The organism is Acinetobacter sp. UBA6571, assembly GCF_002434085.1.
GTDB lineage: Bacteria > Pseudomonadota > Gammaproteobacteria > Pseudomonadales > Moraxellaceae > Acinetobacter > Acinetobacter radioresistens.
Genome location: NZ_DJJJ01000015.1, coordinates 1 through 47759, shown reverse-complemented (window position 1 = coordinate 47759; position 47759 = coordinate 1). Strand labels below are relative to the sequence as shown.

Here is a 47759-nt window from a genome sequence, read left to right as displayed (position 1 = left end):
AATTGCAGGTGTAGATGAAGCAGGGCGTGGACCATTGGTAGGTGCTGTCGTGGCAGCTGCAGTCATTCTCGATCCAGCTCGTCCAATCGAAGGTTTGAATGATTCCAAAAAACTGACAGAAAAAAAACGTGAAAAGCTTTTTGTCGAGATTCAGGAAAAAGCTTTGGCTTGGTGCATTGCAGAAGCAAGCGCTGCTGAAATTGATGAAATAAATATCTTGCAGGCTTCATTACTGGCAATGCGTCGTGCTGTGGAAGGTTTATCAATTCAACCGGATAAAGTGCTGGTCGATGGTAATAAAGAACCTGCTGGCCTAAAGATGAGCTGTGAAGCTGTAGTAGGAGGGGATGCTTTATACCAGGAAATTTCGGCCGCAAGTATTCTGGCTAAAGTAGCACGTGACCGGCAAATGGTCTTACTAGATCAACGTTACCCACATTACGGTTTTGCCAAACATAAAGGTTATCCGACCAAAGCTCATTTTGAGGCAATTGGTATACATGGTGTAATTGATGAGCATCGGCGTAGCTATGCGCCGGTTAAGAAGGTCTTGGCTTTGTTAAATGAGTAATAATTTTATCTAATTTCTCAATCACCTTAAAATATTAAAGCGGCCAATAAAGCCGCTTTACTAATCAAGAATGGCCATCTGCTATCGATTAAAATCATTTTGTGAATAATTCTCATCTTCGAAAGAAGGCTGATAGTCTTGGTCGAGGTGTTGAAGATGTTCATGCATCGCACGTTCATGCTGAATACGTTGGTAAATCTCTTCCCGGTGAACAGATACTTCTTTTGGAGCATTGACACCAATACGGACCTGGTTGCCCTTTACTCCAAGTACAGTAACACTGACTTGGTCCCCAATCATTAATGTTTCTCCGACGCGACGGGTCAGAATCAGCATGTTTATCTCCTTGCTAAACGCTAAACCTGCAAAAGCTCTAATCAAAAAAGCGAAAAGTCACAACCTTGGTATCAGAGAAAATTTTAACAGGATTATATGACAAATTAGGTAGCTGAATAAATTCTACTAAAATTTTCCAATAACCTTAATCGGTAATATAACAGAGCCACTATAGAAAAAACTATAGTGGCTTTGATTTTTTATTCTTATTCTCTGAAAGAACAGTATAACTATTGTTCTTTCAGAAAAGGCACTTAAGCGCGAACGCTGGATTCACCATGCTCGCGGTCTAGACCAAACGTAGTGTGTAAAGAGCGTACAGCCAGCTCCAGATAGTTCTCTTCAATGATGACAGAGATCTTAATTTCAGATGTAGAAATCATCAGAATATTGATGCCTTCTTCAGCCAGGCCAGTAAACATTTTGCTTGCCACGCCTGCATGGGAACGCATGCCAACACCGACAATAGAAACTTTGACGATATCATCACGAGTAGCAACTTCACGCGCACCAATCGCTTTAGCTGTTTCTTCAAGAATAGCTTTTGCTTTAGCCAGCTCACCACGGTTAACAGTGAAGGTGAAATCCGTAGTTCCATCTTCTTCAACATTCTGGATAATCATGTCGACTTCGATATTGGCTGCACCAATCGGAGACAGAATTTTAGATGCAATACCTGGCTCGTCAGGAACCCCTAGAATAGTCAGTTTTGCTTCGTCACGGTTAAACGCGATACCTGAGATGATTGGCTGTTCCATGTTATCTTCCGCTTCTGTAGTGATGAGTGTGCCCACGTTCTTTTTGAATTCTTCGTCAAATGCGCCATCTTCGTCATTGTCAAAACTTGATAATACGCGCAAAGGAACCTGATATTTACCTGCAAATTCTACAGAGCGGATTTGCAGTACTTTTGAACCAAGAGAGGCCATTTCCAGCATTTCTTCAAAAGAAATACGGTCAATTTTTTTAGCTTTTGGAGCAACACGGGGATCAGTGGTATAGACACCATCAACATCGGTGTAAATCTGGCATTCATCTGCTTTTAGTGCTGCAGCAAGTGCAACACCAGTTGTATCTGAGCCGCCACGACCAAGCGTTGTGGTATTGCCCAATTCGTCTACACCCTGAAAGCCGGCAACCACGATCACACGACCTGCATCGAGGTGTTGGGTCATAACGTCAGTGTCAATTGATTCGATACGTGCCTTGGTGAATGCGCTATCGGTTTTAATGCCAACCTGGCGTCCGGTCAATGATTTAGCGTCAACGCCAATAGAGTTCAGCGCCATTGCTAACATGGAAATCGTTACCTGTTCACCCGTAGAAACCATCTGGTCAAGTTCGCGTGGGTCAGGATTTTCGGTAATGGCTTTCGCGAGAGCAAGTAAGCGGTTGGTTTCACCACTCATTGCTGACACTACTACCACTACCTTGTGGCCGTGCTCATGCCAGCGCTTCACACGACGAGCAACATTTAAAATGCGCTCGGGGGTACCCATAGAAGTACCGCCATATTTTTGAACGATTAATGCCATAGTTGTTCCATATAAGCCATGACCCCGATTTCACCGATCAGGGTCAGTTACACAAAAAGTGAAGTTTATTTTGCTTCAAGCCAAGCAGTTAAATCTGCCATGACCTGTTCAAACTTCTCGTTAAGTGGCGCGCCACCTTGTGCCAAGTCAGGTTTACCTCCACCTTTGCCACCGAGTTCCGTTGCAAGATGTTTAATGATGTCACCTGCCTTGATAGATGAAGTGAAGTCTTTTGCTACAGATGCAATCAGGCTGACTTTGTCGCCGTCTACACCTGCAAGTACAATCACTGCATGGTCTAGTTTAGACTTGGTACTGTCGTGCAGGTTACGAAGAGATTTCGCATCCATACCCTGAACAGTGGTGATCAGTGTAGAACGACCTGCCACAGTCTGAACTTGGCTTAAAAGTTCAGCTGCCTGGAAGTTTGCCAACTTTTGGTTGAGCTGTTCAATCTGCTTCTGTAATGCGGATACATTTTCAACCGCAGTTTGAACACGCTCTACAGTTTGATCTTTTTGTGCTTTTAACAAGCTGTTAATCTGATGAATATCAGAATCTGCCTTTTGAACCAGCTCAAGCGCTTTCGTACCTGTCACTGCTTCAATACGTCGAATACCTGCGGCCACACCACTTTCAGAAGTGATTTTAAATAGACCAATATCACCTGTACGTTTAACATGAATACCACCACAGAGCTCAACCGAGAAGTTTTTCTCTTCAATAACCGAACCCATAGATAACACACGCACTTCGCTGCCATATTTCTCGCCAAACAGCATCATTGCACCTTTGGTTTTGGCAGTTTCAATATCCAGCAGTTCGGTAGTCACAGCAGTATTTGCAATAACCTCAGCATTAACAAGACGTTCGATTTGTTGAAGCTGCTCGAAAGTGACAGGCTGGTCATTGGCAAAATCAAAACGCAAAATGTCGGAAGCAACCAGAGAGCCTTTTTGCTGTACATGCGAACCCAGAATTTGGCGAAGCGCAGCATGCAACAAATGTGTTGCTGAGTGATTACGCGCAGTTGCTGCACGAAGTTCTGCTTTCACGGTTGCTTCTACATTTTGAGTAACTTTTAGGTTACCCATCGTCACGATGCCCTGGTGAACAAAAGCATTGCCAGATTTTTTAGTGTCCTGAACTTCAAAAATACCTGTTTCATTTTTGAAGATACCTGTATCACCAATCTGGCCGCCACTTTCTGCATAAAATGGCGTCTGGTTTAATACGATTAAAGCTTCGTCCCCTTCAGTAACTTCATCGACTAGAGTCCCATCTTTATAGATGGCAATAATCTGGCCCTGACCTTCAGTGGCATCATAGCCACTGAACTCGGTTTCATCTTCAACTTTAACAATGCTGTTATAGTCCACTGCAAACTTGCCTGCTTCACGCGCACGTTGACGCTGGGCAGCCATTTCTTTTTCAAAACCTGCCTCATCAATACTCAAGTCACGTTCACGTGCGATATCCGCTGTCAAGTCAACCGGGAAGCCATAAGTATCGTAAAGTTTAAATACAATTTCGCCTGGAATTATTGAGCCTTTTAGCTGAGTCAATTCACCTTCAAGAAGTTTTAAACCTTGCTCGAGTGTTTTTGCAAATTGCTCTTCTTCTTTGATCAGTGCAGCTTCGATACGTGCTTTATTGGCTTCAAGTTCCGGATAAGCTGTACCCATTACTTCAATTAGCGGCTGTAGCATTTTATAGAAGAATGTACCTGTTGCGCCGAGTTTGTTTCCATGACGTACAGCACGACGGATAATACGGCGAAGAACATAACCACGGCCTTCATTAGACGGGTTAACACCGTCAGCAATCAGGAAACAGCAAGAGCGGGCATGATCTGCAACTACTTTTAAAGAAGCCGGGTACTGAACAGGCGTATTTTTTTCTTTAGCTTCGGCTTCAAGTGAAGCGGTATCTACACCAATAATTTCGGCAGCAGCTTTAAGTAAGTGCTGAAACAGGTCAATTTCATAGTTTGAATTAACATGCTGTAAAACTGCGGAAATACGTTCGAGTCCCATACCGGTATCCACAGAAGGTGCCGGAAGTGCATGTAAAACTCCGTCAGCAGTACGGTTAAACTGCATGAAAACGTTGTTCCATATTTCAATAAAGCGATCACCATCTTCTTCAGGAGTGCCTGGCAGTCCGCCCCAAATATGGTCACCGTGGTCATAGAAAATTTCAGAACATGGACCACATGGACCTGTATCACCCATTGTCCAGAAATTATCCGAAGCGTATTTTTCACCTTTGTTATCACCAATACGGATAATGCGCTCGGCATCCAGACCAATTTCCTTGTTCCAGATATCAAAAGCTTCATCATCAGTATGATAAACCGTCGCATATAAACGGTCTTTAGGAAGTGCCAGCCATTGCTCGCTGGTTAAGAATTCCCAGGCAAACTTGATGGCATCACGCTTAAAATAATCACCAAAAGAAAAGTTACCCAGCATTTCAAAGAAAGTATGGTGGCGGGCTGTGTAGCCTACATTGTCGAGGTCATTATGTTTGCCGCCAGCACGTACACATTTCTGGCTAGAGACTGCTCGTACATAATCGCGTTTTTCTGCACCTAAAAAGCAGTCTTTAAACTGGTTCATGCCTGCGTTGGTGAAAAGCAGGGTAGGATCATTGGCGGGTACTAGTGAACTTGACGCGACACGTGTATGCCCTTGCGATTCAAAGTAACGCAAAAATGCTTCACGAATTTCAGCTGATGTCATAAAACGAGTACTCACAACCAAGTCACTCCTTAGTCTTAATTTGGTTAGGTACATCTAATTCTAAGGTCAAAAGGTGACAGCTTAGTGATTGATGTAAAGGTAAAACTTTAAAAAAACGCCAAATTATACCGGAAAATATAAGGGGCACCAACGTTTTTACCATCAAAATAGCGATAAAACCAGGATTATTCAAAAATGCTGTGTCCAAGTACAAGCTGGATGTTTTAACATAGGCATCGTTCTTTTACTGGGTAAAACAAGGATCTGGCATGCAGCGAGTGGCCATCAATGGTTTTGGACGTATCGGTCGAAATGTACTGCGTGCCTGGTTTGAAAACCCGAAAGCCTTTAATTTTGATATTGTAGCCATTAACGATATTGCTGATGTAGAAACTCTGGTTCATCTGTTCAGGTATGATACTACTCACGGCCGTTTTGCTGGGAATGTAGAAATATCACAGAAAAATGAACAGATTGTGCTAAATATTTCTGCCGGTACAAAAACACTCAATGTGCGCGTATTAAATATCGCGGAACCGGCAGCGCTTCCATGGCAGCAGCTTAATGTTGATGTTGTACTGGAATGTACCGGACTATTCCGTTCACGTGAGGCGGCTACCCGACATATTAAGGCTGGTGCGAAACGCGTTATTATAGGTGCTGCACCTTTTGACACGGTGGATGCTGCAATTGTATATGGGGTGAATCACCACGAAATTAAAGCCAGTGACCAGATTATCTCTAGCGTGTCTTGTACCACGCAGGCTTTAGTACCACTCGTCAAGATTATTGATGACGCATTTGGCATAGATACGGCCATGATGACCGAGATTCATGCCGTCACTGCAGACCAGACCGTACTGGATAAAGCTCATCGCGATCTGCGTCGTGCCCGGGCATCAGGTCAGAATATTATTCCTACTACATCTAGTGCATTGGGGGCCTTAAAACGGGTTATGCCCAAAATGGAAAACCGGATTGAAGGTTATTCGATTCGTGTACCTACAATTAATGTCGCGGCTATTGATCTGACCTTTATTTCGCATACGCCTATTACAGTACATAAAATTAATGAAGTATTAATCAAATCCGCGCAATATGATTATGCCCAGATTATGGCGGTGACCGATGAGCCTCTGGTGTCAAGTGATTTTAACCATTCACCTTATTCATTAATTGTCGATCTATCACAGACTCTGGTGGTCGGGCACCAGGCCAAAGTATTTGCCTGGTATGATAACGAGTGGGGATATGCCAACCGTTTGCTGGATTTATGCCAGTCTTTTGAATAACAGATATATAGGATGAATTAAGAAGGACTACCCGCAAAATATTTACAACACGGCCTTTAACTTTTTCTTGGGGATAATACGATGTTTTTACTGATGTGGGCTTTTATTGCTGTATTAATAATTGCGGTCATTTTTCTGTTCTGGCTAAACTTTCGCAAAGAACAGAATATGGAAACGGACTTGGATCAGCAACACCATTTGGAAGAAAAAATTGTTCTTCTGGAAGGGAATCTGAAACGTACGCTAGAAATCATGCAGGAACTGGTTAAAAGTGTACATGCTGATCGTGAAATTCTTAGCCAGACCGTAACTAAACTAAATGCGCTCGAACAACAAAATGCAGAGTTGGTGATTTTGCTTAAAAAATACCAGGCTTTGCTTGGAAAGACTGAACTAAAATAAAAGAGTAAAATTGATAATTTATATTTAAAACAGACTTTATAATTTTGAATTTTCAAAAATTCATTTTGTGCTTTGAAGTCTGATACAAAATATAAAGTGTAGCTGCTTTCTGTATGAAAAGTTTAGGCAGTAGAGTAAAAGCTCGGTAAAAGTCTCTGTTTTATTTCATTAAACATAAAAATTAGGCCAAGCTTAGAAAGCTTTTATAAAACTGAAAAACTCTGGTGCATGACTGAAATGATCGTGCTAAGATAGGAGAAATCGGGTGTGTTCCCGATTTTTTTATGCGGATCATTTCCGCGCTGACAAGAATTTAGGTTTACCGCATGCCCATTTCAGAGACATGGTTATTACCTGATGGTGTAGCTGATGTATTGCCAGAACAAGCGCAAATAATTGAAAAACTGCGCCGTAAAGCTTTAGATTTCCTCGTCTCACGAGGTTATCAGTTAGTCTATACACCTTTTATAGAATATATCGAATCTCTATCTTCTCTTTCAGAAGCAAATCAAGACCTGGACCTTGCCACTTTTAAGGTAATTGACCAGTTAACAGGCCGGTTACTGGGTATACGTGCAGACATGACTCCGCAAGTGGCTCGTATTGATGCACATGTGCGTCCGGTAGAAGGTGTGGCTCGTTATTGCTACGCAGGTACTGTCTTGCATACTAAACCTCAGGGTTTTAGTGCCACCCGTGCACCGCTGCAACTGGGTGCCGAGCTTTTTGGTTCAGAAAGTATAGATGCTGATGTTGAAATGGTTGACCTGATGATCAGCCTGATTCAGAAAGCTGACCTGACTGATGGTATTCACCTGGATCTGGGCCATGTAGGACTGTTCCGTAGTCTGGTAAAACAGGCAGGCTTAAATAAAGCTACTGAACACCAACTTTCGGATTTATACCAGCGTAAAGCTCTACCAGAGCTGGCAGAATTTACCCAAACACTTCATTTTGGTTCAGATTTCTATGTACTTGGACGCTATGCCAGTGATCTGGGTGCTTTAGAAGCAAATTTAAGTGCTGAAATTTTAAAGAATGCAGCCTTTAAACAGGCATTTGATGCAGTGAAAACGACGCAGTCTGAAATTCAGGCACGCTGGCCGAACCTGCATATCGGTATCGACGTAGTCGAACTGCGTTCTTACCATTATCATACTGGTCTGATGTATGCCGTGTATGCGCCAAATCGTGCAGCACCACTGGCACAGGGTGGCCGTTATGATGGTATTGGTGAGCATTTCGGACGGGCGCGCCCTGCAACTGGTTTTAGCTGTGACTTATATGCTTTAAGTGCAGGCCAGTTTAATGAGTTAAGTATTGTTGTTGCCCCTAAAGGTACCGATACCGACTTGTTAAAGATGATTGAGCGGTTACGTACTGAAGGGCTGAGTGTAGTTCAGCTGCTTGGACAAGATGACTTGAGTTCTGTACCGAATGCAACACACCAGTTAGTGCAAGTTGCAGGTCACTGGAATCTCGAAAAAATTTAATCGCCTGTTTGAATGTTCATGTCATTCGAACTGGTTTTCAATTTTAACAGCATGATGTAATGAGGCTATTATGGGCAAGAATGTTGTGGTACTTGGTACCCAATGGGGCGACGAAGGTAAAGGTAAAATCGTCGATCTGCTCACTGATCAGGCGGCTGCAGTTGTTCGCTATCAGGGTGGACACAATGCGGGCCATACACTAGTGGTCGGTGGTAAAAAGACTGTTTTACACCTCATTCCATCAGGAATCTTGCGTGAAAATGTTCTGTGCCTGATTGGCAATGGTGTTGTGCTTTCTCCAGCAGCACTAATTGAAGAAATGAGTATTCTGGAAAAAGAAGGTGTACCGGTAAAAGAGCGCCTGCGTATTTCTCCTAACTGCCCACTTATTTTGCCTAACCATATTGCACTTGACCAGGCACGTGAGAAAAAACGCGGTAATGCTAAAATTGGCACGACTGGTCGCGGTATTGGACCTGCGTATGAAGACAAGGTTGCACGTCGTGCCATCCGCGTTGCTGACCTAGTACGTGGTGGTGAACATCTTACAGCTCAGCTGACTGAACTTCTGGACTACCATAACTTCCAGTTGACTCAATACTACGGTGTTGAAGCAGTTAAACTGGAAGATGTGCTGGCACTGTGTGATGAATGGCGTAAGGTTGTTGCTCCACTGGTTGTGGACGTAACTACTGAATTGCATAACTACCGTAAAAACGGTGACAACATCATGTTCGAAGGCGCGCAAGGTTCACTTCTTGACGTTGATCACGGTACATACCCGTATGTAACTTCTTCGAATACAACTGCTGGTGGTGTAAGCTCTGGTTCAGGTCTAGGTCCATTGCATCTTGATTATGTACTGGGTATTACCAAAGCGTACACAACGCGTGTAGGTGCAGGCCCATTCCCAACTGAGCTGGTGTATGACGCTGCAAATGACACAGGTGATGCAATTGGTAAACACCTAGGTACGATTGGTAATGAATTTGGTGCCTCTACTGGTCGTCAACGTCGTTGTGGCTGGTTCGATGCTGAAATTCTGCGCCGTTCAGTTGATGTAAACTCACTTTCTGGTATTTGCCTGACTAAACTTGACGTTCTTGACGGTTTGGAAGAAGTGAAAATCTGTGTAGGCTATGAAGCTGCAGATTCTGGTTGTGTTGGTTCTTCTGATGCGCTTGCATTCGAAACTTTAAAACCGATTTACGAAACTATGCCAGGCTGGTCTGAGTCAACTTTTGGTGCGAAATCACTGGATCAGTTGCCACAAGCTGCATTGAACTATGTAAAACGTCTTGAGCAATTGATTGAATGTCCAATCGACATCATTTCAACTGGTCCGGACCGTGCAGAAACTATTGTATTGCGCCATCCGTTTGATGCCTAAATAATAAACGGTTAAAAGCCTCGCTTCAGCGGGGCTTTTTTATGCACACCAAGCTACTCACCGACTAAAGTCGTGCTGTAAAAAATGTAAAGGCTAATTAATCTGCCTTTTAAAATTTTTAGTTGAATATGTTCAGGAAAGAAAATGCAAAGTAACACGTCTAAAACCATGTTTTACTCATTGCTTTTTGCCATTGGAGGCGCACCCACATTAGCGATGTGGATGATTTACATACAGACTAATGGTGCTCTTGAACAACACTGGACAACTTTACTGGCTTTATCTTTTGTACTGGCTGCGATCATTGCGCCTCTCATCCTGATTCAGAATTTTTACATATTATGGAAACGAAAAAAAGTTGATATTGAGGACAAGATTGAGCCAATTGCCCACTTTTATTTTGTACTGGATCTGGTGTGTTTAGTATCATGGATTCTTATCAGTTTTCTCTAATAATTCTATCTGGTTAAGATGAACTGGTTTATTTGAGATAGATCTTGAGAATAATAGGGAATAATGGAAAAAAAGCAATAAGCTCATTTTGTAAACCAAGACATGAGTGATATTAACGAAAACATCATGCCTTAAGCAGTTTAAACACTGATGCGCTTAGCCATTGGCTCTAAAGAATACCTTTATAATCAAGAAATACTAATTACATAAATCCTATGATTATGAAGCGTTTATATATTTTAAGGTGATGATGCTTTCAATATAATGCATCTGTTTATATTGAGGATGACCGTGTCATCCATGTGGAGAGCATTATAATGAACAACAAAATTCTACTCAGCTTTTTTGCTGCTGGTGCAGTGACATTATCAGGATGTAGCACACTTGCTGATTTTGCCGGCGCAGATACCGCGACCCTAAATGCAACAGCCGCACAAAGCTATAACCAAATGGTGCAGGAAGCACGTGCTAAGAATCAGCTAGATACGTCTTCAAGTACTTACCGTCGTGTAAATACTGTATTTAACCGTTTGCGTCCGTATGCTGACCAGATGAATCAGACTGGTGTGAAATTTGATTGGCAGCTAACTGTTTTGAAATCTGACCAGATTAATGCCTATGTTGCACCAGGCGGTAAGGTGGTGGTCTATACCGGTATTGTCAACAAGCTTAACCTGACTGATGCAGAAATTGCTGCAGTTATGGGGCATGAAATGGTCCATGCCCTTGAAGAGCATGCTAAAAGCAAGATTGGTGCACAGGCTTTAACTGGTTTGGCATTAAATGTAGGCAAGGCTTATGCGGGTGATGCTATTGGAAGCCTAGGTTCAGCAGCGCTTGACTTGGGTGCTCAGGTAGGCGTGGGTTTACCCTATTCACGCAGTCTGGAAAGCCGTGCCGATCAGGGTGGTTTAATATTAATGGCACGTGCTGGCTATAATCCGCAAGCTGCGATTACCTTATGGGAAAAAATGAACAAGCTTGAAGGGGCAGGTGGCTCTTCATGGTTATCGACGCACCCATCAAATGGTGAGCGTATTGCTGCAATGCGTAAGAATCTGCCAGCAGCACAGGCAATTTATAATCAGCGTAAATAAAATTGATTTTATAAAAAGGATGCCACGGCATCCTTTTTTTATTGGGCTGCGTTAAGGCGCCGGATTAGGTTGCTGCTTATGAATTTCCTCTATACCTTTCAGAATTTCTGGACTCAAATCTATTTTAAAGGCATCTACATTTTCTTTAAGCTGATCTAGATTGGTTGCGCCAATAATTGTTGAGGTGACAAAGAACTGCTGCTTAATAAATGCCAGTGCTAGCTGCGTTAATGTTAACCCATGCTTTTCTGCAAGCAAAGCATACTGTTCGGTGGCCCATTCGGATTGCGGGTTAGAGTAGCGTGAAAAACGCGAGTAGAGTGTTACCCGTGCATTTGCAGGTCGTGCGCCATTGCGGAATTTGCCAGTCAGATAACCGAATGCCAGTGGGGAGTAAGCCAGTAAGCCGACACCTTCATATTGGGCAATCTCTGCCATGCCAATTTCATAAGTGCGATTTAATAAATTATAGGGATTTTGAACACTTACAAATTTTTCTAGTCCCATTTTTTCCGCTAATTGTAAAAATTTCATGGTCCCCCATGGGGTTTCATTGGAAAGGCCAATATAGCGGATACGACCTTTCTTAATTTCATCATTTAAGGCAGTAAGTGTCTCTTCTAGTGGAGTAACCTGGTTAGATAGTTCTACATGCTGGTTACCATAACCAAGTTGACCAAAAAAATTGGTCGGACGCTGTGGCCAATGTAATTGGTACAGATCAATATAATCAGTTTGTAATCTTTGTAGGGATTGGTCTAGTGCAGTAGAAATGTCTGAAGCAATAAAACGGGTATTACCATCACGAATATGGCTACCGCCTTGAGAGGGGCCTGCAATTTTAGAAGCCAAGAATAATTTATCACGGCCACCATGTTGGGAAATCCAGTTACCAATAATACGTTCAGTGGCACCTTGGGTTTCTGGTTTAGGCGGAACCGGATACATTTCTGCAGTATCCCAGAAGTACAGACCTTGTTCTAAAGCATATGCCAACTGTTGGAAAGCTTCGGACTGGGTATTCTGCTCACCAAAAGTCATGGTACCTAGGCAGATTTCTGGTAATTTAATCCCTGTCTGGGCAAGTGGATGAAATTTCATAATGATCCCTTTAAAAGTCTGTTATTAGCATAATACAGGGTATAGAGATAGCCAACTTGGTCTTAAGGTTAGTTAAGCGTTGCCTGATCTATAAATTCTGGATGAAAAAATAGTACTCGACACAATAATGAGAAATAGATAACTAACTGGTCGATAGTATGAGAATAGTTCATAGAATATTTACCAAGAAAAAGGCAAACCCGAAGATTTGCCTTTAATTCAATAGATAAAAACTAGAGTTTATTCTTCATCTTCAGTATCAAAATCTGAGGCAGATGATTCATTATTCTGTTCAAGTGAACTATCAAAGATCAGTATCGCTTTACCTTCTGTTTCAATCATACCTTGCTCCTCAAGAGTTTTGAGGACACGGCCAACCATTTCACGTGAGCAGCCTACAATACGGCCGATTTCCTGACGGGTAATACGGATCTGGCGGCCATTAGGTAAAATCATGGCCTCAGGCTGAGATGCCAGATCAATCAGGCAGCGCGCAATTCGTCCAGACACATCAATAAAAGCCAGATCAGTTACTTTACGTGTAGTGTTTTTCAGGCGACGCACGAGCTGGGCAAATACTGCATAGCTTAAATCGGGAAATTGTTTACTCAGTTCATGAAAATTCTCATAACTAATTTCTGCAATTTCACACATCTCCCGGGTACGAACTTCAGCTGTACGTTGTGGATTGGCTTCAAAAAGCCCCATTTCTCCGAAAAAGTCACCTGGATTTAAATAGGCTACCACAATTTCACGGTCATCATCTTCGCGCAGTACAATAGAAACAGAACCTTTAAGGATGAGATATAAAGATTTGGATTCTGTACCGGCATCAATAATGGTAGTACGTTTTGGAAATCTGTTAATTTTTGCTCGTTTTAGTAGTGCTTTCACTGATTCAGGTAGTTGACCTGGAGAAAGGGCGTCAGTACTGAGTTGTGAAAAATTAGAATTCATGCCTAGAGTTCCGAAGGGGATAATAAGAAGATCGCACAAGACCTAAGATGAACTTGTCACACAGCAGAGATGAAATTCCTTATCAACTCGTTTTATGTTAGTGTACAGGTACTTGGTAAATTTATAGCTTTTTTTAGGTAGTTGCAATGCAAACAAGTGTTCATTGGCTAGAGAATGTTGCTTTCGAAGCTAAATCTGAAAGTGGTCATAGTGTCGTCATGGATGGGTCAGCGGAATATGGTGGAGAGAACCGTGGACCGCGCCCGATGGAACTTATCCTGATGGGATTGGGTGGATGTGCTTCATTTGATATTGTGACGATTCTGAAAAAATCTCGCCAAGATATTCAGGACGTGGTGTGCCAGCTTAAAGCTGAACGTGCTGATACCATTCCTGCTGTGTTTACCAAAATTCATCTGCACTTTGTTGTGACAGGTAAAGATATAAAAGAAAAACAGGTTGCCAAGGCAGTTGAGCTTTCTGCTGAAAAATACTGTTCTGCCAGTAAAATGCTTTCCGACGGCGGCGTAGAAATTACTCACGATTATGAAATTATTGAAACGGTTTAAGCAGTCTAGACTGCCTGAATCAGCATGCCGGTTTTTACCGGCATTTTTTTATTGTTTATTTTTATGAAAAAGAACTCCCTATACTTGAAACCTTCATGATGTGAGCTCATATTATAACTGAAATCTAATGTTTTTGTTTTAATAAGCTTTTGAAAAATATATATAATTCTGTTTGAATTTTACAAAAGTGTTCCCATCTATTACTCAAGTACAGAATTGTTGTGAGGAATAACAAGAATGCGATTCGAAAAATTTACTAACCGGTTACAACAGGCTCTATCTGATGCCCAGTCTCTAGCAATGGGTAAAGATCATACTGCAATTGACAGTATCCATATTTTGGCAACTTTAATTGAGGAACCTTCCAACTTAAGTTTGCTACAACAGGCAGGTGCCAATCTTCGTGAACTACAGCAACGGCTTGAAAAAGCCTTCAATGATGCGCCAGTGTTATCTAACCCTACTGGAGATATTAATTTAAATCCTGATGCTGTAAAAATATTAAATCTGGCTGACCGTTATGCACAAAAGGCAGGAGATGAATTTATATCTACCGATTGGGTCATGCTGGCACTAGCAGAGTCAGGAAATAGTAAAACTATTTTAAACGGCGTGGGCGTAACTGCAGAGACGCTACGCCCTGTAATTGAAAAAATTCGAGGTAGTGAGAAAGTCATGAGTAATAATCATGAAGAACAACGCGACTCATTAAATAAATATACCATTAACCTCACTGAACGTGCACTGGCCGGAAAACTTGATCCGGTTATTGGCCGTGATGATGAGATTCGTCGTACGATTCAGGTCTTGTCACGACGTACCAAAAATAACCCGGTACTGATCGGTGAACCCGGAGTAGGTAAGACAGCCATTGTAGAGGGCTTGGCTCAGCGTATTGTAAACGGTGAAGTCCCAGAAAGCTTGAAAGATAAACAGGTACTGTCTTTAGACTTGGGTTCACTTCTGGCTGGTGCAAAATATCGTGGTGAATTTGAAGAGCGCCTGAAAGCGGTTTTAAATGACCTGGCTAAACAAGAGGGTCGGGTGATCCTGTTTATTGACGAGTTACATACACTGGTAGGTGCAGGTAAAACCGATGGCGCCATGGATGCAGGTAATATGCTCAAACCTGCTCTAGCTCGTGGTGAGCTGCGTTGTGTGGGTGCTACTACACTCGATGAATACCGTCAGTATATTGAGAAAGATGCGGCACTTGAACGTCGCTTTCAGAAAGTTCTTGTAGATGAACCAAGTGTAGAAGATACCATCGCAATTTTGCGTGGTTTAAAAGAACGTTATGAAGTGCATCACGGTGTCAAAATTTTAGACTCGGCGATTATTGCTGCAGCGAAAATGTCGCATCGTTATATTACTGACCGGCAGCTGCCGGATAAAGCCATTGACCTGATTGATGAGGCAGCTTCACGAATTAAAATGGAGCTGGACTCTAAGCCTGAAGCTTTGGATAAGCTGGACCGTCGCCTGATTCAACTGAAAATGCAGCTTGAAGCCGTTAAGAAAGATGAAGATGCTGGAAGTAAGTCCGAAGTCAACTATCTGGAAAAACAGATTGAAGAAGTTCAGAAAGAATATAACGATCTTGAAGAAGTATGGAAGGCTGAAAAAACGCTGGTAGAGGGAACCAAAAAAGCACAGGTGGAGCTGGATCAGGCTCGGGTTGCTTTAGAAAAAGCCCAACGTGAAGGAGACTGGGCTGAAGCCAGCCGTTTACAATATGGTGTTATTCCGGAATTGCAAAAACAGCTTGAGCAGGACGAAGTGATTGAAGACCACGAAGAGCCTAAATTGCTGCGTAATAAAGTGACTGATAATGAGATTGCAGAAGTCGTCAGTGCTGCTACAGGTATTCCTGTCGCGAAAATGCTGCAAGGTGAGCGTGAAAAACTGCTGCATATGGAAGAATTTTTGCATAATCGCGTAGTTGGGCAGGATGAAGCTGTAGTTGCGGTATCTAATGCTGTTCGTCGCTCACGTGCCGGATTGTCAGATCCAAACCGTCCAAGCGGATCATTCCTGTTCCTTGGCCCAACGGGTGTAGGTAAAACAGAATTAACTAAAGCTTTAGCGAATTTCTTGTTTGATAGTGACGATGCCATGATCCGGATTGATATGTCTGAGTTTATGGAAAAACATTCAGTCAGCCGCTTGGTAGGCGCACCTCCAGGTTACGTAGGTTATGAAGAAGGGGGGGTATTGACTGAAGCAGTACGCCGTAAGCCTTATAGTGTTATTCTGTTTGATGAAGTCGAGAAGGCTCATCCAGATGTCTTTAATATTTTATTACAGGTACTGGACGATGGCCGACTGACTGACTCGCAAGGACGAGTGATTGACTTTAAAAATACTGTCATTGTAATGACTTCGAATCTGGGCTCACAAGATGTTCGGGAACTGGGTGAAGGCGCCAGTGATGAAGAAATGCGTTCTGTGGTTATGAATGCAGTAAGCCATCATTTCCGTCCGGAGTTTATTAACCGGATCGATGAGCTGGTGATTTTCCATTCACTGAAAAAATCACAGATTCGTGGTATTGCTGACATTCAACTGGAACGTCTACGTTCACGTTTAGCTGAACGCGATATGAGCTTGACAATAGATGATACAGCCTTTGATCTGTTAATTGATGCAGGTTTCGACCCGGTGTATGGCGCGCGTCCATTGAAACGTGCTATCCAGTCACAGGTAGAAAATACTTTGGCACAAAAAATTCTCTCTGGTGAATTCCAGGCTGGAGATAATATTTTGATCAAAGGGGAACATGGTCATCTTGAGTTTGATAAGCTCAAACTTAACTAAATTTGTATAAAAAAGCCCACATTAAATGTGGGCTTTTTTATTTTATACATAACTTTATCTAGATAAAATTTAATTTACTGGATAATGCTGGATTTTCCAGGCACGGTGGATTTTCTGATTGCGTTTGAAATCCGGCCCGATAGTCTCCTGAGTGATTTCTTCAATATCAAACATGGCTTCAATTTCTTCATCCATCTCGAAACCGCGGTAATTATTTGAAAAATAAAGCGTACCTTCGGTTGTGAGACGGTTCATGGCACGTTTAAGTAATGAAACATGGTCACGTTGTACATCAAAGGTTCCGTAGAACTTTTTCGAGTTTGAGAAAGTGGGCGGATCAATAAAAATCATATCATACTGTTCATGGCCTTCTTTAAGCCACTCAAAACAGTCACTGGCAAAGAACTGGTGCTGCTGGTCAGGATGGTCAACAGTTAAGCCGTTTAAAACAAAATTTTCTTTAGACCAGTTTAAGTAGGTATTTGACAGGTCTACACTGGTTGTACTGGCTGCCCCGCCGAGTGCAGCATGCAGGCTGGCTGTAGAAGTATAACTGTACAGATTCAGGAAGTGTTTACCTTTAGCCTCACGTGCAATACGTAGGCGCATTTGACGGTGGTCGAGAAACAGTCCGGTATCTAGATAATCTGTCAGGTTCACTAAAATTCTGGCTTGTCCTTCCTGAACAATAAACCGTTTGGACGCCGTACTCTGCTTTTCATACTGTGCTTTACCTGCTTGACGGGCACGGGTTTTAATAAATATCGCATCACGCCCCAGGCCCGTCACTGTCCGGATAGCGGCAAGTGCCAAATTAAAACGTTTCTTGGCTTTTTCCGGATCAATCGTTTTTGGTGGAGCATATTCCTGCACATGCAAACGGTCACCGTACAAGTCAACTGCAACGTTAAAATCAGGCAGATCTGCATCATAAAGACGCAGGCAGAACACACGATCCTTGGTTGCCCATTTTTTCAAGGTTTGCATATTTTTTTGCAATCGATTAGCAAAATCTTGAGCACCTTCAATTTCTACATTTTGAGGCTGCCATTTTTCTAAGAAAGGTACGTTATCGGATGCAGGTTTGATCGTTCCAAAACGAATATAAATTGGCAGCTTACCATTCATCAGGCGTAGAGTTTCAGGATGCTCAAATGCCAGAACATCTGCCTGTTCTACTTGTGCTGCAATTACTGCTGCATACTGGTTAGGAAAGTGTTTCTGTAACTGGCCAGATAAACCGAGATAAAGTGCCCGGTTAGAAGCTTTCTCGCCTAAACGTTCGCCATATGGGGGATTGGTGACAATAAATGCAGTTTTTTCAGCTGCATCGAATTCAGGCCAGTCAGCAAGTGTACGTTCTTCTACCTGAATCTGTTCCAGCTGTTTCTCGAATCCGGCGGCAGCAATATTCTGGCGGGTAGCTTTAACCGCTTCCCAGTCCGCATCAAAAGCATAAAATTTAGGTAAAGGCTGTTCAAGTGCCTGCTCGTGGCGTTCTACTGCTTCGGCTTTAAGTGACATCCATAATTCACGGTCATGACCATGCCAGCCATTAAAGCCAAAACGGCGTACCAGGCCCGGAGCCCGGTCAGTCAGAATCATGAGAGACTCAATAATAAACGTACCTGAACCGCACATTGGATCTAAAATAATATCCGGCTTTCTTTTTTCAATACCAGCCTTGTGTAATATTGCTGCTGCCAGATTCTCTTTAATCGGTGCATCGGTCATATAGCGACGATAGCCGCGTTTATGCAGGGAATCTCCGGATAAATCCAGACAATAAGTATGTTCAGTTTTACCAGCCAATACGTATAAGGTAATTTCCGGTTGCTTAGTATCAATACTAGGACGGCGGCCTACTGCTTCCATAAAGGCATCGACTACACCATCCTTAACACGTAAGGTGGCAAACTGGGTATTGACCTTAATATCACGCTCTACGTGCAGACGGATAGCAAAAGTACTTTGAGGTGCAAAAATAAGTGACCAGTCAAAGCTAAGCGCACCATCATACAGTTCTTCAGCCACATCGCGGGCATCATGACTAAACTCGATTTCCTGGGTATGAATGGGTAACAATACGCGTGAGGCCAGACGTGACCACATACAGATACGGTAAGCAGTCTCCAGAGAACCTTGAAAAACTAACCGGCCTGGTTTGCGTTCTACATTTGACGCACCGAGTTGTGCGATTTCCTCTTCAAGCAAGAGCTCCAAACCATCAGCACAGGTGACCCAATAAGTAGATAAACGTTGCGATGCATTCATGCAAATTTCCAAACCAGACAAGCAAACGACAATTTTAACGTATTTTCGTTGTTTTAGGCGGATGATCTTAAGAAGTTATTTCAGAAATTGTTTATCTTCATTATCCCGTGCATTATTAAAGAGAATGATTTCTCTTGATGAAACTAAACAGGTTTAAACGTAATTCCTTTCATATTTTAAATTTCTGGTATGTATCTTGCTAAATTCTTGAGCATATTAGTGTTTATTTGCCATACAAGCAGATGTACTAACCATGTACAAAACTGACTTAATATTTTTTAAAATAAAATAAGGGAATTTTATGAATATTTTATCTTCAAATCACAGTGATATTTTTTCTATCGCAACTTTAATTTATACACGCTTACGCCGTGTATCTGGACGCGTAATTGATGTGATGTATATGGTGGAAAGTGAAAGCTACACTCAGTATGTCATGGAGTTGGCCAAAAAAACGCAGGATGCAGAACTCATCCGTTTGGTAACACGTCTCTCTGCTCTAGTTTGTCCACCAATCATGGCAGAGGTGGAAGCACAAAATAATGAAGAGAGCACTGAGTTGTTTGATAGAGAGGTGACGAAAGAGCCAGATTATCAGGCGCAGGTAGCTCATCATTATATTGGTGCACTCAGATAATAATGCTCTAAACAGGGAAGTTTTAAGACTTAATCTGGATTTAAATTTAAATAAAGAAAAATAATTTCTTAATATGAAGAACTGATTTAATTTATCTTTTTGAAATAGATGGTTAATAGTTCATAAAATAAATAATTCTACTAAAAATTTTGAAAAATCTGGCTGCCCAAACTGAGGGAGAATCTATATAATGCATTAACTTAACGTCTAAGGAATCTCTCATGCATTTGGCTGCACTGCATACGCCGAGTCAGATTCAGCTCAATCAATACGGTCATCTTAAACATTTTCTGACCATTGAAGGCCTTTCCCAGCAAACCCTCATAAAAATTCTCGATACTGCTTCTTCCTTTTTTAATGATCAAAACCAACTCATAACCTCACCTTTACTCGAAGGCCGTACGGTCATGAACCTGTTTTTCGAGAACTCGACCCGCACCCGCACAACTTTTGAAGCTGCTGCTAAACGTTTATCAGCCAATGTACTGAATATTGATATCGCCCGTTCCAGTACATCTAAAGGTGAAACCCTGCGTGATACGCTGTGGAATCTTGAAGCAATGGCGGCCGATCTTTTTGTTGTACGCCATTCATCTTCAGGTGCTGCACATTTTATTGCAAAAGATGTGTGCCCGAATATCGGGATCATTAACGCGGGAGATGGACGTCACGCCCATCCCACCCAGGCTATGCTGGATATGCTTACGATCCGTCGTGAAACTGCCCGGCCATTTGAAGAGTTAAGTGTTGCCATTATTGGTGATATCAAACATTCACGGGTAGCACGTTCGGATGTAGCCGCGCTACAGACCTTAGGCTGTAAAGATATCCGCGTCATTGCGCCGAATACCTTATTACCTTTTGGCTTTAAGGAATTTGGTCCGGAAGTCCGACTTTTTAATAACATGGATGAAGGCGTAAAAGATTGCGATGTCATTATTGCACTTCGCATCCAAAATGAACGTATTGATTCACCTGCACTTTCTTCACAGTCTGAATTTTATAAAATGTATGGACTGAATGAAGACCGGCTGGCATTAGCAAAACCGGATTGTATTGTCATGCATCCAGGCCCAATGAACCGTGGCGTAGAAATCGACTCCAGCATCGCTGATGGTCCGCAGTCAGTAATCTTGCGTCAGGTGACCAACGGTATAGCAGTACGTATGGCTGTGCTGGCACTAACAATGCAAGGGCAGTTAGAAGAGAAAGGTTTGATTGAAGCGTTGGCGATATAAGGGTAAAGAAATGAGTATTGTCAAAATTGAAAATGTACGCGTTCTTGACCCGATCGCCAAAACTGACAGGATTGAAACAATCTTTTTGCAAAATGGTACGCGTGTCGATGCCAGTGATGATGTCGAAAGAACTATTAATGGACAAGGTAAATGGCTTATGCCAACTATGGTTGACCTGTGTGCACGTTTGCGCGAACCGGGTCAGCAGCAGCATGGGACATTAAAATCTGAAGGCCGGGCTGCACGTCATAATGGTATTTTGCATGTGATTACACCGCCAGACTCCAAGCCGATTGTTCAGGATAATGGCTCGCTGATCCATGGCTTACAAGAGAAAGCTATGTTAGATGGTGGTATTTATCTGCATATTATCGGTGCACAGACTCAAGGTCTAAATGGTAAGCAGCCTGCTAATATGGCGGGTCTGAAAAAAGGTGGATGTACTGCAGTTTCTAATGCTCATGCACCTTTTGAGAATGATGATGTAGTTATCCGTACCTTGGAATATGCAGCGGGTCTGGATATGACCGTTGTGTTTTATGCTGAAGAGCCACAAATTGCCAAAGATGGCTGTGCCCATGAAGGTTTTGTCGCTTCACGCCAAGGCTTGCCTATGATTCCGGTTATGGCAGAGACCGTCGCTATTGCTAAATATCTGCTTATGATAGAGGCAACCGGAGTACGTGCCCATTTTGGTCTGCTGTCTTGTGGCGCATCTGTTGAACTGATCCAGATTGCTAAGGCCAAAGGCTTACCTGTAACTGCTGATGTTGCCATGCACCAGTTGCATTTAACTGACCAGTTAACAGATGGATTCAATTCACTGGCGCATGTACGTCCTCCTCTACGCTCAGCACAGGATAAGGAACTATTACGCCAAGGCTTGAAATCGGGAATAATTGATGCCATTTGTACGCATCATGAACCCTTATCCGGTTCTGCTAAAATGGCGCCGTTTGCAGAAACCTTGCCGGGAATCAGTGCATTTGATACTTATATTCCGTTTGGTATCCAGCTGGTTAAAGAAGGCCTGTTCAGCCCGTTAGAATGGGTAGAAAAAGTAACGCTGGAGCCGGCACGAGTAGCCAATATGGTAAAACGCTGGCAGTCAGAATCAGGCTGGGTACTGGTTGATCCTGATCTGGAATGGACAGTCAGTAAGGAAAATATGCTGTCTAAAGGTAAAAATACACCACTGATTCAGCAAAAGGTGCAAGGTAAGGTTGTAGAAATATTCCTGCCTTAAACAGAATGATATGGAAGAAATAGAAAAGCCAGCATAAGCTGGCTTTCTTATTGAGTTTTTCAGTGATTTATTAAAATTTCTATAACATTTTGTTATTTCTAAAGAGTTTCGCTAGTAACCGTATTAATATTCAGCATAGTATAAAAAACAGCTTATTTTAAATGCATTAATTCCAATAATAATGCCAATAAAAGAGAGAATGATGATGAGTATAAATTTTATTGAATTATTGAGGCAAAAGGTTTCAGCTATTGTTCTAGAAGGTGAGACCACTTATCTGGTAGAAAAGTCTGATGCACTGGCACAATTTTATCCAGTTTTACTGGCCATTTTAAAAGCTCGGCCTGAGCTGATACCTTCTTTAGAAAACCAGTTAAATCCGACTCTAAATGAATTATTCGGACATCATATCGCTCTTAAAGAACAATTTTTAAATCAGGTAAGTGGTAGTATTCCTCATCTCGAAACCGAGCGCATATTAAACCAGTCTATTACACCGACAATGGCTGTTTTAATCGAAGAGGCGGGTAGTCCAGACCCGGAAGCGATCAGACATCTGCTTTATACTCATCAGGATATTATTCTGGCAGTATTACCACACTGGGCAATGGCGCTATTAGCCGGTCTAGGTATTAATCCTGCCGCAGGGGAAACTCTTTATCAGGCGCCACGGGAACCAGATCCGGTCATTATAGAGGATCGAAGAACCAATGTTTTATGGCCATTGATTGGTATTGTTGTTTTAGCAATTCTGGCAGCATTGATGCTCAGGGCGTGTGATGATGATCAAGAGACTGATCAGCAGGCTGTAGTCAATGGAACCCAGCCAGCATACTTTCAGTTAACCACTGGAGATGAAGGTGAGTTGATTACCTGCCAGATAAGAATCAGTGATTTAAAATATGTAGATATTTTACAAGGCGAGGTTAAGTATACTTTTAGTCATCCTTCTGGTTGTGGTGTAGATACCCAGTCTATCTATCATGCAAGTTTTATGAATCAGGATGCTTTACCAAGCGTATTGAAAATCGTACAGGGTGTACCAAATTCTTCAATTACCTGGACAGGTAAAGAAATTAATATCCAGTCTTCCCGTAATAGTGATGCACAGAGTCTGGTTAGTCAGATTCGCTTGCTCGTACCAGATATGACTATCACCACCCAACAACTCGTTGCCAGCAATCCTCAGCCAACCCATGCTGGAGTTACAGATGCTGAACGTACCTTATCACAAATTAATCCTGATAATATTAAACCACTAGATATAGCTACCGCACTGAATCTTGAAGTAATTCATTTTGCCAGCGGTTCTGCACAAGTACCGGATGTTAATAAACCGATTCTTGATCAGGCGGCCGCCCTGTTGCAACGTGTGCCAAATGTAGTCGTCACTGTAAAAGGTCACACCGATGCTGAAGGCAGTGAAGCTGTTAATAACAATCTGTCTGTACAGCGTGCCCAGGCTGTAGTGAATTATCTGGTAAGCCGGGGGGTGAGCCCAAGTAAGCTGCAAGCTTTAGGATATGGTCAGGACCAGCCGGTCACTGATAATGCAACCAGTCAAGGCAAATTTCAGAATCGCCGGATTGAGTTTGAAATTTTGAATACGGATACGGGTGTAGTTCGTGAAGTAAATGAACAAGGCGTTAAACCTGCTTCATGATTTTAATATTAGATAAAACAAATATTTTTAAAAAGGTCAGTTAAACTGGCCTTTCTATATCATTTGAATTTTCATATTTTAATGAAGATAAAAATTTAAAATAACGATTGATAGATTAAAGCAGATTTATTCTTGGTGTTTTATAAAGCGCTTTAATAATAAAATATAAAAAAGGTTTATATTATTTTATTAGTTTGAACTGTAGATAAAAATAAGCATGAGAAATCTGGTCAGTTACCTCAAAACTTGATTAAAATACGCCCCATAAAATTACAATACACTCTGGATTAAAGATGAAAAAATTATTAGCCCTATCAATGCTTTCATGTATTGCTGTATTAGGGGGATGTGATGGCTTTAAAAATAAAGATAAACAGGATCAGGCAGCTGTTCAGGATATGGCAGACTGGAGCTGTACCAATCAGGATAATCTGAACCAGATTCAAAAATACCTTAAAAGTGAATATTTAAAAGAAGTTGAAAAGAACCTCAGGCAGTCTGACTATTATGAAGCAGACCGGGAGCTTCTGGCTAAGATCAACCAGAGCTTAAGATTTGAGGTTAAAAATGTGCGTACTGTGACCGAAGATCCTAAGAATGCGAATCAGTTAAACTGTGAAAGTCAGCTGGTTGTACATTTTCCAAAAGGCTTATTGCAACGTGCAGAAAATGCCTATCAGAAATACCTAGAAAACTGTGAAGAATGTGAGGGCGGAACGACTATAGCTGACTATCTGGAAGAAGGTGAATCAGGTTTATCCCTAAATAATAACCAGTTGCGCGGTACATTTTCTTATGACATTACCAAAACTGACAAAGAAGGCTTGAGTCTGGATATTCCTAATCAGAACGCAGTCATCGATGGTGTGGTTTTTGTGACGGTAAAAGCAGTGCAATATGCAGCTTACGTCAAAGAAAATCAGGAAATTCAAAATTCTATCAAAGAATCTGTTCATGAGAATACTGTCCAGACTGAACTTGCACAAAAAGCAATGGATATCCGCAAAAAAGAACTGGATGCTGAAAAACAGAAGCAGGTAGAACGTTTGAACCAGATTTGGGACAGTCTGACAGAAGAGCAGCGTACTCAGTTAAAGCAAGACCAGTCTGACTGGTTTGAAAAACGTGATGTAGATTGTAAGGTAATCTCGCAGAGAAGTGTTTATCAGATTCCTGAAGCAGAACGCGAGGTTTATCAAAAGCAGTCAAATTACTGGGATAAAGCCATGGAGCAGCAAAATCAGGATATGCAGTACACCAAATGCTTTAATCAGAAAACTGCTGAACGTAGTGTCTATCTCAATAACCTGTTTTAATGGATGACTGTTGAAAAGAAAAAGGGCGGATTGATTCGCTCTTTTTTTATTGGCATGCTAGAGCATTATTTTTCACTATCAGTCTTTTATGCGTATTAGTTTTATCGGTTCAGGCAAGGTAGCGACTCATCTGGCACGGGGACTTGCAAAACAGCATCAAATTGTTCAGGTGTTCAGCCGTAATCTGGATCATGCCAGACAACTTGCAGAGCAATTCAATGCTGAACCAATTGACCACTATCATGATATCAATTCACAGATTGACCTGATAATTATTGCAGTAAGTGATCAGGCAATTACAGAAACAATTGTTCAGTTAGCTCCGTATTTATCAAGCAGTCTCGTCGTACATACATCCGGAAGTACTGCTTTAAATATACTATCGCAACATTATTCTCATGCGGGTGTTCTATATCCGTTGCAGACTTTCAGTTTTGAACGTGAGATTGACTGGCAGGCTACTCCAATATTTATTGAGGCAACTGAAGCTAAGAATCTGGAAATTCTTAAATATTTGGCAAATAGCCTAAGTCAAAGGATATATAATTATTCTTCAGCCCAACGTTTAAGCCTGCATCTCGCTGCCGTATTTGCCTGTAATTTTACTAACTATTGTTATGATCTGGCCAAACAGATAGTAGACCAGCAACAGGTGGATTTTTCGCTGCTTTATCCCTTGATCAGTGAAACTGCCCAGAAGGCACTGCAACATGATCCACATTTAATGCAAACTGGTCCTGCAGTGCGTGGAGACCAAAATATTCTTAATATGCATATGCAGCTACTTAATCACGCTGAGCGTGAAGATTTAAGGGAAATATACCAAGTGATGAGTCAAAGTATTTTAAAATCACATCAATGTATTAAATAAAAAGATTGAACTCGCTCAAACTCGGAGCAGTAAAAAAACAGGACCGAAGTATGGCAAAGGATTTTAATAACTCCAAAGTTGTGAAAACTTATAATGAGCACATCCGTAAACTGATTCCAGGTTATGAGTTGGTACATCAGCAAATTCAGGCTTTATTGAAAGCTTATATTGCCGGTAACAAAGTACACCTATTAATTATAGGTTGCGGTACTGGCTATGAGCTGGGTTATCTGCTTCAGCAATTTCCAGAATGGAAATTTACTGCAATTGATATATCTGACACCATGCTTGATAAGGCCAAACAATATGTTCAACAGTTTGATGGCAATAATCGAGTAAATTTTATTCTGGGTGATATGAGTCAGCTAGATACTGATCAGAATTTTGATGCAGCCTTATCTATATTAGTCACACATTTTATTAGTTATACTGAGAAATCTAAATTTTTAAAACAGATCTATGAGACCTTAAAACCAGGCGGAATGTTTATAACTTTTGATCTGGTAAAAATAGTATCACTGCAGGAAAAACTCAGCTTAAAGTATATATGTGAAAATAACGGTCTCAGTGAAAAGCAGACTGAAACCATGCTTCAACGTTTAGAAGATGATTTTTTCGCTTTGTCTGAACAGGAGACTTTCCAGTTTTTAAAACAGGCTGGCTTTAGCCAAGTCAAAAGATTTACCCAGCTTTTATGTTATGAGGGGTTTATTGTACAGCGTTAAGCTGGCGAATACTTTAATTCACCAGCTTGTTTTTTCAATCATTGAATCTTTTTAAAAATAAAGTCATTAATTTTGTGGCCCGCTTCAATGCCACGGCGCTCAAATTTGGTTTGTGGACGCCAGTCCGGACGTGGATAACTATGACCTTTTCCTGCAAGGTTTTCCAGTCTAGGACGATTGTCTAGAACCTCAAGCATCCATTCTGCATAAGGTTCCCAGTCAGTAGCCGAGTGGAAGGTACCACCGAGTTCAAGCTTTTGTTCAACCAGTTCCATACGTTCATGAGCTACAAAACGGCGTTTGAAGTGGCGTTTTTTCTGCCAGGGATCTGGGAAATACAGCTGAATGCAGTTGATACTGTTATCTGGCATTTCACGCAGTACCTGAATAGCATCGGCATCCAGTAAACGCAGATTTTTTAGTCCTGCCATACCTGCTTCATAGACACATTGTGCTATACCGGGCACATGTACTTCAATCCCTATAAAATTACGCTCAGGATTGGCTTTGGCCATAAGCACTAGCGAACGGCCCATACCAAAACCAATTTCTACAGTCAGCGGGCGTTCAGGGTATTCAAAGTGTTGACGTAAGTCACCCACTGGATACTCTAAAATCAAATTACGATACTGTTCCAGAGCTGTGCGCTGTGAAGTATTTAGCGGTGAGGAGCGACGCATAAATGTCACAATTTCACGATGTTCAGGCAAATTGTCCAGTTCGGTAATTTGCGTTTCTAACTGATCGGTTGACATAATCTTGGCAGTACTAAAATCTGAAAACGCTATTTTAAAGACTGAAAAGGGCAAGTCAAATTTTTTGCACTCACTTAAGCTTAAAACATGCAGGTACTAAAAATAGCACTTTAAAACTTGAAAAATTATTGAATATTCTCAATATTGTATAAAGTAAATTTTATTTCAATATTTACGCTTTTTTGCAATTTATAACTTTGTTGACTTGAAAGTCTTTATGAAGCGTTTTAAAACATTATGAGTTAAATAACAAGGATCATATATGAAGCTTTATTATTCTCCAGGTGCATGTTCACTCGCAGCGCATATTATTTTAAATGAAATTAATGTTGATTTTGATTTAGAGCGAGTGAATTTAAAAACTCATAAAACAGAAAAAGGTACTGATTATTACGAAATCAATCCAAAGGGTTATGTGCCTGCGCTTGAGATCAATCCGGGTCTAATTTTAACTGAAAATGTAGCCATTCTTCCTTTTCTTGCCCAGCATGACCCAAAACAGGATCTAATTCCGCCATCAGGCATGGGACGTGCCAAAGTACTTGAATGGCTGGGATATCTGAATTCTGAACTGCATGACGCTTACGCTGTATTTTTTACAGGTAAACTGGGGGATGATGAAAAAGAAAAGGCCTATGCTGAGGTTGACCGACTACTAACGTATATTGACAATTATCTAGAAAACTGGGAATGCGATTATCTGGTTGATGATAATTTTGGTCCGGCTGATGCTTATCTATTTGTACTCACCAACTGGTCAAATCATATTGAACATGACCTGAGCCCATATAAGAATATTGTGGCTTTACGCAACAAAATTGCAGAACGTCAATCTGTTCAGATTGCAATGCGTGATGAAGGCTTGATTCCTTAAGCTGGTTGCTTTAAAAAGGACTCATATTGAGTCCTTTTTTTATTAATACTATTTAAAGAAGTAGCCCGTCTCTGGGGAGCTAGCATTTGCCATACGTTTACGTGGCATACGACCAGCCAGATATGCTTCACGGCCAGCTTCAACTGCTTTTTTCATAGCAGAGGCCATTACTACCGGTTGCTGTGCAGCAGCAATTGCAGTGTTCATGAGTACACCATCACAACCAAGCTCCATAGCAATTGCAGCGTCACTTGCTGTACCTACTCCTGCATCAACCAGTACCGGGACTTTGGCATTTTCTTTAATAATCGAAATAGTATGAGGATTCAGAATTCCCAAACCTGAGCCAATCAGGCTACCAAGTGGCATAATCGCTACACAGCCCATACTTTCGAGTTCTTGGGCTACGATTGGGTCATCCGAGGTATAAACCATAATCTCGAAACCATCGTCAATCAGGGTACGTGCAGCTTTTAGTGTAGCTGTAACATTCGGATATAATGTTTTTTCATCACCTAGTACTTCAAGCTTGACCAGATTATGGCCATCAAGTAATTCACGTGCCAGCATACAGGTACGAATGGCACTATCAGCATCAAAGCAGCCTGCTGTATTCGGTAAGATCGTATATTTTTCTGGAGGAATAACAGAGAGCAGGTTAGGTTGATCTGGATGCTGTCCAATATTCACGCGCCGGATGGCAACAGTTACTATTTCAGCACCACTTGCCTGAATAGCCAAATCAGTTTCATTTAAGTCTTTATATTTTCCGGTGCCAACCAGCAAACGTGAACTGAATTGACGGGAACCAATAATTAAAGGGGTATCTTGCATGGAAGAGCTCCAGATTAGCCGCCACCGACAGCGTGAATAATTTCAATACGATCTTGATCCGAAATAGGGGTATGTTCCAGTTTGCTTTTAGGAATGATCATTTCATTCATTTCTACTGCAAAACGCTTACCCTCTAGTGCAAGTGACTGGACCAATTCTAAAAGGTTCTGGCAGGGCGTATGCATAAGTTCGCCATTTAAATAGATCTGCATACCATTATTTCCATTCTTATCTTAAATATTTAAATGCATTCCAGGCCAGCAATAACCATCCACCAATCATCAGCGCCCCCCCAATAGGTGTAATCGCGCCAAGACCACGCGGAAGCCCTAGAGCCATAATATATAGTGAGCCACAAAACAGAAAAATACCAAACTGGATGAGCAGGAAACTGCCTTTAATTGGGAGTTGAGGCAAAGTCTTACTTATCACACCTAAAATCAATAAGCCTAAAGCATGATAAAAAAAGTATTCTGTTGCTGTGTGCCACCAAGCCAGTTGAGCTTCACTGGCACGAGTCTTTAAACCGTGTGCACCAAAAGCACCTACCATGACCGCCAAGGCAAGGTTGAGTGCGGAGATTGCAATCCACATAAGCCATAACCACCTGAAAAACTAGATGAACATTAACATAGATTTATATAGAGAATAAGGGTAATAAATAACAAAAATGAGAAACTAAAAAATAAGAAAGGGCAATAAATGCCCTTGGCTTTTGAGAAAATAATCAGGTTGCAGACATGGCAACCTTGATTTTTTCCATCGCATTTTTTTCTAACTGACGGATACGTTCTGCTGAAACATTATATTCTGCTGCCAGTTCATGTAGGGTTGACTTGTCATCATCGAGCCAGCGGCGTTGCAGGATATTCCGTGAACGGTCATCTAACTGATCCATAGCATTATGTAATGCCGAGTTGCTCTGTTCTTCCCAGTCCTCGTCTTCTACCAGACGGGCAGGATCATAGCGGCTGTCTTCCAGATAAAGTACCGGCGCCACATGACTAGATGAATCATCATCGTCATCACCTTGTGCCTCAAAAGCAGCATCATAGGCAGTAAGACGGCCTTCCATTTCCAGAACCTGCTCTGGTGTTACATTTAAATCATTTGCGATTGAGCGCGCTTCTTCGAGCGTTAACTTTTTACTGGACTTTTTCAAGCTACGCAAATTAAAAAATAATTTACGCTGTGCTTTAGTGGTGGCAATTTTTACAATACGCCAGTTACGAATAACGTATTCATGTATTTCGGCTTTAATCCAGTGAACTGCAAAAGACACCAAGCGTACACCCATGCTTGGATCAAAGCGTTTGACTGCTTTCATTAGTCCCAGATTACCTTCTTGAATCAGGTCACCCTGAGGCAAGCCGTAACCTGCATAACTGCGTGCAATGTGAACAACGAAACGCAGGTGCGACATGACCAGCATTTTCGCTGCATCTAGATCCTGATCATAATAATAACGTTCAGCAAGTTCTTTTTCCTGCTCGGCTGTTAAAATGGGGATCTGGTTAACGGTGCTAATATATGCACCGAGATTGACCCCTGGCGCAGATAATGACAGGGGCATCAATTGATTGCTGCTGTCACTCATGAGTTCTCCTTGTAGGACGATAATCGTACCAATGCATTTATCTTAATCGGAAAGATTTCCATAATTAAGGAATATTGGGTAGAAAAATGTAAAGTTTTATACCTTTAACACTGTATTATCTTAAAGGAAAATAATTAAGATTCAATTAAATAGTGGTATTCTTGAGCATGATTCTGAGTCAGGGTACATTTAATCTGATGGAGCCGGCAGTAACGTACAATATCTATCTCGCTATTTGGATCGGAAGCTTTTAAAATAAAGATAAATGGCGCCTTGGTTTGCTTTAAGGCCCGTTTTAACATTAGTAGTGGCATTGGGCAGGGCTGACCCAATGCATCGATTTCTACAGGGGTTGCCCCAAAAGTTTCGTTCATAATCTGAACTCAGAAAAAATTAGCTTTCATAAAAGGTATTTTAGCAAATAAAATCAGCTGACTGAATTTGCATTAGGAATCAATAGTAAAATATTTAAAAATAGAATTCAGTTCAATTATCATACAAAAACATAAACGAACGTAAAGAAGAATTCATTAAAAAAACTATTAATTGTCATAAACCCATGCTAAGCTCGTTGCGTACTTAGGGATTACCACTACCTAAATTGTGGTGAAACTTAAATATTTATGGATGTAACCGGGAATTTGTTAATAGTTTTACAGAATGATTACAAGCTTAGAAATAATAACTATTTTTAAATCTTGTTTGCTCTGCTGTTTGCAACACCGGAAGGTCCTTTAATTGAAGCAACTGAGGATTGACTTATGACAGCTCGTGAACAAGGCGTAGTAAAGTGGTTTAACGACACTAAAGGTTTTGGTTTTATTCAGCGTAACGGTGGTGATGACGTATTTGTTCATTTCCGTGCGATTATGGGTGAAGGCCATCGCTCACTACGTGACGGTCAACGCGTTGAATTCAGCGTAGTAAAAGGTCAAAAAGGTTTTCAGGCTGAAGAAGTGCAGCCTTTAGACTAATTCATCAATTTTGATTGATGAGAGGCGCTCCAATTTTCGTATTGGGGCGTTTTTGTTTATAATGAACGCCAATTTGGGTGATTAATAGTTAGAGCACGTATATGGCATCTGGTTTTGAAACCTTGAATTTACATCCGAAACTGAAAAAAGCGATTGATGCTTTAGGGTTCAAGGAAATGACTCCTATCCAGCAGAAGGTGTTAAATTATACCTTGGCTGGACACGATGCAATTGGTCGTGCGCAAACTGGTACGGGTAAAACCGCAGCCTTCCTGATCAGTGTAATCAATGATCTGCTTAATAATCCGATTAAAGAACAGCGTTATCGTGGTGAGGCAAGAGCCCTAATCCTGGCTCCTACACGTGAACTGGCTCTGCAAATTGAAAGTGATGCTAAAGAGTTAACCAAATTCACAGATCTGCATCTGGTTACATTACTGGGTGGTGTAGATTTTGATAAGCAGAAAAAGCAGCTTGATCAGAATTTTGTCGACATTATTGTGGCAACTCCAGGACGTTTGATAGATTTTGTAGAACAAAAAGAGGTTTGGCTGGACCAGATCGAATTTTTAGTGATTGATGAAGCTGACCGTCTGCTGGATATGGGATTCATTCCTTCAGTGAAAAGGATTGTACGGTTTTCACCTCGTAAAGAACAACGTCAGACTCTAATGTTCTCGGCTACATTCAGTTATGATGTACTGAACTTGGCTCAGCAATGGTTATTCGAGCCTGTTACAGTAGAAATTGAACCTGAAAAGAAAACCAATGCCGACGTTGAACAACGTGTGTATATGGTAGCGAACCGGGACAAATATAAGCTGCTACAAGAAATTTTACGTGATGAACCAATTGAAAAGGTTATGATCTTTGCAAATCGTCGTGACCAGGTGCGCCGTCTCTATGATCATTTGAAAAAGGATGGTTACAAAGTCGTTATGCTTTCAGGTGAAATTGCTCAGGATAAACGGCTGAAAATGCTGGATCAGTTCAAAAATGGCAAGCATAACATTATGATTGCTACTGATGTGGCCGGACGCGGTATTCATGTTGATAATGTTTCACATGTTATTAATTTTACTTTACCTGAACAGTCAGATGATTATGTTCATCGTATTGGTCGTACTGGTCGTGCTGGTGCACAGGGTGTTAGTATCAGCTTTTTATCAGAAGACGATGCGTTTTATCTGCCAGCCATTGAAAAAGCAATTGGACAGAAACTGCCACTTACTCGTTTAGATGGTTATTGTTAATTAAAGTGTTTAAATGAATTATCCCGGTCAATATGCCGGGATTTTCTATGAAGCTTATTTATGAATTAGTGCGACAGTAAAACGTTAATACAGTCTGATAATCGTCGTCGCGGGAGATATCTGTACGGTTACCGGTAATCGCACCGAGCACACCAGCAGCAGCTTGTACCATTTGGCCAGTCTGCTCATCCACCACGCCTTTGAGTACACCGTTATAACTGGTTTTCTCATCTACAACTACAGCAGTTGCTTTACTGCCACAAGTGCTGTTAGCTGCACTAATAGCATTATTTTTAGAAATAATATTGGTTTTACCAATTCCAGTCACTTCATACTGATTATTTTCCTTCTGAATTGCCAGACTGTTTTTTGGGGTGGTAGCACAGGCGGTCAGCATGAGCGAAGCTGCAAATAGGGAACCCAAACTTAGAATTTTTTTCATCATACACCCTAAAACTATTATTAAAAGATTGGAACTATTTGAGCATATTTACTCTGAATCATATTGAATGGGTTGTATGGAAATTGAAGTTTTATAGATATTATTTGTGAAAGCTGTTAAAAGCGCTACTGGCAGATTGTCTGTAACTCAATAAAATGAAAAGATTGTGCTAATCTAGTTTGATCTTGAATCTTATATTTAAAAATTAATGGCAGACAATACTGTAGAGCTGATTCATCACAATATTCATCAGCGGCAATCAATTGGACATCTGGTTGAACCTGCTCCAAATGCAGAACAGCTTGAACTCGCCTTTCAGGCAGCATTAACAGCACCAGACCATCACCGCTTAAAACCGACTCATTTTGTGGTTATTGCATCTGAGCAGCGCGAAACATTTGGTGAACTATTATCACAGGCAGTGGCTGATATGGGTACAATGGAAGCAGCACAGATTGAACGGGTAAAGAATCATCCTTTGCGTGCTCCGTTACTGGTCTTGGCGTTAACCCGTTTTCAAGATCACCCAAAAGTTCCTTATTTTGAACAAACATTAAGTTCAGGAGCAGCTATCCAGAACTTTTTGCTTTCCCTGCAAGCGCAAGGGTTTTCAACAATGTGGCGTTCAGGTGCTGTGGTAGAGTCCAGCTTGCTAAAAAAAGCTTTGAATTTGCGTGAACATGATTTAATTTCAGGCATTATCTATATTGGTACAGCAGCTAAAGCAATTGCACCGCGTACAGAGATAGATACACAGAATTTTGTAAGTTACTGGTCTGAATGATTTTGTTTCCATAGTATGGAACATGAAGGATAAAAATAATGTCAGAGTTGAAGTTTAGCGATCTGGTTGAACCTGTTGAAATTGACCGTAAAACTGCATTAAGAATCACTGTACTGGGTGGTGGAAGTTTTGGTACAGCTATGGCTAATATTTCTGTACGCAATGGTTGTGATACCAAGATCTGGATTCGCGATGAAGAAATTGCCCGGGAAATTAACCGGACACATATCAACCAGCGCTACTTGCCAGATTATCCTTTAGAGAAAGAATTGCAGGCAGTATCTGATCTTGAAGAGGCAGTACGCGACCGTGATATTATTCTGGTAGCCATTCCAAGCCATTCTTTTCGGGATGTTATACAAAAAATTAAACCTTTTATCAGTGCGCAGGCAGTGGTTTCGCTTACGAAAGGAATTGAAGCTAAAACCTTTAGCTTTATGAGTGACATTATTCGTGATGAGTTGCCAGAAGTTCCTTATGGAGTGCTTTCAGGCCCGAACCTGGCAAAAGAAATTATGGCAGGTATGCCGGCGGGTACAGTAATCGCCAGCCACTCGGAACTGGTGCGTTATGCGATGCAACAGGCTTTACATAGCGCTTTATTTCGTGTTTTTGGCAGTGATGACGTACATGGAGTAGAGCTTGGCGGTGCTTTAAAAAATATTTATGCAGTCGCGATGGGAATGGCGGCGGCCTATAATGTAGGTGAAAACACCAAAAGTATGATTATTACACGTGCCTTGGCTGAAATGAGCCGTTTTGCTGTCAAATTGGGTGCTAATCCTTTAACATTTTTAGGTTTATCTGGTGTTGGTGACCTGTTTGCTACCTGTAACAGTCCACTCAGCCGTAACTATCAAGTGGGTTTTGCTCTGGGTAAAGGCAAAACTTTAGAACAGGCTACGCAGGAATTAGGACAAACTGCGGAAGGGATCAATACTATCGTTCAGGTACGTACACGAGCACAAGAGCTTGAGGTATATATGCCGATCACTAATGCTTTGTATGAAGTTATTTTTGAAAATGCGCCGCCACTAACAATAGCCTTATCTTTGATGAAAAATGGTCATCGCAGTGATGTAGAATTTGTGTTGCCACATAATCAGGTCTAATCATCAAGACATATCATAAATGTCATGAAAAAACGTTATGATAGGTCTGAAGTAATGGGGATAGTATATGCAATTGGTTCTGATTCGACATGGTGAGGCAGCCCATCCGCTGCAAGTAACCGACAGCAAGCGACCTTTGACTGAGCGGGGTCATACACAGGCTGAGGAAACTGGAAAATATTTGAAAGATCTGATACAGCCAGAGGTTTTTGTTGTGAGTCCGTTATTACGGGCACAAGAAACCTTGGTCCATATTCAAAAGAATTTCCCTGATGTTCCGGTACTGGTCTGTGATAAAATTAAACCAGATGATCAGGCAAAAGATGCGATTGACTGGCTAGCACAACTACCTTACCAGTCGATTACTGTCGTGTGTCATATGAATGTTATTGCACATATTGCCGAGCAGCTTATTCATGAGCCATTTCATCCTTTTGCACTGGCTGAAGCGCGAATTTATGAACTTCCCGTAATTGCAAATGGCCTGGCAGTCCAACAGCAGAACTTTATTCCAGTACATTAAAATAAATTAGAAAAATGGTAGATCAGACTTAATGTTGTATTTATGGATGCCAGAAGCCAATGGAGTTTGGCAATGGTCAAATGGGGATGCCTGGAGTGAGAGCTCGAGTCTTGAACAGCTGATTCAGGAAATTAAAATATATCAAGGTGAAGAAATAGTTGTTTTTTTCCCAAGTCGCGGGCTACAACTGCTTCAGCAGCAGATGAGTAAATCTCAATATAAGCAGCTTGGTACAGAAGGGGTACGCTATCTGCTGGAAGAGTATGTAATACAGCCGATTGATCAGCTAAAAGTACTGCACTATTTTCAGGCTGCTGAAGAACGATTAACAGTCATGGGAGTAGCACTGAATTTAGTAGAAACATTACTGCATTCACTGAATTTACTTCCTTTAAAAGTTGCTGCACTTTTGCCAGATTTCCTGGTTTTACCCCAGCCTGATCCCGGTGAAACTATACTTGCAAATATTCATCAGCGGTTACTTGCACGTGAAAATGAGTTTAGTGGCAATTCAATAGATGAGCTTGGAGTTTATCTGGAATTTATTCATCCGGAGACCCGTTTCCGTTGTAGCGGGCTGAGTCCAGATCAGCAAATAGTACTAGATGCAGTAACTACTCAAGAGCAGAGACAGTACTTTAGTTATCAGTTCGAGCCTATTAAAAAGCCTAAACAGCATCCCTTCAATATTTTGCCTAAAGCACAAAAAAGTGAACAGTTTTCTGGTTATTGGAAAGCTTGTGCAGCAGTATTTTGTGCCATTCTTATAGTACAGTTGAGTTATGATGTATTACGCTGGTCAAAATTAAAAAAACTGGCTGATCAGACTGCGATACAGGCAATTGACCAGTATCAAGACTGGTTTGGACCCAATAGCCGTATTACTGAAGAAAATATACAAAGTCAGTTTGAAAGCCAATTGCGTATGAGCCGTAGTGCAAATACTGAGGCACTGCAAATTTTGAGCCGGGTTGGCCCAATCTTGGCCCAGCAGCAGATTCTGGCAGAGCGGGTAGGATATGAGTCATCAATATTAAGTCTTGATTTGAAAGCCAGTTCATCTGAACAGTTGCAGGCACTTACCCAGCAGTTAAACCAGCAAGGTTTTAAAGCTGAACTTGGTAATGTACAAACCCAGGGGGCGGGAGTAATCGGTTTGGTGAAAGTACAATAATGAAAATATTTGAGAAAATAGACCATTCATGGAAAAACCTAGCTGAGCGTATAGAAGACTATCTGGACGGACTTTCTCTGCGCGAAAGAATCATGGTAATTTTTACCACAGTCTTTGTGCTGGTCACAGCCGTTGGATGGTCACTCTGGACCATGCATAAAGCTGCGGATGACCAGCAAAAACGTTTAAATGACCTCAAGGATCTTATGGTCCGGATGCAGACCAATGCAGTAACCATGAAACCAGCGGGAGAGTCGCAGCTGACGCCGGTAGAGAAGGTGCAGCGTATTTCTCAACAGCAGGGGTTATCAGCCAGTATCCAGGCCACCGGAAAGCAGCTTCAGATTTCAGTGCAGCATGATAATTATGCTGTATTAGCCAACTTCCTAACCCAAATGGCACAGATGGGTTTAAATATTGAAAAAATGGAGCTTATAAATCAAAACCAGCAAATCAGGCTCATTGTGACCGTGCAATAAGCTGTAAAAATAAACATAGTTCAGGCATAGCCTTTTATGTAACCTGTGCCTATAATATGGCAACTTGTAAAGCGGTAGATTTTTGCTGATATGTTCTATTCTCTGGCCCGCCCCATGTTGTTTTCGCTAGCACCAGAGCGTGCACATGAACTGACCTTATCATTGCTAAAATCAGCCCATAAGTTTGGAATTGGACATCAGACAGTTGCCCATAAGCCTGTGACCTGTATGGGAATCGAATTTCCCAACCCGGTCGGACTAGCAGCAGGTTTGGATAAAAATGGCGCTTATATTGATGCTTTAGCTGCATTGGGTTTCGGTTTTATTGAAATCGGAACAGTTACTCCACGTCCCCAAACCGGTAATGCTCAGCCACGTTTATTTAGGATTCCTGAGGCAAAGGCCATCATTAACCGTATGGGTTTTAATAATGATGGTGTTGATCGGCTGGTTGAGAATGTAAAAGCAGCGAAATATAAAGGCATTCTGGGAATTAACATCGGTAAAAACGCTGATACCCCTGTAGAAAATGCAGTTTCGGACTATCTGACCTGTCTTGAAAAAGTATATAATTATGCTTCTTATGTGACAGTAAATATTTCTTCCCCAAATACCAAAAATTTACGCGATCTGCAAAGTGGTCATGCTTTGACCGAGTTGCTTAAAACATTGAAAAACCGACAGCTTGAGCTCGCAGAGCAATATCAGCATTATGTGCCTCTAGTTTTAAAAGTTGCGCCGGATCTGAGCCAGCAGGATATTGAATTTATTGCTTCCCAGCTGGTTATCTTCAAAATTGATGGGCTGATTGTGACCAACACTACTTTATCCCGTGAAGGAGTAGAGGGTTTGGCCTGTGCAGATGAGAGCGGTGGATTGTCTGGTGCACCAGTATTTGAGAAAAGTAACCAGTGTTTGCAGGAATTTGCGAAAAGACTAAAAGGTCAGGTCGCTCTGGTGGGTGTGGGTGGGATTGTGTCTGGAAACCAGGCTGCTGTAAAACAACAGTATGGTGCCCAGCTTGTACAGATTTACAGTGGTCTTATCTATACTGGACCAAATTTGATCAAAGACTGTGTTGATGCCATGAATTAATTTATGAATACCATCGATATAGTTATCCTGATTATCCTGCTCATTGGAGGGCTCAACGGTTTGCGACAAGGATTTGTAAAGGCCTTTGCGAACTTGGTAGGATGGGTATTTGCACTGATTATTGGTGCAAAATATGCCAATATTCTCGCGCCTTCTATGGTGGTACTCAGTCATGATCCGGTGGTCCAGAAAATTGCCGCCTTTGCATTTATTGCCCTGATCATTGTTGTGCTGACTTGGATTGTCACTGCATTTCTGAATGGTATTCTGAAAACTTTTAAATTAGGTCCATTAAACCGTTTGGCTGGTGGAGCTTTTGGTTCGCTTAAAGGCCTGCTGGTAGTCTTGATTACTATGCAAGGCTTGGGCCCTTGGGTGGAAAGTTCTCCTCACTGGAAGCAGTCCAGACTGATACAAGCTTTATTACCTTATGCGCCTATGGCAACTGAAATTTCTAAAAATGTGGCGAATCATGCATTAGATGAAATGAAGTCTGAACAACAGCCTGCATCTTCTCCTTCTCGGCGTGAGTCCAATGATACAGCTGCCAGTGAGCGTTCAAACCATTCAACAAATAATCCTTTTTATTAATCCTAGCCTGTCTGCGAGGTTGTTATGTGTGGAGTAGTTGGTATAGCCGGTAAAGCGCCAGTTAACCAAATGTTGTTTGATGCTTTGACGATGTTGCAACATCGTGGACAAGATGCAGCTGGGATTGTAACCTGCCATGAAGGACGTCTTTTCTTGAGAAAAGATAATGGTATGGTACGCGATGTATTCCATACGCGTCATATGCGCGCCTTGCTGGGTAATTACGGCATCGGACATGTACGTTATCCTACTGCGGGTTCATCAAGTAGTGCCGAAGCCCAGCCATTTTATGTAAATTCACCTTATGGGATTACCTTGGCACATAACGGTAATCTGGTAAATGCAAAAGACATTCATGAAGACCTGTTCAAAACTGACTTGCGTCATATGAACACTGATTCGGATTCAGAAGTGCTGCTTAATGTATTTGCCCATGAGTTACAGAAGAGTGGCAAGTTAGAGCCATGTGCAGAAGATATTTTCCATGCTGTAAGCCGTGTGCATGACCGCTGTAAGGGAGCTTACGGTGTAGTAGCCATGATTACCGGACATGGTGTAGTCGGGTTTCGCGATCCTAACGGGATTCGCCCTTTAATTTATGGATCACGTGAAACAGAAGAAGGTACTGAATATATTATTGCTTCAGAATCTGTGGCAATTACTGCGCTGGGTTTTAAAATCGAGCGTGATGTAGCACCAGGTGAGGCCATCTTTATTGATTCACAAGGTCAGCTATTTACCCAGCAATGTGCCAAGAACCCTTCTTATCGCCCATGTATCTTTGAATATGTTTATTTCGCACGTCCTGATGCCATTATTGATGGTATTTCGGTGTATAAATCCCGTTTACGCATGGGAGAAACACTTGCAGCAAAAATTTTGCGTGAGTGGGGCGAAAATCATGATATTGACGTGGTGATTCCTATTCCAGATACCAGCCGTACATCTGCATTGGAGTTGGCTAATATTCTCGGGGTGAAATTCCGCGAAGGTTTTATGAAGAACCGCTATATCGGACGAACCTTCATCATGCCGGGGCAGCAGCAGCGTAAGAAATCTGTACGCCAAAAATTAAACCCGGTTGAGTTGGAGTTCAAAGGCAAAAATGTCTTGCTGGTAGATGACTCAATTGTTCGCGGTACTACCTGTAACGAAATCATTCAGATGGCGCGTGATTCTGGAGCCAAACAGGTCTTTTTTGCTTCGGCTGCACCAGAAGTCATGTATCCGAATGTTTACGGGATTGACATGCCGGCCAAATTTGAACTGATTGCGTCAGGCCGGAGTGTTGAGGAAGTGCGTGAAATTATTGGTGCTGACCGGTTGATTTTTCAGGATCTGGAAGATTTGAAAGATGCTGTTCGTACCAAGAAAGTTCCTCATCTGACCGAGTTTGACTGTTCTGTATTTGATGGTATATATGTGACAGGCAATATTGATGAAATTTATCTGGAAGATCTGGAAAAATTGAGAAACGATATGGCCAAAAAGGGTAAAGACCCGTATATCGATGTCAATATTGATGCCGCTTCTGTTGATTTGACCGGAATCAGGGAAGAGTAAGCGCAAACACGTTAAAAAGCGGGTCTTGCCCGCTTTTTTACTTTAAGATAGGCAAAACAATGTAATTAGGAAATTTTACATTGAAAGACGTCAGCCATTATTTAATTACTAATAAAAATATGATGTGGTCCATGAGCATTTGTCTGCTTGCGATCATCTTAAGTATATTTATTCTCAATAGCCTGTTGGGTCTAATAGTTCATTTTTTTGATCCTGAACAAGCTGTCATGTGGCATGTATTCAGCCCTTATCTGATCTTATTGTTATTACTGGTAATGGGTGGTTCGGTTGCCTATGAACGCTATGTATTTCGTTCTGGGGGGCATACGCTTGCTAAACAGCTAAAAGCTCGGCGTCTTAATCTGATTGAAAGCACACCTGAGGAAAGTGTAGCCATTCATTTAAATGAACATTTGGCACAAAAGTTCATGATCAATCCTCCAACTTTATATGTGCTGCCGGATGAGATCGGTGTAAATGCTTTAACCGCTGGCTTCCATCCCCAAGATATTGTAATTGTGTTGACATGGGGAGCATTGCAAAACCTCGATGAGCTAGAACTTTATGGGTTACTCAGTCATGAGTTTAACCAGATACTTTCTGGCGAAACAGCTGAAAATACCCGGCTTAAGATCGTTTATAGTAGCCTGACTACTTTTAGCCAATGGGGGAGTAAAATTGCCAAATTGGGGTTTCGAAAAACTACTATTAATAAACGTCACCAATTTGAAACAACGTTTGTCGCAATAGGAGGTATTATCTGGCTGGTTGGCAGTTTGGGCGTGTTGGTGACTCGTCTGATCAAATATCTGACTTTAGGTGGACGTACCTTCCGGAATGATTTTAAAACCAAGCGTCTCATTCAAAACGATGCCAATATTCAGACTTTACTCCGAATTTATGTGCATCATGCAGGTTCACAGATTCATAGTGAATATTCAGAATCAATTGCCCATATGTGTTTTGCCAACTCATTGAGTCCGCAGAGCTGGATGAATATTCATCCCAATATTGAAGAAAGAATTTATGAACTAAATCCTGCCTTACTACAAGACTTGCAGCTTGAAAACCTGAAAAAGCTGCGTAGCCAACCATTTTTTAGCCTGTTTCGTTCTCTAGAAGAAATTAATGGAGAAGTCTACAATCCTTGGACTTCTCCACAACCGCTACCTTTATTACGTTTGTCTCCTATCAGCTTTGCTATTAATGATGCAATCAAACCTCTCAAGCCTGAAATACGTCGTGGCATGAAGCGCCCCGAGCTGATCCAGCGTGCTATGTTGACTGCTACTGGGTCAAGAGAAGTTATGGTTGCGATCTTGATGATTCGTCAATATCGGGAATTTATTCCTAAAGAAGCTGAAGTTAGCCGTGCAATTGTGGATGCATTGCTGAATCTGGACGGTCGTGTACATATCCAGATTTTTTTAGAGGCCTGTAAAAATATTGGTCATATGCCCGCATCTATTGCCCGTCAATTTCTAACCCGACTGGCAAAAATTATTCAAGAAGATGGCGAAATTGGACTACTCGATGCTTTATTGCTCGAAAAAGTTAAATATGAGCTAAATCTGATGCCTTTGCACATGCCTGTATCTTTAGAAGACGCTAAACCGCAGATTGTACGGCTGGTCGACGCACTATTGCATGTACAGCAGATTAATAGTCCAAACCAGCTAGATGTGCGATATAGAATTTTACAGCAGGTTCTTACTCTGGATGAGCTGTCTTTATATGAAGAAATTTCTGATGAGCCGCTCGATTTGGCAGAGATTTTAAATGATATTGCGGGGCTATTACTGCGTGACCGGTTAAGTATGCTGGGAATTGCCGAGCTTTGCCTGTGGCATGACCGGATTATTACCCAAGATGAGCTCGATGTACTAGAGTTGCTCTACTGGCGATTGGGTTTTGAAACCAGAGAAATTATTGACCAGATGCAAAAGAAGAATAGTGTCATGATTATTTGAAACTGGTGACGATTTTATTAAATCAGAATATGCACCATGATGAATGAATAAAATATCTGAACCGGCCAGAAACTACAGCAAAGCATATAAAAGCCCGTTAGAATAGCTTTCAGGAAAATTAGGGTAGTAACATGATTGGGCATGAGCGGAAAATACTGGCAACTTTAGGAATTGATGTCTGGATTCCTCGAGGTACTGTATCAGCACGCCTTGGCAATACACCAATCTGGCGTGATCAGACAGCACGGGTTGAGCCGTTACATTTTCATGATCATGTAAAAGATGTTAAGCCTGATTCTGCTACAGAAAACCTGCAAAAAAAAATCACGGATATTGTTGAGCAGGTAGCTGTTGATAAACTACCACCCCAAGCTGAAAAAGAGCACCTGTCAGCAGCTTCCAAGGATGCAAATGCTGTAGAGGCTGTCAATCCTATAGTAGAAGTTGAAGCTTTTAGTGTGCAGGCTTATAGTTTGGCGCACTGTACAATTTTAATAAATGCTACCCGTCTAACTGAGCCGCAGCAACAGCTATGGTTAAATATTCAGCGTAGCTTGTCAGGACAGTATAGTTTGCTGGAATGGCCTTTCCCATTGCCCAATTTTCAGGATAATCGTGGTGTAGGTTGCTATGTACAAGGTTTTATTGATGCTATTGCCTATGAAAAATCAGTGTTAAGCCTAGGTGATATTCCATATCTGAATCATTCAAAAGTTATCCGTTTAGCCAGTTTGCAGGAAATGCTGGATAAACCGTTACTGAAGAAACGCCTGTGGCAATTTATGTATAAAAAGATGGAATAGCAGAGAAATAGGAATACAAAAATGGATAAAAAGCGCGTAGTCGTATTTAGCCAGATTGATCAGGCCATTCTTGAGCGTTTGCAACAGCAATATGAAGTTCAGGTATTAAATCCTAAATCAGGTGATATTAATGAGCAAATCCGTCAGGCAGTAACAAATGCTGATGGCATGATTGGTTCGGGACGAGTGCTGAATAAATCTAACCTGGCGAGTGCACAGCAGCTTAAGGTTATTTCAACTGTAAGTGTTGGTTATGATAATTATGATGTGGATTATCTAAACCAGAAAAAAATCTGGCTTTCAAATACTCCGCATGTCTTAACAGAGACTACTGCTGATTTGGCTTTTAGTTTATTGATGAGTGCAGCACGCAGAGTACCTTATCTGGACCAATGGACCAAGCAGGGTCAGTGGAAACGTACGGCGGGTACTGAGCAGTTTGGTCAAGATATTTTTGGCAAAACTTTAGGTATTATTGGTTTGGGGAATATTGGTGCGGCAGTCGCACGTCGTGGACATTATGGTTTTAATATGGATATTCTGTATCATAACCGCCGTGAGCAACCTGAACTTGCCCAGCCTCTTGCAGCAAAATATTGTTCAATGAGTGAACTGCTTCAGCACTCTGATTTTATAGTCATGGCAGTCGACTTAAATCATGAATCTAAAGCTCTCATCGGCCAGGCAGAATTTGATCAGATGCAATCCCATGCTGTATTCGTCAATATTGCACGTGGTTCAGTTATAGATGAAGCAGCACTGATCAATACTCTAAAACAGAACAAGATTTTTGCTGCCGGTCTGGATGTTTATAGCAAAGAACCTTTACAAGAATCTGAACTTTTTAACCTGTCGAATGTTGTTACTCTGCCTCATGTGGGTTCTGCAACTGGAGAAACCCGTAAAAAAATGGCCGAGCTGGCTTATCAGAACTTGGTACAGGCTCTAGAAGGCCAAATTCCACGGTATCTGGTTAACCCTGGCTTTAACTAAAGCTTCATAACACTTCACTGCATTTTTCTTCAATATTGAGTGTTATATTAGCTAAAGATGAATTCAGCTATGGAATCAAGATTGAAAAAGTTTTTGCTTGCAGCAGGACTGAGCAGTCTGACCACTTTCAGTCCAGCACTTACTTTTGACGCTCCTTCTTCATTTGGTCAGGTAGAAGTACCTGATATTGGTGGAGGAGTAGGGTTAATTGATCAGCAGCAAGAACGCTTCATTGGTGAAAAAGTTTATCGTGAAGTTCATAAACAAATGCCGGTCATGCAAAACCCCTGGCTTGAAGACCAGTTATATTCTATTTTCACCCGTATTTTAAGTCAGACTCAAGCAGGGCAGCCAATTGGACTAGTACTAATTAAAGATTCTCAAATTAATGCTTTCGCTGTGCCGGGCGGGCTGTTTGCAATTAATACGGGGATGGTAACTTCCGCCCGTAATATTGATGAGGTGGCAGGGGTGATGGCGCATGAGATTGCGCATGTTACCCAGCGCCATTACAGCCGTTCTAAAGAGGCATTTAAAGGCCAAGGGCTGCTTGCACTGGCTGGTGTTTTGGTGGGAGCAGCCATTGCTTCACAGGCTGATGGAGAAGCAGGCACAGCAGTTATGCTCGGTACTCAAGCTGCCTTAATGGATAAACAGCTAACCTACAGCCGCAACCAGGAACGTGAAGCAGACCGTATAGGCATGCAATATATGTACTCGGCTGGCTACAATCCACAAGGCATGGCAGATTTTTTTGAGCTGATGAACCGTTCTACTAGCCGTGTCAGTTTTATGCCAGACTTTTGGCTCACTCATCCCTTAACCTCACAGCGCATGAGCGAAGCAAGACTACGGGCTAACCAGTTGCCTAAAGTAAAAAGTAGTTTATCTGACCCTGATTTTGAAATTGTTAAGCTTTATACTGCGGTGGTCGCTCATCAGGCAACTGAAAATCAGCTGTCTATTTTGGCAAAACAGGGCAGCTTTGCAGGCCAGTTGGCGTTAGCTGCATTTTATGAACAGCAGGGCGATTATGGTCAGGCACAAACAGCATTAAATCAGGCAAAAATGGCAAACCGTCCACATCCGCTGATTTCTCTTATACAGATTGATATTTATCTTGGACAAAACAAGATAGATCTGGCTTTAAATACAATTAGCCCGTTACAGCGCATCATGCCAGAAAATCGGTCATTAGCTTATAAACTGGCTGAAGTACTAATCCGGCAACAGCAGCCAAAACAAGTAATTAAACTGGTACAGCGCTTTACTAATAATAATCCAAGAGATGTATATGGATGGCATTTAATGCAACAGGCAGCTGCACTTGAGCCGGCTTCAGCCTTAAAAGCTGTGAATGTATTACGTTATCGTGCTGAGGTGGAATACTGGAGTGGAGAAGAAGAAGCGGCAATTAAGTCGATGTTGCATGCACAGCGACTGGCAAAAAATAATAATGCGATGTCTGCCAGAATTGATGCGCGATTAAATCAGATGCAACAGGAGCGCCAATTAAAAATCTAAATGATAGAAACCAGGGTGTTAAGAAAGCTTGGCCTTGATTTTGCCTGAAACAGCAGAAGGGTCGGCACGTCCGGCTATGATCGGACGTAGAGAATTCATCACCTTACCCATATCTTTCATGCTAGTCGCTCCTTGAGCAGCAATTGTTTGCTCAATGAGAGAATCAAGTTCTTCCTCAGTCATAGCTGCTGGTAGAAATTGGGAAATAATCTCAATCTCGGCTTGTTCTTTACTAGCTAAATCTTCGCGGCCAGCGCCCTGATAGGCTTTTACTGACTCTTTACGTTGCTTGATCTGTTTCTCAATGACCGCAAGAACCTGAGAATCATCAAGCTCTTTGCGTTCATCAATTTCGATTTGCTTGATGGCTGCCTGCAGACCACGAAAAACAGTCACTGTTGCCATAGCTTTGGCACGCATTGCAGTTTTCAATGCATCAGTAATCTGTTCTTTTAAAGTAGTCATAATATTTTCCAGGCAGTAATCAGTCACAAATTAATTAGTAAAGGCGAGTAGTACGTACAGATTCACGAGCCAGTTTTTTCTGGTAACGCTTAACTGCAGCAGCTTTTTTACGCTTACGTTCTTGAGTTGGTTTTTCGTAGAATTCACGCTTACGAACGTCAGCAAGAACACCTGCTTTTTCGCATGAACGTTTGAAACGACGGATAGCTACGTCTACTGGTTCGCCTTCTTTCAACTTAACTTGTGGCATGAAGAATCCTCTAAGTTTATGGATAAGTACACAGGCAGGATTGCCCGCATACACAAGTGAAGGCCATTATTTTACTCATTTACTTCTCATACCACAAGTCTATAATAGTTTCTGCATTATTTTTTCGCATTGGATAAAGGCAGTTTAATGATTGTTTTAGGCTTGGAAACTTCTTGTGATGAAACCGGATTGGCTCTTTATGACAGCGAGCAGGGTTTGCGTGGGCAAGTACTTTATAGCCAGATCAAGCTGCATGCAGAGTATGGTGGAGTAGTGCCGGAGCTGGCTTCACGGGATCATGTACGCAAGCTGATTCCGCTTTTAGATGAGCTGCTGATACAAAGCGGTGTTAAAAAGACTGAAATTGATGCAGTTGCCTATACCCGTGGGCCAGGTTTAATGGGCGCGCTAATGACCGGAGCACTTTTCGGACGTACTCTGGCATTTGCCTTGAACAAACCGGCAATTGGGGTTCATCATATGGAAGGCCATATGCTGGCGCCTTTACTTTCAGATACTCCACCTGAATTCCCATTTGTCGCGCTTCTGGTTTCAGGTGGGCATTCCCAGTTAATGGCAGCTTATGGTATCGGACAATATGAATTACTGGGTGAGTCTATTGATGATGCCGCCGGTGAGGCTTTTGATAAAGTCGCGAAAATGATGAATCTGCCGTATCCGGGAGGACCCAATATTGCCAGGCTTGCCCAGCAGGGTAATCCGACTGCATTTGATTTTCCACGTCCGATGTTACACCAGGGTCTGACCTTTTCATTTAGTGGCTTAAAAACTGCTGTTTCGGTCCAGCTTAAAAAAGTTGGAGGCCAAAATCGTGAAGCCGATATTGCTGCCAGTTTTCAAGAAGCTATTGTCGATACTTTAGTAAAAAAATCAGTCAAGGCATTAAAACAGACCGGGTTAAACCGTTTGGTAATAGCAGGTGGTGTAAGTGCAAACCAGCGTTTACGTGAAAAGCT

The 47759-nt window shown here is 41.7% G+C and carries 47 protein-coding genes; 32 read left to right on the top strand and 15 right to left on the bottom strand.

The genetic code is table 11. From position 1 onward, the window contains the following. The first annotated feature begins 1 nt into the window (after position 1). A complete protein-coding gene (rnhB, locus tag B3X18_RS02455; RefSeq protein ID WP_286935107.1) occupies positions 2 to 571 on the top strand; it encodes a ribonuclease HII in 570 nt (189 codons plus the stop codon). A gap of 81 nt (positions 572 to 652) precedes the next feature. On the opposite strand, the gene csrA is transcribed toward rnhB, so the two are convergent. From csrA to alaS, 3 genes are all read right to left on the bottom strand, one after another. Continuing rightward, on the bottom strand, positions 653 to 907 hold the full coding sequence (csrA, locus tag B3X18_RS02450) for a carbon storage regulator CsrA (protein ID WP_005014972.1): 255 nt from the start codon (positions 905 to 907) through the stop codon (positions 653 to 655). Between the two features lie 254 nt (positions 908 to 1161). Next, on the bottom strand, positions 1162 to 2442 hold the full coding sequence (locus tag B3X18_RS02445; protein WP_005014971.1) for an aspartate kinase: 1281 nt from the start codon (positions 2440 to 2442) through the stop codon (positions 1162 to 1164). A 65-nt stretch (positions 2443 to 2507) separates the two neighbouring features. Then, positions 2508 to 5201, bottom strand: a complete 2694-nt coding sequence (gene alaS, locus B3X18_RS02440) for an alanine--tRNA ligase (protein ID WP_171070504.1) — start codon at positions 5199 to 5201, stop codon at positions 2508 to 2510. A gap of 254 nt (positions 5202 to 5455) precedes the next feature. Here alaS and B3X18_RS02435 point away from each other — a divergent pair, with 254 nt between their 5' ends. The 6 genes from B3X18_RS02435 to B3X18_RS02410 all read left to right on the top strand — a co-directional run bounded on the left by B3X18_RS02435 (position 5456) and on the right by B3X18_RS02410 (position 11313). Further along, positions 5456 to 6478 carry a type I glyceraldehyde-3-phosphate dehydrogenase gene (locus B3X18_RS02435; RefSeq protein WP_005014969.1) on the top strand — a complete coding sequence of 341 codons (1023 nt, stop codon included), beginning with the start codon at positions 5456 to 5458 and terminating at the stop codon, positions 6476 to 6478. Between the two features lie 81 nt (positions 6479 to 6559). Next, complete coding sequence (locus B3X18_RS02430; protein ID WP_005014968.1) at positions 6560 to 6880, top strand: hypothetical protein; 321 nt, start codon at positions 6560 to 6562, stop codon at positions 6878 to 6880. A gap of 326 nt (positions 6881 to 7206) precedes the next feature. Beyond that, entirely contained in the window at positions 7207 to 8373 is a 1167-nt protein-coding gene (locus B3X18_RS02425) for an ATP phosphoribosyltransferase regulatory subunit (protein WP_005014965.1), read from the top strand. Between the two features lie 70 nt (positions 8374 to 8443). Beyond that, a complete protein-coding gene (locus B3X18_RS02420) occupies positions 8444 to 9763 on the top strand; it encodes an adenylosuccinate synthase (protein WP_005025384.1) in 1320 nt (439 codons plus the stop codon). Between the two features lie 144 nt (positions 9764 to 9907). After that, on the top strand, positions 9908 to 10216 hold the full coding sequence (locus B3X18_RS02415; protein WP_005014961.1) for a phosphoethanolamine transferase domain-containing protein: 309 nt from the start codon (positions 9908 to 9910) through the stop codon (positions 10214 to 10216). 317 nt (positions 10217 to 10533) lie between these two features. Beyond that, positions 10534 to 11313 (top strand): M48 family metallopeptidase, encoded by a 780-nt coding sequence (locus B3X18_RS02410; RefSeq protein WP_005014959.1) that lies wholly within the window; start codon positions 10534 to 10536, stop codon positions 11311 to 11313. A gap of 51 nt (positions 11314 to 11364) precedes the next feature. On the opposite strand, the gene B3X18_RS02405 is transcribed toward B3X18_RS02410, so the two are convergent. Together B3X18_RS02405 and crp are read right to left on the bottom strand one after the other, a co-directional pair. After that, a complete protein-coding gene (locus B3X18_RS02405) occupies positions 11365 to 12414 on the bottom strand; it encodes an NADP(H)-dependent aldo-keto reductase (protein WP_034670126.1) in 1050 nt (349 codons plus the stop codon). A gap of 240 nt (positions 12415 to 12654) precedes the next feature. Further along, positions 12655 to 13371: a cAMP-activated global transcriptional regulator CRP gene (crp, locus tag B3X18_RS02400; protein WP_005014956.1), complete on the bottom strand. Its 717-nt coding sequence runs from the start codon at positions 13369 to 13371 to the stop codon at positions 12655 to 12657. 146 nt (positions 13372 to 13517) lie between these two features. Here crp and B3X18_RS02395 point away from each other — a divergent pair, with 146 nt between their 5' ends. Together B3X18_RS02395 and clpB are read left to right on the top strand one after the other, a co-directional pair. Beyond that, positions 13518 to 13940: an OsmC family protein gene (locus B3X18_RS02395; RefSeq protein WP_005025388.1), complete on the top strand. Its 423-nt coding sequence runs from the start codon at positions 13518 to 13520 to the stop codon at positions 13938 to 13940. 237 nt (positions 13941 to 14177) lie between these two features. Further along, positions 14178 to 16757 carry an ATP-dependent chaperone ClpB gene (gene clpB / locus B3X18_RS02390; RefSeq protein ID WP_005025391.1) on the top strand — a complete coding sequence of 860 codons (2580 nt, stop codon included), beginning with the start codon at positions 14178 to 14180 and terminating at the stop codon, positions 16755 to 16757. A gap of 69 nt (positions 16758 to 16826) precedes the next feature. Here clpB and rlmKL read toward each other — a convergent pair whose 3' ends face one another. Beyond that, positions 16827 to 19031 (bottom strand): bifunctional 23S rRNA (guanine(2069)-N(7))-methyltransferase RlmK/23S rRNA (guanine(2445)-N(2))-methyltransferase RlmL, encoded by a 2205-nt coding sequence (gene rlmKL, locus B3X18_RS02385; protein WP_005025394.1) that lies wholly within the window; start codon positions 19029 to 19031, stop codon positions 16827 to 16829. Between the two features lie 301 nt (positions 19032 to 19332). On the opposite strand from rlmKL, the gene B3X18_RS02380 reads away from it, so the two are divergent. The 7 genes from B3X18_RS02380 (at position 19333) to B3X18_RS02350 (ending at position 26727) form a co-directional block, all read left to right on the top strand. Continuing rightward, on the top strand, positions 19333 to 19668 hold the full coding sequence (locus B3X18_RS02380) for a hypothetical protein (RefSeq protein ID WP_005014948.1): 336 nt from the start codon (positions 19333 to 19335) through the stop codon (positions 19666 to 19668). A 221-nt stretch (positions 19669 to 19889) separates the two neighbouring features. Beyond that, a complete protein-coding gene (locus B3X18_RS02375; protein ID WP_005014947.1) occupies positions 19890 to 20906 on the top strand; it encodes an aspartate carbamoyltransferase catalytic subunit in 1017 nt (338 codons plus the stop codon). A gap of 10 nt (positions 20907 to 20916) precedes the next feature. Continuing rightward, positions 20917 to 22152 carry a dihydroorotase gene (locus B3X18_RS02370; RefSeq protein ID WP_005025398.1) on the top strand — a complete coding sequence of 412 codons (1236 nt, stop codon included), beginning with the start codon at positions 20917 to 20919 and terminating at the stop codon, positions 22150 to 22152. A 202-nt stretch (positions 22153 to 22354) separates the two neighbouring features. Then, entirely contained in the window at positions 22355 to 23815 is a 1461-nt protein-coding gene (locus tag B3X18_RS02365) for an OmpA family protein (protein ID WP_005025399.1), read from the top strand. A 293-nt stretch (positions 23816 to 24108) separates the two neighbouring features. Further along, positions 24109 to 25131 (top strand): lysozyme inhibitor LprI family protein, encoded by a 1023-nt coding sequence (locus B3X18_RS02360; RefSeq protein WP_034670121.1) that lies wholly within the window; start codon positions 24109 to 24111, stop codon positions 25129 to 25131. A gap of 88 nt (positions 25132 to 25219) precedes the next feature. After that, the gene (locus tag B3X18_RS02355; protein ID WP_005025403.1) at positions 25220 to 26002 is read left to right on the top strand and encodes a Rossmann-like and DUF2520 domain-containing protein; all 783 of its coding nucleotides are present in this window, start codon (positions 25220 to 25222) and stop codon (positions 26000 to 26002) included. Positions 26003 to 26052: 50 nt separating this feature from the next. Beyond that, complete coding sequence (locus B3X18_RS02350; protein WP_005025405.1) at positions 26053 to 26727, top strand: class I SAM-dependent methyltransferase; 675 nt, start codon at positions 26053 to 26055, stop codon at positions 26725 to 26727. A 38-nt stretch (positions 26728 to 26765) separates the two neighbouring features. Here B3X18_RS02350 and trmB read toward each other — a convergent pair whose 3' ends face one another. Further along, positions 26766 to 27482, bottom strand: a complete 717-nt coding sequence (gene trmB / locus B3X18_RS02345; RefSeq protein ID WP_005014937.1) for a tRNA (guanosine(46)-N7)-methyltransferase TrmB — start codon at positions 27480 to 27482, stop codon at positions 26766 to 26768. 262 nt (positions 27483 to 27744) lie between these two features. On the opposite strand from trmB, the gene B3X18_RS02340 reads away from it, so the two are divergent. After that, positions 27745 to 28356, top strand: coding sequence for a glutathione binding-like protein (locus B3X18_RS02340; protein ID WP_005014936.1), 612 nt, complete (start codon positions 27745 to 27747; stop codon positions 28354 to 28356). A gap of 48 nt (positions 28357 to 28404) precedes the next feature. Here B3X18_RS02340 and B3X18_RS02335 read toward each other — a convergent pair whose 3' ends face one another. The 5 genes from B3X18_RS02335 to B3X18_RS02315 form a co-directional block, all read right to left on the bottom strand. Further along, a complete protein-coding gene (locus tag B3X18_RS02335; RefSeq protein ID WP_005025409.1) occupies positions 28405 to 29190 on the bottom strand; it encodes a thiazole synthase in 786 nt (261 codons plus the stop codon). Positions 29191 to 29204: 14 nt separating this feature from the next. After that, on the bottom strand, positions 29205 to 29402 hold the full coding sequence (gene thiS / locus B3X18_RS02330) for a sulfur carrier protein ThiS (protein WP_005014927.1): 198 nt from the start codon (positions 29400 to 29402) through the stop codon (positions 29205 to 29207). A 16-nt stretch (positions 29403 to 29418) separates the two neighbouring features. Continuing rightward, on the bottom strand, positions 29419 to 29784 hold the full coding sequence (locus B3X18_RS02325; protein ID WP_005014926.1) for a DUF423 domain-containing protein: 366 nt from the start codon (positions 29782 to 29784) through the stop codon (positions 29419 to 29421). 133 nt (positions 29785 to 29917) lie between these two features. Next, entirely contained in the window at positions 29918 to 30787 is an 870-nt protein-coding gene (gene rpoH / locus B3X18_RS02320; protein ID WP_005014925.1) for an RNA polymerase sigma factor RpoH, read from the bottom strand. A gap of 134 nt (positions 30788 to 30921) precedes the next feature. Then, positions 30922 to 31161, bottom strand: coding sequence for a sulfurtransferase TusA family protein (locus B3X18_RS02315; protein WP_005014924.1), 240 nt, complete (start codon positions 31159 to 31161; stop codon positions 30922 to 30924). A 387-nt stretch (positions 31162 to 31548) separates the two neighbouring features. Here B3X18_RS02315 and B3X18_RS02310 point away from each other — a divergent pair, with 387 nt between their 5' ends. Together B3X18_RS02310 and rhlB are read left to right on the top strand one after the other, a co-directional pair. Then, the gene (locus tag B3X18_RS02310) at positions 31549 to 31761 is read left to right on the top strand and encodes a cold-shock protein (protein ID WP_005014923.1); all 213 of its coding nucleotides are present in this window, start codon (positions 31549 to 31551) and stop codon (positions 31759 to 31761) included. A 101-nt stretch (positions 31762 to 31862) separates the two neighbouring features. Continuing rightward, on the top strand, positions 31863 to 33014 hold the full coding sequence (rhlB, locus tag B3X18_RS02305; RefSeq protein WP_005014921.1) for an ATP-dependent RNA helicase RhlB: 1152 nt from the start codon (positions 31863 to 31865) through the stop codon (positions 33012 to 33014). Between the two features lie 58 nt (positions 33015 to 33072). Here the strand turns inward: rhlB and B3X18_RS02300 are convergent, their stop codons facing one another. After that, on the bottom strand, positions 33073 to 33456 hold the full coding sequence (locus tag B3X18_RS02300) for a hypothetical protein (protein WP_005014919.1): 384 nt from the start codon (positions 33454 to 33456) through the stop codon (positions 33073 to 33075). A 208-nt stretch (positions 33457 to 33664) separates the two neighbouring features. Here B3X18_RS02300 and B3X18_RS02295 point away from each other — a divergent pair, with 208 nt between their 5' ends. From B3X18_RS02295 to B3X18_RS02240, 12 genes are all read left to right on the top strand, one after another. Beyond that, complete coding sequence (locus B3X18_RS02295; RefSeq protein WP_005014917.1) at positions 33665 to 34240, top strand: nitroreductase family protein; 576 nt, start codon at positions 33665 to 33667, stop codon at positions 34238 to 34240. A 38-nt stretch (positions 34241 to 34278) separates the two neighbouring features. Continuing rightward, positions 34279 to 35352: an NAD(P)H-dependent glycerol-3-phosphate dehydrogenase gene (locus tag B3X18_RS02290; protein WP_005014915.1), complete on the top strand. Its 1074-nt coding sequence runs from the start codon at positions 34279 to 34281 to the stop codon at positions 35350 to 35352. Positions 35353 to 35419: 67 nt separating this feature from the next. Beyond that, positions 35420 to 35875, top strand: a complete 456-nt coding sequence (locus tag B3X18_RS02285; RefSeq protein ID WP_005014914.1) for a phosphoglycerate mutase family protein — start codon at positions 35420 to 35422, stop codon at positions 35873 to 35875. Positions 35876 to 35906: 31 nt separating this feature from the next. Next, entirely contained in the window at positions 35907 to 37049 is a 1143-nt protein-coding gene (gene gspL / locus B3X18_RS02280) for a type II secretion system protein GspL (RefSeq protein WP_005014911.1), read from the top strand. After that, positions 37049 to 37528, top strand: a complete 480-nt coding sequence (gene gspM, locus B3X18_RS02275; RefSeq protein WP_005014909.1) for a type II secretion system protein GspM — start codon at positions 37049 to 37051, stop codon at positions 37526 to 37528. Before gspL ends, gspM begins: the two co-directional genes overlap by 1 nt. 90 nt (positions 37529 to 37618) lie before the next feature. Beyond that, positions 37619 to 38623 (top strand): quinone-dependent dihydroorotate dehydrogenase, encoded by a 1005-nt coding sequence (locus tag B3X18_RS02270; RefSeq protein ID WP_010700201.1) that lies wholly within the window; start codon positions 37619 to 37621, stop codon positions 38621 to 38623. A gap of 3 nt (positions 38624 to 38626) precedes the next feature. Continuing rightward, the gene (locus B3X18_RS02265; RefSeq protein WP_005014905.1) at positions 38627 to 39214 is read left to right on the top strand and encodes a CvpA family protein; all 588 of its coding nucleotides are present in this window, start codon (positions 38627 to 38629) and stop codon (positions 39212 to 39214) included. A 24-nt stretch (positions 39215 to 39238) separates the two neighbouring features. Continuing rightward, positions 39239 to 40777, top strand: a complete 1539-nt coding sequence (gene purF, locus B3X18_RS02260; protein ID WP_005014903.1) for an amidophosphoribosyltransferase — start codon at positions 39239 to 39241, stop codon at positions 40775 to 40777. A gap of 80 nt (positions 40778 to 40857) precedes the next feature. Further along, the gene (locus B3X18_RS02255; protein WP_005025418.1) at positions 40858 to 42747 is read left to right on the top strand and encodes a M48 family metalloprotease; all 1890 of its coding nucleotides are present in this window, start codon (positions 40858 to 40860) and stop codon (positions 42745 to 42747) included. 131 nt (positions 42748 to 42878) lie between these two features. After that, positions 42879 to 43550: a hypothetical protein gene (locus B3X18_RS02250; protein ID WP_005014895.1), complete on the top strand. Its 672-nt coding sequence runs from the start codon at positions 42879 to 42881 to the stop codon at positions 43548 to 43550. A gap of 21 nt (positions 43551 to 43571) precedes the next feature. Then, entirely contained in the window at positions 43572 to 44543 is a 972-nt protein-coding gene (locus tag B3X18_RS02245; RefSeq protein WP_005014893.1) for a 2-hydroxyacid dehydrogenase, read from the top strand. An 81-nt stretch (positions 44544 to 44624) separates the two neighbouring features. Beyond that, on the top strand, positions 44625 to 46067 hold the full coding sequence (locus tag B3X18_RS02240; protein WP_005025420.1) for a M48 family metalloprotease: 1443 nt from the start codon (positions 44625 to 44627) through the stop codon (positions 46065 to 46067). A gap of 18 nt (positions 46068 to 46085) precedes the next feature. Here B3X18_RS02240 and B3X18_RS02235 read toward each other — a convergent pair whose 3' ends face one another. Next, positions 46086 to 46532, bottom strand: a complete 447-nt coding sequence (locus B3X18_RS02235) for a GatB/YqeY domain-containing protein (RefSeq protein ID WP_005014888.1) — start codon at positions 46530 to 46532, stop codon at positions 46086 to 46088. A 34-nt stretch (positions 46533 to 46566) separates the two neighbouring features. Next, positions 46567 to 46782, bottom strand: coding sequence for a 30S ribosomal protein S21 (gene rpsU / locus B3X18_RS02230; protein ID WP_001136722.1), 216 nt, complete (start codon positions 46780 to 46782; stop codon positions 46567 to 46569). Positions 46783 to 46929: 147 nt separating this feature from the next. On the opposite strand from rpsU, the gene tsaD reads away from it, so the two are divergent. Further along, positions 46930 to 47759 (top strand): tRNA (adenosine(37)-N6)-threonylcarbamoyltransferase complex transferase subunit TsaD (gene tsaD / locus B3X18_RS02225; protein WP_286935106.1); only part of this gene is annotated, 830 nt, incomplete at its 3' end.

What these genes read in the sequence shown, in the direction of transcription:
- csrA (WP_005014972.1), bottom strand. Translation starts at nt 907, where the DNA reads ATGCTGATTCTGACCCGTCGCGTCGGAGAAACATTAATGATTGGGGAC.
- B3X18_RS02445 (WP_005014971.1), bottom strand. Translation starts at nt 2,442, where the DNA reads ATGGCATTAATCGTTCAAAAATATGGCGGTACTTCTATGGGTACCCCC.
- B3X18_RS02435 (WP_005014969.1), top strand. Translation starts at nt 5,456, where the DNA reads ATGCAGCGAGTGGCCATCAATGGTTTTGGACGTATCGGTCGAAATGTA.
- B3X18_RS02430 (WP_005014968.1), top strand. Translation starts at nt 6,560, where the DNA reads ATGTTTTTACTGATGTGGGCTTTTATTGCTGTATTAATAATTGCGGTC.
- B3X18_RS02425 (WP_005014965.1), top strand. Translation starts at nt 7,207, where the DNA reads ATGCCCATTTCAGAGACATGGTTATTACCTGATGGTGTAGCTGATGTA.
- B3X18_RS02420 (WP_005025384.1), top strand. Translation starts at nt 8,444, where the DNA reads ATGGGCAAGAATGTTGTGGTACTTGGTACCCAATGGGGCGACGAAGGT.
- B3X18_RS02415 (WP_005014961.1), top strand. Translation starts at nt 9,908, where the DNA reads ATGCAAAGTAACACGTCTAAAACCATGTTTTACTCATTGCTTTTTGCC.
- B3X18_RS02410 (WP_005014959.1), top strand. Translation starts at nt 10,534, where the DNA reads ATGAACAACAAAATTCTACTCAGCTTTTTTGCTGCTGGTGCAGTGACA.
- B3X18_RS02405 (WP_034670126.1), bottom strand. Translation starts at nt 12,414, where the DNA reads ATGAAATTTCATCCACTTGCCCAGACAGGGATTAAATTACCAGAAATC.
- crp (WP_005014956.1), bottom strand. Translation starts at nt 13,371, where the DNA reads ATGAATTCTAATTTTTCACAACTCAGTACTGACGCCCTTTCTCCAGGT.
- B3X18_RS02395 (WP_005025388.1), top strand. Translation starts at nt 13,518, where the DNA reads ATGCAAACAAGTGTTCATTGGCTAGAGAATGTTGCTTTCGAAGCTAAA.
- clpB (WP_005025391.1), top strand. Translation starts at nt 14,178, where the DNA reads ATGCGATTCGAAAAATTTACTAACCGGTTACAACAGGCTCTATCTGAT.
- rlmKL (WP_005025394.1), bottom strand. Translation starts at nt 19,031, where the DNA reads ATGAATGCATCGCAACGTTTATCTACTTATTGGGTCACCTGTGCTGAT.
- B3X18_RS02380 (WP_005014948.1), top strand. Translation starts at nt 19,333, where the DNA reads ATGAATATTTTATCTTCAAATCACAGTGATATTTTTTCTATCGCAACT.
- B3X18_RS02375 (WP_005014947.1), top strand. Translation starts at nt 19,890, where the DNA reads ATGCATTTGGCTGCACTGCATACGCCGAGTCAGATTCAGCTCAATCAA.
- B3X18_RS02370 (WP_005025398.1), top strand. Translation starts at nt 20,917, where the DNA reads ATGAGTATTGTCAAAATTGAAAATGTACGCGTTCTTGACCCGATCGCC.
- B3X18_RS02365 (WP_005025399.1), top strand. Translation starts at nt 22,355, where the DNA reads ATGATGAGTATAAATTTTATTGAATTATTGAGGCAAAAGGTTTCAGCT.
- B3X18_RS02360 (WP_034670121.1), top strand. Translation starts at nt 24,109, where the DNA reads ATGAAAAAATTATTAGCCCTATCAATGCTTTCATGTATTGCTGTATTA.
- B3X18_RS02355 (WP_005025403.1), top strand. Translation starts at nt 25,220, where the DNA reads ATGCGTATTAGTTTTATCGGTTCAGGCAAGGTAGCGACTCATCTGGCA.
- B3X18_RS02350 (WP_005025405.1), top strand. Translation starts at nt 26,053, where the DNA reads ATGGCAAAGGATTTTAATAACTCCAAAGTTGTGAAAACTTATAATGAG.
- trmB (WP_005014937.1), bottom strand. Translation starts at nt 27,482, where the DNA reads ATGTCAACCGATCAGTTAGAAACGCAAATTACCGAACTGGACAATTTG.
- B3X18_RS02340 (WP_005014936.1), top strand. Translation starts at nt 27,745, where the DNA reads ATGAAGCTTTATTATTCTCCAGGTGCATGTTCACTCGCAGCGCATATT.
- B3X18_RS02335 (WP_005025409.1), bottom strand. Translation starts at nt 29,190, where the DNA reads ATGCAAGATACCCCTTTAATTATTGGTTCCCGTCAATTCAGTTCACGT.
- thiS (WP_005014927.1), bottom strand. Translation starts at nt 29,402, where the DNA reads ATGCAGATCTATTTAAATGGCGAACTTATGCATACGCCCTGCCAGAAC.
- B3X18_RS02325 (WP_005014926.1), bottom strand. Translation starts at nt 29,784, where the DNA reads ATGTGGATTGCAATCTCCGCACTCAACCTTGCCTTGGCGGTCATGGTA.
- rpoH (WP_005014925.1), bottom strand. Translation starts at nt 30,787, where the DNA reads ATGAGTGACAGCAGCAATCAATTGATGCCCCTGTCATTATCTGCGCCA.
- B3X18_RS02315 (WP_005014924.1), bottom strand. Translation starts at nt 31,161, where the DNA reads ATGAACGAAACTTTTGGGGCAACCCCTGTAGAAATCGATGCATTGGGT.
- B3X18_RS02310 (WP_005014923.1), top strand. Translation starts at nt 31,549, where the DNA reads ATGACAGCTCGTGAACAAGGCGTAGTAAAGTGGTTTAACGACACTAAA.
- rhlB (WP_005014921.1), top strand. Translation starts at nt 31,863, where the DNA reads ATGGCATCTGGTTTTGAAACCTTGAATTTACATCCGAAACTGAAAAAA.
- B3X18_RS02300 (WP_005014919.1), bottom strand. Translation starts at nt 33,456, where the DNA reads ATGAAAAAAATTCTAAGTTTGGGTTCCCTATTTGCAGCTTCGCTCATG.
- B3X18_RS02295 (WP_005014917.1), top strand. Translation starts at nt 33,665, where the DNA reads ATGGCAGACAATACTGTAGAGCTGATTCATCACAATATTCATCAGCGG.
- B3X18_RS02290 (WP_005014915.1), top strand. Translation starts at nt 34,279, where the DNA reads ATGTCAGAGTTGAAGTTTAGCGATCTGGTTGAACCTGTTGAAATTGAC.
- B3X18_RS02285 (WP_005014914.1), top strand. Translation starts at nt 35,420, where the DNA reads ATGCAATTGGTTCTGATTCGACATGGTGAGGCAGCCCATCCGCTGCAA.
- gspL (WP_005014911.1), top strand. Translation starts at nt 35,907, where the DNA reads ATGTTGTATTTATGGATGCCAGAAGCCAATGGAGTTTGGCAATGGTCA.
- gspM (WP_005014909.1), top strand. Translation starts at nt 37,049, where the DNA reads ATGAAAATATTTGAGAAAATAGACCATTCATGGAAAAACCTAGCTGAG.
- B3X18_RS02270 (WP_010700201.1), top strand. Translation starts at nt 37,619, where the DNA reads ATGTTCTATTCTCTGGCCCGCCCCATGTTGTTTTCGCTAGCACCAGAG.
- B3X18_RS02265 (WP_005014905.1), top strand. Translation starts at nt 38,627, where the DNA reads ATGAATACCATCGATATAGTTATCCTGATTATCCTGCTCATTGGAGGG.
- purF (WP_005014903.1), top strand. Translation starts at nt 39,239, where the DNA reads ATGTGTGGAGTAGTTGGTATAGCCGGTAAAGCGCCAGTTAACCAAATG.
- B3X18_RS02250 (WP_005014895.1), top strand. Translation starts at nt 42,879, where the DNA reads ATGATTGGGCATGAGCGGAAAATACTGGCAACTTTAGGAATTGATGTC.
- B3X18_RS02245 (WP_005014893.1), top strand. Translation starts at nt 43,572, where the DNA reads ATGGATAAAAAGCGCGTAGTCGTATTTAGCCAGATTGATCAGGCCATT.
- B3X18_RS02235 (WP_005014888.1), bottom strand. Translation starts at nt 46,532, where the DNA reads ATGACTACTTTAAAAGAACAGATTACTGATGCATTGAAAACTGCAATG.
- rpsU (WP_001136722.1), bottom strand. Translation starts at nt 46,782, where the DNA reads ATGCCACAAGTTAAGTTGAAAGAAGGCGAACCAGTAGACGTAGCTATC.